49 protein-coding genes (1 of these 49 running past the window's edge) are annotated in these 57671 nt (G+C 56.0%); 36 read left to right on the plus strand and 13 right to left on the minus strand.

Features of this window, described 5'->3' with window-relative positions; genetic code table 11:
• The first annotated feature begins 274 nt into the window (after positions 1-274).
• The 10 genes from ffh to VLX68_11890 all read left to right on the plus strand — a co-directional run bounded on the left by ffh (position 275) and on the right by VLX68_11890 (position 8077).
• Positions 275-1609, plus strand: a complete 1335-nt coding sequence (ffh, locus tag VLX68_11845; protein ID HUI92930.1) for a signal recognition particle protein — start codon at positions 275-277, stop codon at positions 1607-1609.
• 118 nt (positions 1610-1727) lie between these two features.
• A complete protein-coding gene (gene rpsP, locus VLX68_11850) occupies positions 1728-2159 on the plus strand; it encodes a 30S ribosomal protein S16 (protein HUI92931.1) in 432 nt (143 codons plus the stop codon).
• Positions 2156-2725: a ribosome maturation factor RimM gene (gene rimM / locus VLX68_11855; protein ID HUI92932.1), complete on the plus strand. Its 570-nt coding sequence runs from the start codon at positions 2156-2158 to the stop codon at positions 2723-2725. Before rpsP ends, rimM begins: the two co-directional genes overlap by 4 nt.
• A 130-nt stretch (positions 2726-2855) precedes the next feature.
• Positions 2856-3551, plus strand: a complete 696-nt coding sequence (trmD, locus tag VLX68_11860) for a tRNA (guanosine(37)-N1)-methyltransferase TrmD (GenBank protein HUI92933.1) — start codon at positions 2856-2858, stop codon at positions 3549-3551.
• 78 nt (positions 3552-3629) lie between these two features.
• Positions 3630-3962, plus strand: a complete 333-nt coding sequence (rplS, locus tag VLX68_11865) for a 50S ribosomal protein L19 (GenBank protein ID HUI92934.1) — start codon at positions 3630-3632, stop codon at positions 3960-3962.
• 408 nt (positions 3963-4370) lie between these two features.
• A complete protein-coding gene (locus tag VLX68_11870; GenBank protein ID HUI92935.1) occupies positions 4371-4700 on the plus strand; it encodes a cupin domain-containing protein in 330 nt (109 codons plus the stop codon).
• A gap of 463 nt (positions 4701-5163) precedes the next feature.
• The gene (locus VLX68_11875; GenBank protein ID HUI92936.1) at positions 5164-5934 is read left to right on the plus strand and encodes a PrsW family glutamic-type intramembrane protease; all 771 of its coding nucleotides are present in this window, start codon (positions 5164-5166) and stop codon (positions 5932-5934) included.
• A 5-nt stretch (positions 5935-5939) separates the two neighbouring features.
• The gene (locus VLX68_11880; GenBank protein ID HUI92937.1) at positions 5940-6365 is read left to right on the plus strand and encodes a DUF3592 domain-containing protein; all 426 of its coding nucleotides are present in this window, start codon (positions 5940-5942) and stop codon (positions 6363-6365) included.
• Positions 6366-6519: 154 nt separating this feature from the next.
• A complete protein-coding gene (locus VLX68_11885; protein ID HUI92938.1) occupies positions 6520-7065 on the plus strand; it encodes a nucleotidyl transferase AbiEii/AbiGii toxin family protein in 546 nt (181 codons plus the stop codon).
• A 268-nt stretch (positions 7066-7333) separates the two neighbouring features.
• Entirely contained in the window at positions 7334-8077 is a 744-nt protein-coding gene (locus VLX68_11890; GenBank protein HUI92939.1) for an RNA methyltransferase, read from the plus strand.
• An 85-nt stretch (positions 8078-8162) separates the two neighbouring features.
• On the opposite strand, the gene VLX68_11895 is transcribed toward VLX68_11890, so the two are convergent.
• Complete coding sequence (locus VLX68_11895; GenBank protein ID HUI92940.1) at positions 8163-9311, minus strand: GGDEF domain-containing protein; 1149 nt, start codon at positions 9309-9311, stop codon at positions 8163-8165.
• A gap of 263 nt (positions 9312-9574) precedes the next feature.
• Here VLX68_11895 and VLX68_11900 point away from each other — a divergent pair, with 263 nt between their 5' ends.
• The 5 genes from VLX68_11900 to VLX68_11920 all read left to right on the plus strand — a co-directional run bounded on the left by VLX68_11900 (position 9575) and on the right by VLX68_11920 (position 16256).
• Positions 9575-9958 (plus strand): DUF2294 domain-containing protein, encoded by a 384-nt coding sequence (locus tag VLX68_11900; GenBank protein ID HUI92941.1) that lies wholly within the window; start codon positions 9575-9577, stop codon positions 9956-9958.
• 445 nt (positions 9959-10403) lie between these two features.
• Complete coding sequence (locus VLX68_11905; protein HUI92942.1) at positions 10404-12212, plus strand: phosphoenolpyruvate carboxykinase (GTP); 1809 nt, start codon at positions 10404-10406, stop codon at positions 12210-12212.
• Positions 12213-12322: 110 nt separating this feature from the next.
• A complete protein-coding gene (accD, locus tag VLX68_11910) occupies positions 12323-13159 on the plus strand; it encodes an acetyl-CoA carboxylase, carboxyltransferase subunit beta (GenBank protein ID HUI92943.1) in 837 nt (278 codons plus the stop codon).
• 17 nt (positions 13160-13176) lie between these two features.
• Positions 13177-14127, plus strand: coding sequence for an acetyl-CoA carboxylase carboxyltransferase subunit alpha (locus tag VLX68_11915; protein HUI92944.1), 951 nt, complete (start codon positions 13177-13179; stop codon positions 14125-14127).
• A 131-nt stretch (positions 14128-14258) separates the two neighbouring features.
• Positions 14259-16256 (plus strand): pyruvate carboxylase subunit B, encoded by a 1998-nt coding sequence (locus VLX68_11920; GenBank protein ID HUI92945.1) that lies wholly within the window; start codon positions 14259-14261, stop codon positions 16254-16256.
• A gap of 465 nt (positions 16257-16721) precedes the next feature.
• Here VLX68_11920 and VLX68_11925 read toward each other — a convergent pair whose 3' ends face one another.
• Positions 16722-17588, minus strand: a complete 867-nt coding sequence (locus VLX68_11925; protein ID HUI92946.1) for an HDOD domain-containing protein — start codon at positions 17586-17588, stop codon at positions 16722-16724.
• A 264-nt stretch (positions 17589-17852) separates the two neighbouring features.
• Here VLX68_11925 and VLX68_11930 point away from each other — a divergent pair, with 264 nt between their 5' ends.
• The 3 genes from VLX68_11930 (at position 17853) to VLX68_11940 (ending at position 24071) form a co-directional block, all read left to right on the plus strand.
• Entirely contained in the window at positions 17853-19697 is a 1845-nt protein-coding gene (locus tag VLX68_11930; GenBank protein HUI92947.1) for an OmpA family protein, read from the plus strand.
• 50 nt (positions 19698-19747) lie between these two features.
• Positions 19748-21652, plus strand: a complete 1905-nt coding sequence (locus VLX68_11935) for an OmpA family protein (protein HUI92948.1) — start codon at positions 19748-19750, stop codon at positions 21650-21652.
• Between the two features lie 124 nt (positions 21653-21776).
• Positions 21777-24071 (plus strand): S8 family serine peptidase, encoded by a 2295-nt coding sequence (locus VLX68_11940; GenBank protein ID HUI92949.1) that lies wholly within the window; start codon positions 21777-21779, stop codon positions 24069-24071.
• On the opposite strand, the gene VLX68_11945 is transcribed toward VLX68_11940, so the two are convergent.
• Complete coding sequence (locus tag VLX68_11945) at positions 24061-26091, minus strand: hypothetical protein (GenBank protein ID HUI92950.1); 2031 nt, start codon at positions 26089-26091, stop codon at positions 24061-24063. The genes VLX68_11940 and VLX68_11945 overlap by 11 nt on opposite strands.
• 230 nt (positions 26092-26321) lie before the next feature.
• Between VLX68_11945 and VLX68_11950 the strand changes: the two genes are divergently transcribed.
• Both VLX68_11950 and VLX68_11955 read left to right on the plus strand, forming a co-directional pair.
• Complete coding sequence (locus VLX68_11950) at positions 26322-28328, plus strand: tetratricopeptide repeat protein (protein ID HUI92951.1); 2007 nt, start codon at positions 26322-26324, stop codon at positions 28326-28328.
• Positions 28329-28352: 24 nt separating this feature from the next.
• On the plus strand, positions 28353-28667 hold the full coding sequence (locus VLX68_11955) for a pyrimidine/purine nucleoside phosphorylase (GenBank protein ID HUI92952.1): 315 nt from the start codon (positions 28353-28355) through the stop codon (positions 28665-28667).
• Positions 28668-28768: 101 nt separating this feature from the next.
• On the opposite strand, the gene VLX68_11960 is transcribed toward VLX68_11955, so the two are convergent.
• From VLX68_11960 to VLX68_11995, 8 genes are all read right to left on the minus strand, one after another.
• The gene (locus VLX68_11960) at positions 28769-30208 is read right to left on the minus strand and encodes a hypothetical protein (protein HUI92953.1); all 1440 of its coding nucleotides are present in this window, start codon (positions 30206-30208) and stop codon (positions 28769-28771) included.
• Between the two features lie 287 nt (positions 30209-30495).
• On the minus strand, positions 30496-32124 hold the full coding sequence (locus tag VLX68_11965; GenBank protein HUI92954.1) for a glycoside hydrolase family 30 protein: 1629 nt from the start codon (positions 32122-32124) through the stop codon (positions 30496-30498).
• 232 nt (positions 32125-32356) lie between these two features.
• The gene (locus VLX68_11970; GenBank protein HUI92955.1) at positions 32357-33556 is read right to left on the minus strand and encodes a hypothetical protein; all 1200 of its coding nucleotides are present in this window, start codon (positions 33554-33556) and stop codon (positions 32357-32359) included.
• A gap of 87 nt (positions 33557-33643) precedes the next feature.
• Complete coding sequence (locus tag VLX68_11975; protein ID HUI92956.1) at positions 33644-34228, minus strand: hypothetical protein; 585 nt, start codon at positions 34226-34228, stop codon at positions 33644-33646.
• Between the two features lie 2 nt (positions 34229-34230).
• Complete coding sequence (locus tag VLX68_11980; GenBank protein ID HUI92957.1) at positions 34231-34746, minus strand: hypothetical protein; 516 nt, start codon at positions 34744-34746, stop codon at positions 34231-34233.
• Between the two features lie 371 nt (positions 34747-35117).
• Positions 35118-36374: a hypothetical protein gene (locus tag VLX68_11985; protein HUI92958.1), complete on the minus strand. Its 1257-nt coding sequence runs from the start codon at positions 36372-36374 to the stop codon at positions 35118-35120.
• On the minus strand, positions 36371-37213 hold the full coding sequence (locus tag VLX68_11990) for a TIGR02147 family protein (protein ID HUI92959.1): 843 nt from the start codon (positions 37211-37213) through the stop codon (positions 36371-36373). Before VLX68_11990 ends, VLX68_11985 begins: the two co-directional genes overlap by 4 nt.
• A gap of 208 nt (positions 37214-37421) precedes the next feature.
• Positions 37422-39224: a carboxypeptidase regulatory-like domain-containing protein gene (locus tag VLX68_11995; GenBank protein ID HUI92960.1), complete on the minus strand. Its 1803-nt coding sequence runs from the start codon at positions 39222-39224 to the stop codon at positions 37422-37424.
• Between the two features lie 420 nt (positions 39225-39644).
• Between VLX68_11995 and VLX68_12000 the strand changes: the two genes are divergently transcribed.
• The 6 genes from VLX68_12000 to VLX68_12025 all read left to right on the plus strand — a co-directional run bounded on the left by VLX68_12000 (position 39645) and on the right by VLX68_12025 (position 46631).
• Positions 39645-41036, plus strand: a complete 1392-nt coding sequence (locus tag VLX68_12000; protein ID HUI92961.1) for a leucyl aminopeptidase — start codon at positions 39645-39647, stop codon at positions 41034-41036.
• A 249-nt stretch (positions 41037-41285) separates the two neighbouring features.
• Positions 41286-43274 carry a GAF domain-containing protein gene (locus VLX68_12005; GenBank protein ID HUI92962.1) on the plus strand — a complete coding sequence of 663 codons (1989 nt, stop codon included), beginning with the start codon at positions 41286-41288 and terminating at the stop codon, positions 43272-43274.
• Between the two features lie 37 nt (positions 43275-43311).
• The gene (locus VLX68_12010) at positions 43312-44340 is read left to right on the plus strand and encodes a lysylphosphatidylglycerol synthase transmembrane domain-containing protein (protein ID HUI92963.1); all 1029 of its coding nucleotides are present in this window, start codon (positions 43312-43314) and stop codon (positions 44338-44340) included.
• A gap of 9 nt (positions 44341-44349) precedes the next feature.
• Positions 44350-45093 (plus strand): HAD family hydrolase, encoded by a 744-nt coding sequence (locus VLX68_12015; protein ID HUI92964.1) that lies wholly within the window; start codon positions 44350-44352, stop codon positions 45091-45093.
• A 121-nt stretch (positions 45094-45214) separates the two neighbouring features.
• The gene (locus VLX68_12020) at positions 45215-45484 is read left to right on the plus strand and encodes an Lrp/AsnC ligand binding domain-containing protein (protein HUI92965.1); all 270 of its coding nucleotides are present in this window, start codon (positions 45215-45217) and stop codon (positions 45482-45484) included.
• 442 nt (positions 45485-45926) lie between these two features.
• Positions 45927-46631: a hypothetical protein gene (locus VLX68_12025; GenBank protein ID HUI92966.1), complete on the plus strand. Its 705-nt coding sequence runs from the start codon at positions 45927-45929 to the stop codon at positions 46629-46631.
• 49 nt (positions 46632-46680) lie between these two features.
• Here the strand turns inward: VLX68_12025 and VLX68_12030 are convergent, their stop codons facing one another.
• Entirely contained in the window at positions 46681-47820 is a 1140-nt protein-coding gene (locus tag VLX68_12030; protein ID HUI92967.1) for a hypothetical protein, read from the minus strand.
• Between the two features lie 296 nt (positions 47821-48116).
• Between VLX68_12030 and VLX68_12035 the strand changes: the two genes are divergently transcribed.
• Positions 48117-48239, plus strand: coding sequence for a hypothetical protein (locus VLX68_12035; GenBank protein ID HUI92968.1), 123 nt, complete (start codon positions 48117-48119; stop codon positions 48237-48239).
• A 160-nt stretch (positions 48240-48399) separates the two neighbouring features.
• Positions 48400-49914 carry a glycine hydroxymethyltransferase gene (locus VLX68_12040; protein ID HUI92969.1) on the plus strand — a complete coding sequence of 505 codons (1515 nt, stop codon included), beginning with the start codon at positions 48400-48402 and terminating at the stop codon, positions 49912-49914.
• A 185-nt stretch (positions 49915-50099) separates the two neighbouring features.
• On the opposite strand, the gene panB is transcribed toward VLX68_12040, so the two are convergent.
• A complete protein-coding gene (panB, locus tag VLX68_12045) occupies positions 50100-50912 on the minus strand; it encodes a 3-methyl-2-oxobutanoate hydroxymethyltransferase (protein HUI92970.1) in 813 nt (270 codons plus the stop codon).
• Positions 50913-50996: 84 nt separating this feature from the next.
• On the opposite strand from panB, the gene VLX68_12050 reads away from it, so the two are divergent.
• The 8 genes from VLX68_12050 to fabD form a co-directional block, all read left to right on the plus strand.
• Positions 50997-51599, plus strand: a complete 603-nt coding sequence (locus VLX68_12050) for a hypothetical protein (GenBank protein HUI92971.1) — start codon at positions 50997-50999, stop codon at positions 51597-51599.
• A 125-nt stretch (positions 51600-51724) separates the two neighbouring features.
• Positions 51725-52948 (plus strand): SGNH/GDSL hydrolase family protein, encoded by a 1224-nt coding sequence (locus VLX68_12055; GenBank protein HUI92972.1) that lies wholly within the window; start codon positions 51725-51727, stop codon positions 52946-52948.
• Positions 52949-53101: 153 nt separating this feature from the next.
• A complete protein-coding gene (locus VLX68_12060; protein ID HUI92973.1) occupies positions 53102-53551 on the plus strand; it encodes a single-stranded DNA-binding protein in 450 nt (149 codons plus the stop codon).
• 95 nt (positions 53552-53646) lie between these two features.
• Positions 53647-54321 carry a hypothetical protein gene (locus VLX68_12065; protein HUI92974.1) on the plus strand — a complete coding sequence of 225 codons (675 nt, stop codon included), beginning with the start codon at positions 53647-53649 and terminating at the stop codon, positions 54319-54321.
• Between the two features lie 151 nt (positions 54322-54472).
• On the plus strand, positions 54473-54973 hold the full coding sequence (locus VLX68_12070) for a DUF177 domain-containing protein (protein HUI92975.1): 501 nt from the start codon (positions 54473-54475) through the stop codon (positions 54971-54973).
• Positions 54974-55225: 252 nt separating this feature from the next.
• Positions 55226-56218 carry a hypothetical protein gene (locus tag VLX68_12075; GenBank protein ID HUI92976.1) on the plus strand — a complete coding sequence of 331 codons (993 nt, stop codon included), beginning with the start codon at positions 55226-55228 and terminating at the stop codon, positions 56216-56218.
• 4 nt (positions 56219-56222) lie between these two features.
• Positions 56223-57185 carry a beta-ketoacyl-ACP synthase III gene (locus tag VLX68_12080; GenBank protein ID HUI92977.1) on the plus strand — a complete coding sequence of 321 codons (963 nt, stop codon included), beginning with the start codon at positions 56223-56225 and terminating at the stop codon, positions 57183-57185.
• Positions 57186-57354: 169 nt separating this feature from the next.
• Positions 57355-57671: the beginning of an ACP S-malonyltransferase gene (gene fabD, locus VLX68_12085; protein ID HUI92978.1), read on the plus strand. The gene runs 598 nt beyond the window's last position; 317 of the gene's 915 nt are visible here — the first part of the coding sequence; it begins with the start codon at positions 57355-57357; its stop codon lies beyond the right edge, outside the window.

A 57671-nucleotide genomic window follows, 5' to 3' on the forward strand; every position in this document is an offset into this window, starting at 1 on the left:
CGAGAATTGTTTGAGTATATTGAGCATGTGTATAATGGCCAGAGAATCCATACGGCGATCGGCATGCCGCCCCGTATATTTGAGTCTGTAAAGTTGAACCAATGTGCCTAAACGAGTGTCCATTTTAAGGAGTCAGGTCCACTCTTTATTATTAGTCGATTTCCCCTCTTATCTTGTATAAATTGCCCCGCAGGAATTATCTTTAGTTACTTTTTCGGCACTATTATCCGGTAAAGCCGCAGTGCCATCGGGCAAATCACGGCGGAAAGCATTTATGTTTGAGGAACTGACCACCAGGTTCGAATCCATTTTCAAGAAGATCCGCGGCCAGGGCAAGCTGAGCCAGGACAACGTCGCGGACGCCATGCGCGACGTGAAGCGCGCGCTTCTTGAGGCGGACGTCAATTACAAGGTGGTCAAGAAGTTCGTGGCCGGCGTCACGGAAAAGGCGCTGGGCGCCGACGTCCTCAACAGCATCACGCCGGGTCAGCAGTTTGTCAAGGCGGTGTACGACGACCTCGCCGCGCTCCTCGGCGGCAGCGCCCGCACGGTGCGGTTCCACACCAACCGGCTGAACATCGTGGTGCTCGCGGGCCTGCAGGGCTCGGGCAAGACCACCACCTGCGCCAAGCTCGCACTCCATTACCGCAAGCAGGGTCACCGTCCGCTGCTTATCGCCTGCGATACGCACCGCGCCGCGGCCGTCGACCAGCTCGAAACGCTCGGCAAGTCGCTTTCCGTCCCGGTGTACGCCGACCGCGCGAAGGAGCCTCTTGACATATGCAAAAACGGCCTGGTCCTTGCCCGGCAGGAGGGGAATTCGCTCGCCGTCATCGACACCGCGGGCCGGCTGCACGTCGACGCCGAGATGATGGCCGAGCTCAAGGAATTGTGCGCGGCCGCAAAGCCCGACGAGATATATTTTGTTGCGGACGCCATGAGCGGCCAGGACGCGGTGAACGCCGCGGCCGAATTTTACAAGGAGATCCGCTATTCCGGCGTGATCCTCACGAAAATGGACGGCGACGCCCGCGGCGGGGCCGCGCTCTCCATTGTCGACGTGGTGGGCGTTCCGCTCCAGTTCGTGGGCACGGGTGAAAAGCCGGACGGGCTCGAGCTGTTCCATCCCGAGCGCATGGCGTCGCGTATCCTCGGCATGGGCGACATCGTGTCGCTGGTGGAAAAGGCCCAGGAGAATTTCGATCAGGAGCAGGGCCGCAAGCTCGAGAAGAAGATCAGGAGCAGCAGCTTCACGCTGCAGGATTTTCTCGAGCAGATCCGCCAGATGAAAAACATGGGCTCGCTGTCGGAGCTCATCGCCATGATCCCGGGCGCGGGGAGCCAGCTCGCGGGGGCAACGGTCGACGAAAAGGCGCTCATGAGGATCGAGGCAATGATCTGTTCCATGACGGCACAGGAGCGCGACCGGCCCGGCATCATCGACGGCAACCGGCGGCGGCGCATCAGCACGGGCAGCGGTACAACGGTGCAGGACATCAACAAGCTACTCAAGCAGTTCGACACCATGAAGACCATGATGAAGCGCGTGAACAAGATAGGGTCAAAACGCGGCCACGCCGCGGCGCTCAGAAACATGTTTCCGTTCTGAAAGGTTCAAAGGTTCAGAGGTTTGGCGTTACAAGGGTTTCAAACCGGACCGGGGAACGCAGAACCTGTAGCGATAAAAAAGAAAGTACCATCAACCATTAATAACAGAGGAGAGTCTTTTGTCAGTAAAAATCCGTATGGCAAGAGTGGGCCGGAAAAACGTTTCCCGTTTCCGCGTCGTGGCGATTGACGAACGAACGCAGCGCGACGGCAAGTTCCTGGAGGTGCTCGGAACCTACAATCCGCAAGCGAACCCGAAGCAGTTCGCGCTGAACGCGGAGCGCATCACCTACTGGATCGGAAAGGGCGCGGAAATTTCGGAAACAGTGCACAACCTGCTCAAACAGGACCGTTACTTTGAAAAGGCAGAGGGTCTTAAAAAGGGACTGGGCGCCGATAGTCTCAACCTTCCGCGGCTTCCCGAACGCAAGCGCAAACCAAAGAACGTGGGCAAGAAGAAGTCCAAGGAAGCCCAAGAAGAGGCGCCCAAGGCGCCTCCTGCCGCGCCGCCGAGCCAGCCCGCAGCTGCTGCTCCTGCCGCGGCGTCATGATCCCTGATTCCGGCTTAATAAACGGCCGGAACCAGGCCGCTGGGGCTGCGGGTGATTTGGTCGCCATCGGCATCATCCGGAAACCCGTTGGTCTCAAGGGACAGTGTTACGTTGACGCGTTCGGCGCAACGCTGGCGGCGCTCAAGCCGCCCGCGCGCTTGCGCGCGGGACGGGACTTGCAGGCAAAGCAGGAGCTTGTTTTACAGGAATTGCGGCCGAGCCCCAAAGGGTTGGTGTGCAGGTTCGAGGGCTTTGGAGACCTGGACACGGCCGGAACGCTGCGGGGATTATACCTGTTCTGCGGCCGCGACAAGCTGCCCAAGCCTCCCAAGGGAAGGCATTATCATTTTGAGCTGGTCGGGCTCACCGTTGTCGAAGACGAAACGGGCAGGGCGATCGGCTCCGTCACCGAGGTGCAGAAGTATCCGGCTGCAGAAGTGCTCGAAGTAAAAAAAGAGAACGGTGAAACGGTGCTCATCTCCATGGCCGGGGGAACGGTGAAATCGGTTGACAACGCGGCAGGCGTCATAAAGATAAGCGGTGCGGCTCTGGAAGAAATCCTGTAAATAAAAAAATCACCGTGGAGACACGGAGGGCACAGAAAAGATATGAAGAGTGAAGAGCAAAATGATATAAGTTATTTATGTGTTGTAAAAAGCGTTTTCAATCAAACATGATATCTTAAAATAAACGACAATGCTCTTTGAGATTCTCACACTGTTTCCGGACATGTTCGCCGGGCCCTTCTCCGACAGCATCATCAAGCGCGCGCAGGAAAAGGGGCTCGTTGAGATACGGTTTGTCAACTTCAGGGACTTTGCCGGCGACAAGCACCGCACCGTCGACGACGCGCCGTACGGCGGCGACCCCGGCATGCTGCTTATGCCCGGCCCGCTTTCGCAGGCGATTCTTGCGAGCCGTCAGCGGCTCGCCGCAAGCGCGCCGAAGGTGGTGTGCCTCAACGCGCAGGGAACGCCGTTCACCCACGCGGTGGCCGAATCGCTCAGCAAAGAGGCGGCGCTCATCCTCGTGTGCGGCAGGTACAAGGGAATGGACCAGCGCGTTATTGACAAATACGCAGACGTGGAAATCTCGGTGGGAGATTACGTGCTGTCGGGCGGCGAGATCCCTGCCATGCTCGTGGTGGACGCGGTGACAAGGCTCATTCCCGGCGCGCTGGGCAACAGCGAAAGCGCGGGAAAAGATTCTTATTTTGACGGTCTTTTGTCTCCGCCGCAGTACACCAGGCCCGAGGAGTTCGAGGGGATGAGGGTGCCGGACGTGCTTCTGTCGGGCCATCACGAAAACATCAGGAAATGGCAGAAGGAACAGGCGGAAAAGTTGACGAAAACGAGAAGACCGGATTTGTGGGAGAAATATAATAAGAGTTGACGGTTGACCGGATAACGTCGGGAAAAATTATTTTATCAATAAAACCAGGAGGTTGTTGTGCAGGGTTTACAGGAAATCATGAAAGGTGCAGAGAAGAAGCTCCTCACCAAGAACGCTATGGAATTCCAACCGGGCGACACGGTGTCGGTCTCGCTGAAGATTCTGGAGGGCGACAAGGAGCGCCAGCAGGCGTTTTCCGGCGTTGTCGTTTCTAAGCGGGGCAGCGGCATGGGCGCGTCATTCACGCTCCGCAAGCCTTCGGGCGGCGTATACGTTGAACGGACGTTCCCGCTGCATTCGCCGCTCCTTTCCGACATCAAGCTCGTGCGCAAGGGAAAGGTGAAGCGGGCCAAGCTCTTTTACCTGCGCGACGTGAGCGGAAAGTCTTCGCGGATCAAGGAAAAGAAATAAAATCTTTTGATTGCTTCCGACGATAATATTTTTTAAGGAGGAGAGAATTTTTTCTTCTCCTTTTTTATTGTACCAAAAAACCGGAAATGAGAAATTATAGCGGGGAAACGCCCCCGCGCGACTCCAATCGTCACAGGTCCAGGGGCCTTCAGCCCCTGGACCCCGACCCACATTCTGTCTACAGCGACAGAAAGTAGGCAAATAACGCCGCGCCTGCAGCGCCGCCTTTTCCTTCGGTCGCCAGGCCGCTTGTGAACTCGGCCGTACGCATGTGGTAAGATTAGCGACCTCAAACAGCGCAAGCGGCTGATCTTCCGGCCTCTGGGTCGGCGCTGATGGGGAAGAGAGAAAAAAGAATCCAAGCAATGCCATCCGTTAAGTTGATGGAAGCTTTACAAAGGAGCTATTGTGTTCTCAAAATCAAGCGGCACCGGCTACAAGCAGGCCCTGCCCGGAATCAAGATCAAGACTCTGGTGCACGGCGACAAGACGCTGATGACTGAATTTCCCATGGAAAAGGGCAGCGTGCTGCCCAAGCATTCCCATCCCCATGAACAGACCGGCTATCTGGTAAAGGGAAAGATGACCCTGACCATCGGCGCTGAAACGTTCACCGTGGAGCCCGGCGACAGCTGGTGCATTCCGGGCAACACCGAGCACGGCGCGGCCATGCTCGAGGATACCATCGCCGTCGAGGTGTTTTCTCCGGTGCGGAAAGAATATGTTCCTGAGCAGTAACGCATGAAATACGACAGATATGCCGAGCTCATCGCGCCGTGCGGTATGAACTGCTCCATTTGCAGCGGGTACCTTTCCTTTGTCCATAATTCGCCGATCAACAAATGCAGGGGATGCCGGGCAAGGAACAAGCAGTGCGCCTTTCTGAAAAAGCAATGCAGGGACGGGAAAAAACTGCTGAAGGGTACTGTTGCATTTTGCTATGAGTGCAATTGTTATCCTTGTGACAGGCTGACAAGGCTGGACGCGAGGTACAGGAAAGATTTTAATATGAGCATGATTGATAATCTGGACATGATTAGAACGAATGGGGTGGAGAAATTTATTAAGAGCCAGATGAAAAAATACCGGTGCGCAAGGTGCGGGGGAGTGACATCGGTGCATAATAAGAAGTGTTTCAGGTGTGATGTGGTAAAGGGGTGGAGGGAGTGAGGGTGGCAGGCTGAAGACCGGAGAGGATAAAATGGGCCGTTTAATAATAAGTACTTCGTTGGCCTTGATCCCTGCATTCCTGTTGGTCTGGTATTTCTATAAAAGTAAAAGAGAGAGCGAATCTCCAAGAGTCATTATTAATACCCTGTTGCTTGGGTCTGTCGTCCCACTCCCAATAATTTTGCTGATTCTGCCTTATGAAGCCATTTTAAAAACGATAAACAATCCTTTGTATTATGGGATTTTTAGTGCCCTCTTTACGGCCGCTATCCCTGAAGAAATATCAAAGTTCGCTATTTTGGTTTTTTATTGTGTAAGGAGAGTCAAATTCAGCAAAGAAATTGACGGTATCATTTTTGGTGCAATAGCTTCACTGGGTTTTGCAGGATTCGAAAACATTTTCTATGTGCTTGATGGCGGAATCGGAACGGCGATCATCAGATCTGTTACTTCGGTACCAACCCATGCCCTCATGGGCGCGGTCATGGGGTATTATCTGTTTATCTTTTACAAATCTAAGTCTGTTTTAAGTTTGCTCTTTTCTATCGGCATTCCAATTATATTTCATACCGCTTATGATTTTTCACTTTTTATTGCGGAAAAAATTGAAGGTAGTGGAATTTTCAGTCTGAGGTATTTATTGCTTGATATCGTCTTTTTTTTGATTTTATTCGGAATTTACCGTTTTTCCATTACGTTAATAATGAATGTAAAAGACCGTGAAAACAGGATTGAAAGCAATCAGATTTTTGAAGAGATAATAAAAGACATTAAGAATAAAGAACCTCCGCCAGGGGCGTGAGCGGTATGGAAATCGTAAAAAATCTAAAGTCATTTCTGGCAAGCAATGCTGTTTTTGATGCGGTTTTAATAGCAGCCGCAATTATTACTGTATTGTATTATTGCCGTGAATTAATCGTTTCGGTTTACTATTCTACAGCCTGCAAGAAATGGCCAAAGGCCAAAGGTAGAATTACTATGTCTCCTAATACTTCTGATGTTTGGGGAGACGATGATGGCGGGCTTAGAAATAAAATCGGAACAACTGTTAAATTGGGTTATGAATACCAGGTGGATGGAATCGAATATCACGGTAGCAATATTAGTTTTAAAACTGATGTCATTACTAATTCAAATCTTTTGTGCAGAATGGTAAATATGTATCAAGTAAATGATGAAATTGATGTTTACTATCATCCGAAAAAACCGCACATTTCCGTACTAAATCCGTAAGCGGTTCAGGCAAGGAAAAGGTTCGCTTCACTTATTCCCCCTCTTGATTATGCTATTGTCTCTGCGGTTTCTCATTCCTCTTCCGCGCGATACTATTTTCTATCCATCAATGATTCCCGGTCGCCTCTTTCCTGGATCAGGAAGGAATTCTTGCATGGAACTGAAACCCGTATTTGAGGCCATTGCCAGGTTCTTCGAAAAGGAAAAGATTGACTACGGCATCATCGGCGCTTACGCTCTCTTTTCCTACGGGTATGTCAGGGCGACGCGCGATATGGATTTTATAACCAGAAAAGAAAACACGGGGAAGATCACCCGATTCCTTGAATCGCTGGGATTCAACACCGCGTTCAGCTCCGAGGCGTTCTCGAATTTCCTGCATCCTGTCAATGCCGTGCGGGTCGATGTAATGTATGTTGAGGGTGATACTGCGGACGTGATTTTCAAGGCTACTGAACGGCGGCTCGTGTTTAAAGACCTGGAGCTCCCGGTCGTGAGTCCCGAGCATCTGATCGCGATGAAGCTGTTCTCGGCGCAGAGCAATCCCGACCGGAAGTTCAAAGACCTTTCGGATGTCAAGGAAATTCTCCGGCACACACAATGCAACAAGGATGTGGTCAGGGATTATTTTATCAAATACGGGCAGCAGGCCTATTACAGGGAAATTACCGGGGAGAGCATCGATGGCAAAAACCCTTGACCTTAAATGGGATAAGAAAGAACAGAAATTTTCTGAGAGGACGTGCCGGAAACAGGTTGCCCGGGACAAAAAAAGGGATGTTGAGGAATACCTTGATTTTTTAACGGAAGTGGAGCCGAAACAACCTGACTCGGTGAGAGAAAAGCCGTTCGGCCGGTATTTTGCGCTGTAACGCGTTCGTTAGTCGACTGATGTAGCAGGCCCTATTATCAAAACATGGTTACCAGATGGCCGATTTTCGCATAGCTCCTTTGAAAGGAGTCTGAATGTGAAGCCACTTTCCTTCTACAAATCCCTTCACGACGTAAAGGGCCGCCGTGCGGAAAACGCGTTCCTTATCGAAGGCGTCCGGGCCATCACCCAGATTTCACAGACAAGCCCGCAAAGCATCCTGGAACTTATTATTCAGGAAAAAGAATCGCCTCCGAAAAACCTCAGATATCCAATAAGAGCAGTCACCGCATCGCAATTCCGCGGCATAAGCGCGTCAACCACGCCGCCGGGCATTATCGCGGTCGTCACGATCCCCAAAGACGCCTATTCCTCCACGCTGCCTGAAAACAAAGGTTCAAGGGTCCTTGCGCTCGAAGACGTCCAGGATCCCGGCAACGTGGGAACCCTCATCCGCACTGCGGCGGCGTTTGACTTTTCGGGAGTTCTTTTAAGCGAAAAATGCTCGGACCCGTTCGGTCCAAAGGCTGTGCAGGCTTCCATGGGCTCGGTTATGTCCTTGTGGGTGCGGAAGACCAAGGCCTTTGGCCCCCAAGTAATGCAATTGGGAAAGGAAGGGTTCTGCTGCGTTGCCGCGGACGTTCACGGGAAAGTCGCGCTGCACGCGGTTGACGAGCCGAAACTCATGCTACTCTTGGGGAACGAGGGAAGCGGTATTTCGGCGCAAACCCTCGGTCTCGCGCATCAAGTGGCCAGGATCCCCATGAACGAGAAAAAAGCGGAGTCGCTCAACGTGGCGGCAAGCGGCGCGATTTGCATGTATGTGTTGACAAAGCGGTAATCTTCGTTGATCGATGATATGGATTTTACGGGCCATCACGGGAATATTTTTAATTTTGCCGACCGCCGACCGCTGACTCCTGACTTCATTCGCCCAGCGTTATCCTCGCCCGTCCCTCGCGCTTCGACCGGTACAGCGCCTCGTCGGTCCTCTTCACGATGCTTTTCTCGTCCTCACCGGCCCGCGCCTCGGCGATGCCGATGGACAGGCTCACCCTGCCGAACTTGAACGCGCCGAACTGCTTGACGATACGCTCGGCCGCGACCTTGGCCTGGTTGCGGTCGGTGTCGGGCAGGATCACCGAGAACTCGTCGCCGCCGTAGCGGAACCCGGTGTCGACGTCTTTACGGATACACACTTTGATCACCTGGCCGAGCGAGCGGAGCACCTGGTCGCCGGCCTGGTGGCCCTCGGTGTCGTTGAGCTCCTTGAAGTGGTCAATGTCGATGAGCATGAGCGAGAGCTTGCGCTGCGGGTTGCGTTTGAGACGCGAGAGCTCGCGCACGATCTGTTCGTAAAAGTGCCGCACGTTGTACAGTTCGGTGAGCCCGTCGGTGATTGCCAGCTTGGAAAGGAGCTCGTTTTTCTTCTTGAGCTCGTCCTCGAGCTTCTTCTTCTCGGTGATGTCCTTTGCCGTCACCACGAGCCCGATGATCTGCGAGGCGTCGTTCTTCATCTCCGAGATGCTCAGGTTGAGCAGGATGATCTCACCCTGCTTGGTCTTCATGGGGATTTCCTCGTTGACCGACTTGCCGTTGAGCAGCACCGCGTTGATGATCTTGCGCTCGTCGGCCTCGTTGACAAATAATTGTTTGAGGGGCACGCCCACGATTTCCTCCTGGGTGTAGCCGAAATGCATCTCGGAGCCCTTGTTGAATTTGAGGATGAATGAATCCATGTCGGTGGTGAAGATGATGTCGGTGGAATCGTCGAGAATGCTGTCGAAGTAGCTTGATTTACCCTGGATCCTCTTCACCGTAAGCTGGGTCTTCTCCATCTTTTTCGCAAAATCCTTGACATACCGGAAGAACCACCATAATACGGCGCCCAGCAGCGCCGCCGAAAAGAAGGCAAAGGCGATGATATACCCGGTAAGCCGCCAGAAAAATACCGACAGGACGGCGGCAACCAGGAACACGAGGCCGCCGGCGACCGCCGCCACAAAGGCGACGGTTTTTCCCGGAATTCCGGAGTAGTTGTTATAGGTTGGAAAAAAAGAATCGAATAGTTTCACGCTGTTTGCCGTAAGACGGAATACACCTCGAACCGTCAGGACCTTTCTTTTGAGAAAAAGCCTTCTTTCTTATACGTTTAAAATAAATATCCTTGTTTTTATTTTACAGTAAATTTCAAATAAATACAGTAAAAAAGTGGCATAATATTGAAAAGCACGGTTTTGCGATAATTTTGAGCTTACGGATACGCCGGTTTTTTCTTGTTCGGACAGGATAAGCATGTTGTATTTATCAGCAATATATACTTCAAAAACGGGGAGCAATGCTGGGAAAACCTGAAAAAACAAAGGGCCAGCTTGAGGCTGAGATCAGCGAGGCCGTGACGCGGTTTGAAAAGGAATACATGGGCCGCGGGCCGATCGAGACAAAGACCTACATCATCGAAGATATGGTGATCGTGCGCCTCAAGGGCGTGCTTACCAAGGCGGAATACCGTCTGGTGAAGTCGGAGCGCAATTCCAAGGCGCGCGACCTGATCAAACAAGTGCGCATCGAGCTTCTCGAGAACGGCCGGCCCTTGCTGGAGGACATCATCAAAGATATTTTGAGACGGCGTGTGAAGAGCATGCACACCGACATCAGCACCCTGAGCGGGGAGAGGATGATAGTGTTTACCTTGGATAGATCTGCGCTGGAAGATTACTAATAAAAAATATTTTTCATGTGGGGGAACTTTCCTCCTCGCTCCGGCCCGGTCGTCGAATAGACACTCTTTAGAGTGGCGTATCGAGACGCGGGCGGTCCGGCAACGAGGCCGACAGGCCGAGCCTGGAGGGGAACGCCCAGTCTCTATTTTTCTTTTAAAGCTTCATCAAATAAACCCTTGCAAATTTTTAAGGTTCTGTTATAATTTTATTATAGTTTGGAAGCTGGCTGCAAGTGCCGTAAGGCGCGGGCAGTGCAGAGGCCAAGCCGGAAAAGGTCATTGATGATTGGCTGAAAATCAAGCCCGGAAGACTCTTTTGCAAGAGGCTTGCCGGGGGTGAGGGCCAAAGAAGTGCCGAGAAGCAATTCTTTTGGTCTTTTTTATTTGGGTTCCGTTCAGAATAAAATGCAGGTTGATAGAATTTTAAAAAAATGAAAGGAAGGACATGGCTTCCAAAGCAGCGATTACAAATAAGAAACTTGAGCAGTGGGTCAAGGAAATAGCCGTTTTATGCAAACCAGACACCGTCCACTGGTGCGATGGTTCGCAAAAGGAATATGACGACCTCTGCCAGCTCATGGTGAAGGCCGGCATGGCCACACCGCTCAACCCTGAAAAACGGCCGGGTTGCTTCCTGTTCCGCAGCCATCCGTCCGACGTCGCGCGCGTCGAAGACCGCACTTACATCGCCTCGCGCTCCAGAGACGAAGCCGGCCCCACCAACAACTGGATGGACCCGAATGAGCTGAAGAAAATTATGACCAAGCTTTACACGGGGTGCATGAAGGGCCGCACCTTGTACGTGATCCCGTTTTCCATGGGGCCCATCGGCTCGCCCATCTCTAAAATCGGCGTCGAAATCACCGACTCGCCGTATGTCGTTGTCAACATGCGCATCATGACGCGCATGGGCAGCAAAGTGCTTGAAGCGCTGGGGAAAGACGGCGAGTTCGTGCCGTGCCTGCACTCGGTGGGAGCTCCGCTTGAAAAGGGTCAGAAAGACGCTCCATGGCCGTGCACGCCAGACATTAAAAACAAATACATCAGCCATTTTCCCGAGGAACGGACCATCTGGTCGTACGGCTCGGGTTACGGCGGCAACGCGCTGCTCGGCAAGAAGTGCTTTGCGCTGCGCATCGCGTCGGTGCAGGCCCGCGACGAGGGATGGCTCGCCGAGCACATGCTCATCCTCGGCATCACCAATCCCGGGGGAAAAAAGAAATACGTCGCGGCCGCGTTCCCGAGCGCCTGCGGCAAGACCAACCTTGCCATGATGATCCCGACGATTCCCGGATGGAAAGTGGAGGCCGTCGGTGACGACATCGCCTGGATGAAGTTCGGGCCCGACGGCAGGCTGTATGCCATCAATCCCGAGTCCGGATTTTTCGGCGTCGTGCCCGGCACCTCGATGGATTCGAACCCAAACGCCATGAAGACGATCCAGAAGAACACGATCTTCACCAACGTGGTGCTCACCGAAGACAAGGACGTGTGGTGGGAGGGAATCGGCTATGATCCGCCCGCCGGCAGGAAAATCGACTGGACCGGCAATGAATGGGAATTGGAAGACCGCAAGGTGGGCGCGCATCCGAACGCGCGGTTTACCGCGCCGGCATCGCAGTGTCCGGCAATAGACCCGTCGTGGGAAGACCCGAAGGGCGTGCCCATTTCCGCGTTCCTCGTTGGCGGGAGACGTCCGACAACGATACCGCTCGTTCACCAGGCGTTTTCGTGGAACCACGGCGTGTTCCTCGGCTCCATTGTCGGATCGGAAACCACCACGGCCAACATCGGCGCCGTGGGCGTGGTGCGGCGCGACCCGTTTGCCATGCTGCCGTTCTGCGGGTATCACATGGGGGATTACCTCGCGCATTGGATTAAAATCGGGCAGAAGACCTCAGCCGACAAACTGCCCAAGATTTTCTACGTCAACTGGTTCAGAAAAAGCGACGACGGCAAGTGGTTGTGGCCCGGCTACGGCGATAACAGCAGGGTGCTCAAATGGATTTTCGAAAGGACCGAGGACAAGGGCAAAGCGGTCAAAACGCCCATCGGCATTTTACCGACGCCTGATGCCATTGATACCATGGGGATTTCGGTCTCCGCAACCGACATGGCCGAACTGCTGAAAGTGGATGTCGCGGAATGGAAAAAGGAGCTGGAAGGCATAAAGGAGCATTATAAAAAGTTCGGGTCAAAACTGCCCGTTGCCCTCAACGAAGAATTGGCGGCCCTTGAAAAACGGCTTGGGTAGTTGTTGTTGACATGCCTTGGCGTTGTTATATATTTAACATTCTGGCTCTTGCACGCCCCAAGGCCTTTTCAACCTGATTATTTCCGTACCGTCATCAAAGGAAGAGACCCGTGGCATGGTTCAGCAAACCGAAAACCAGTGAAGAGCAGCCCAAGCCGGTAAAAGACGACATTTGGGTGATCTGCGATTCCTGCAAGGCGCATGTGTTCAAGGAAGACTGGTGCAATTCCCTGAATGTTTGTCCCAAATGCGGTTATCACGGCAAGCTCTCCGCCTACGAGCGGATCGGCCAGATTCTCGACGTCGACACCTTCAAGGAACTTTTTCCTAAAATAACACCGTCCGATCCCCTTGACTTTGTGTATTCCAAGGGAAGCTACAAAGACAAAGTCAAGGAGGCGCGCGAAAAAACCGGCCTTAACGAATCGGTGGTGTGCGGCCTCGGAAAGATCCATGACATTCCGGTTTCCATCGCGGTCATGGATTTCCGTTTTTTCGGCGGCAGCCTCGGCAGCGCCACGGGCGAAAAAATCCTCCAGGGCGCAAATTACTCTTACGAACACAGAATACCCTACGTCATATTTTCCGCATCCGGCGGCGCGCGCATGCACGAGGGCATTCTTTCGCTCATGCAGATGGCAAAGACCTGCGCCGGCGTTGCGCGGCTCCGGGAGAAAAATATACCGTACATTTCGGTGCTCACCGACCCGACCACCGGCGGCGTGGTGGCGAGTTACGCCATGGTGGGCGACGTGAATATCGCTGAGCCGGGCGCGCTGGTGGGATTTGCGGGCAGGCGCGTGATAGAGCAGACCATAAAGCAGAAGCTGCCCGATAATTTCCAAACATCGGAATATTTCATGGAACACGGCTTCATCGACATGATCGTGGAACGCAAGAAGCTCAAAGAGACCCTAAAAAACGTCCTCCTGTATTACAACCGTTGATAAGGATGTCGGGAACAATGAGCGATTATTTTGATTTTGAAAAATCCATTGCGGAGATGGAGAAGATGATCGAGAAGCTCAAGTCCATCTCTCCTGATAAAAACCATTACAGCGAGGAGATCGCCGAGCTCGAAAAAAAGTGCATCGCTCAGAAAGAGGAGCTCTACGGCAATCTCACGCCGTGGCAGACCGTGCAGCTCGCACGGCATCCCAAGCGCCCCGTGCTCCAGGATTACATCCAGCTTATTTTCACCGATTTCATTGAGCTGCACGGGGACCGGGGCTTCGGCGACGACCAGGCCCTTATCGGCGGGTTTGCGACCATCGGCAAACGCCGGGTGATGCTCATCGGCCACAACAAGGGAAAAAACGTCGAGGAGAACATACAGCGCAACTTCGGCCAGGCGCGTCCCGAAGGCTACCGCAAAGCGCTGCGCCTCATGAAGCTGGCACAGAAGTTCAGGCTGCCCATCGTGAGCTTCGTCGACACGCAGGGCGCATATCCGGGCATGGACGCGGAGGAGCGCGGACAGCCCGAGGCCATTGCCGAGAACCTCACCGAAATGGCGCGGCTCGAGGTGCCGATCGTGGTGGTGGTCACCGGCGAGGGCGGCAGCGGCGGCGCGCTCGGCATCGGCGTAGGGGATTCGGTGCTCATGCTGTCGCACGCGTGGTATTCCGTGATTTCCCCGGAGGGCTGCGCGTCCATCTTGTGGCGTGATGCGTCGTTCTCGCCGCAGGCGGCCGAGGCGCTCAAGCCCACGGCCCAGTCGCTCTTGAAGCTGGGCGTCATCGATGAAATCATACCCGAGCCCCTGGGCGGGGCGCACCGGAATCATGACCAGACCGCCCAGGAAATAAAACACGTTCTCCTCAAACACCTCAAAAAACTCACGGCACAGTCGCCGTCGAGGATCGTTCGCCACCGGTTCGAGAAATATTCTCGCATGGGACTGTTTACAAAGTAACCGGGATTTCCTTGAACAAGAATGGCGTTGATGAATTAACCATGGCATCAGATTTTAAGAATTATATTTTCCGGCAGTACTATTTCAAAAAATTCCGATAGACAGTACATAATTAAGGCGAGGAAATAACCATGGCGAATACGAAAAAGCAATCCAAAGAAAACAAACTGCATAAAATCCCGCTGCGCATCACCGACACCACGCTGCGCGACGCGCACCAGTCGCTGTGGGCCACGCGCATGCGCACCGAGGACATTGTCAAGATCGTCGACGTGATCGACGGCGTGGGCTACTACTCGCTTGAATGCTGGGGCGGCGCCACCTTTGACGTGTGCCTGCGCTTTTTACGGGAAAATCCGTGGGAGCGGTTGCGCCTCATCAAGTCAAAGGCGAAGAAGACGCCGCTGCAGATGCTGCTGCGCGGGCAGAACCTCGTGGGGTACCGCAACTACGCCGACGACGTGGTGGAGCGCTTCGTGGCGCTGGCGTGCGAAAACGGCATGGACATTTTCCGCGTGTTCGATGCGCTCAACGACACGCGCAACATCGAGGCGGCGATACGGGCGGTCAAGAAGCACGGCGGCCACGCGCAGGGTACCCTCGCATACACCATCAGCCCCGTGCACACTATAGAAAAATTCGTGAAGTACGCCAAGGAGCAGGTGGAGGTCGGCATCGACTCGCTGTGCATCAAGGACATGGCGGGTATTCTCTCGCCCATTTCTGCCGAACGTCTCGTGAGCGCGCTCATCAAGGCCGTCGATGTGCCCATCCAGCTTCATTGCCATGCGTCAAGCGGCATGGCCGCGCCCACCTACGTGGAGGGCGTGCGCGCGGGCGCCGGCGCCATCGACTGCGCCATCGCGGCCATGGCCGGCACCAGCAGCCAGCCGCCGGTGGAGACCATGGTGGCCATTTTCGCCGAGACCGATTACCACGCCGACCTCGACCGCGACGCGATGCTCAAGGTGCACCGGTATTTTGCCGAGCTCTACCCGCAGCGGTGTCTCGACGGGTCGCTGCAGTTTTGCATCGACCCGCAGATCCTCATCCACCAGATCCCGGGCGGCATGATCTCCAACTTCCGCTCGCAGCTGTCGCAGCAGAATGCGCTTGACAAGCTGGAACTCGCGCTCACCGAGGTCACCAAGGTGCGCGAGGACCTTGGCTGGCCGCCGCTGGTGACGCCCACGAGCCAGATCGTGGGAACGCAGGCCGTGATGAACGTGCTTTCGGGCGAGCGCTACAAGATCGTTCCCAACGAGGTGAAGGACTATTTCCGCGGCATGTACGGCAGGCCGCCGGCAAAGGTCAACGCGGAGCTGGCGAAGAAGATCCTCGGCGACGAAAAGCCGGTGACCGGCCGGCCGGGCGACACCATTGCGCCCATGCTCCCGAAAGCCACCGAAGGGGTCGATCCGAAATACATCAAGCACGAAGAAGACATCATTTCGTACTGCCTGCTGCCCGAACCGAGCCTTGCGTATTTCAAGTGGCGTGACCTTCCCGCCGATCAGCGGCCCGAAACGCCGGCCGACATCGAACTGAAAAAGATCAAGGCCGCCTCAGCTAAGGCGGCGGAGCCTGCGCAGAAAAAAGAGGAAGGCCCCACGCTCGACCAGATCCTGCACCCGGAGGATTACCGCGGCCTGAGCGAACTCCTGGGCAAGGCCGGCGGCATGCAGCTCGAGGAGTTGACAGTTCGGAAAGGCGACTTCACGCTTTCACTGCGGTCCGACACCACCAAGATACCGGTGATCCCGAAATCCGCGGCGCCGGCCCCAAAGCCGGCAGAGGCGAAAAAGGAAGAAAAGCCCGCGCCTAAACCAGGTCCCGCTCCGGCCGCCCCGAAGGAAGAAAAACCCGTTCCTGCCACGCCGGCGCCGGCACTGTCCATCAAGGCGCCGCTCGTGGGCACCTTCTATTCAACCGGCGGCCCGGGCAAGCCCAGGCTGGTGAACCCGGGCGACGTGGTGGAGGCCGGCGCGAAGGTCTGCATCGTGGAGGCAATGAAGCTGTTCAACGAAATAGTAGCTCCTGTCAAGTGCAGGATCGTGAAGTTCCTCGTTGAGGACGGCACCACGGTGGAAAAAGACCGCCCGCTGATTGAGATTGAAGAGATTAAGTAGGCGAGAATTTCTCTTGTCACTTTTCCTTCTTTAAAATATGGTGGGGGAGGCCTCCCCCTGGGGTGCGGCTTCCGCCGCCTCCCTCATGTCAAAAAAAAATGATTCTGCGGAGGCGGCGGCGATCCGCACCCACACCCCCTCTTTGGCGCCGATACTCCCATGATTCGCCACAGACTTAGTGGCTGGCGACACATTGCCGCAGCGCGAGCTTTACACGGTGGAAGATGAAAATATTATAGCCACAAAAAACTATAAATACAAAATCTATTTGTGATTTCGTGGTAATCGGCCGTGACAAGGGTGCGCCCAGCGAAAGGATAGGGCTTGAATCAAATGGTACCCGGCTGCACCCTGGAGAGCGGAGGCCGAGGATCGCCGTCGCCCTCTTTTTTTAGGGCGGTGGAAGCCGACGCTGGGGGAGATACTTCTTCCCCGGAAAAATAAAAATTATAAATTAGACAAATATTATCCCACTGCAATATCGCAGAACACGTCCACCCGCTCAAGCTCCGTTGAAAGCTTTGCCTTCAGGGCCTCGATGTCGTCGGGACGTATCTCCAGCGGCTCGACGGCGGCCTTGTTCAGCGGGGGAGCCGCAAAATCCTCGCCGATGGTCAGCTTGAACTCGTAGCAGAGCCAATCCGCATAGTGGCACAGCGCCACGATGTCGGCGCACTCCTTCGCGTGCTGCGGGTCGTGGTGGTAAACGAGCGGCTGCGAGAGCGGGAGGGGCAATTGCCACCCGGAAAGCAGCCATTGCGCCACGTCGGTGTGTGCGTAGCCGAGCGTCTCTTTTTCCGCTTCGTAAAGCGGCAGCTTCTTCTGCTTGGCGCGCTTCAGCGCCTTGTGGAAGTCCTCGTGCAGGTACTGCTCCATCACCACCTTGCCGATGTCGTGCAGAAGCCCGGCGCAAAACGCCTCCTCGGCGTCGAACAGCACGAACTTGCGCAGCCGTTCCGTGAGAAAACGGCAGATGAGCGCGCAGCTGGTGGAGTGGCGCCAGAACGCCGTCCGGTCGAACAGCGACGATTTTTTCTCATGCGGGAACAGGTCGAACACGGTGAGGTTCAGCACGATGGTGTTGATCACCTTGAGCCCGAGGATCGACACCGCGTTGTTGATGCTCGTGATCGCGCTGGGCATGCCGTAAAAGGCGCTGTTGGCCAGGCGCAGGATCTTCGCCGAAAGCGCAAGGTCCTGGCCCACTATGAAGGCCACGTCGCTCGTGGAGCTCGCGGGGTTGTTGATGATCTGCATGACGCGGGAGACGATGACCGGCAGCGTGGGAAGGTTGGTGATCTGGCCGATTTTGCTTTGAAGTTCTTTTTTCACGACCCGGACCGTGTATTCGATGATGATTAATCGTTATAAGTATCTTGATAATTTTACTTTCAAGGAAGTTTTTTTTCATCATTTTTTTATTCATAAAAATAAATTTTTTCAAAAAAACACGTTTTTAATCTATAATCTATTATTGAAGCAAAAGTTTGAATTTTTATGCAAATAAAGAGTTATTTTTTAAGCGCGTTTAGAACCAAAACTGATTATAAGGGCGGATTCTAAAATCTTAAAGGTGATATTTTTCGGCCAGTGTGTATGAAAAAAAGCGTTACAGGGACGGTTGTTTTTGCTGCGGTGCTGTTTTTGTCGGGCCTTGGGATTGCGCAGGAGCCCTGTGAGCCGATTGTCAACCGCCACGGCCAGGAAGGGCTCGAATACACCGAATCCGCGAAGACGCTCGGCATGGGCAGGCTGGTTTTTTCCGCGTTCGGGGACATGAGCCTCGACAATTCGTTTATCCGGTTTGTCAACCTTGACCCCGTCAATCACCTGACGCCCAACGCGGCCCAGTACGACATCATGCCGGCGCTGGGGTTCGGTCTTGCCCCCATCCTCGATTTTTCCGCCGCGCTCCCGCTGTACATCGACAACATGTCCAAATACGATTCCCTTTGGCCCGGCACCAAAAGCTTCGGCGGGCCGCAGGGCGGGTTTGGCGATCTGGAACTGCAGCTGAAACTGCAGCTGCCGCCGCACAACGGGCCGCGGGTTTTCGACATGGCGTACCTGGCGGGCGTGAGCCTCCCCACGGGCGACCGGTCGCACGGATATTTTCCGCGCCATACATATTACCTGCTTAAGGACACCGCTACGGTGACCCAAAGCGGCGACTCCGCCCAGGTGCTCTCGTCCTGCTATTCGTCGGGCATCACGGAGCTGCAGCTCAAGCTGCTGTTCACCTTCAGCTGCTGGGAGCACGGCGACGTGGTCCCGCTTTTACTGCATGTCAATCTCGGCGCCCGCATCCTCGCGGCGCGCGGGTTCGACCAGGCGCTTTTGTTCAACCTAGCGGCCGAATACCGGCCGGCCGCCTGGATCTCCCTCTATACGGAGGCCAGCGCCGAACCGCGGCTCAGCAGCATCACACAGGGGTTCAAGATCGGCAACGACCCGCTCCGGATTTCACCCGGCCTCACGATCCACATGCCGGAGGGCCTGTTCGTTTCCCTGGGCGCCGACTGGGGGCTGTCGTCGCATGATCCGCTCACCTACGAGGACCAAAGCGCGTTTATCGCCGCGCGCCTGCAGCCCGACTGGAAGCTGTCGGGCTCCATCGGCTGGTGCGGGTTCCTCTACAAAGCCGAACGAGGGGCAAAGAAGGCGAAGCCGCCGAAGGGGTTCGACAGCGACAACGACGGCATTCCCGATTCCCTTGACAAATGCCCCATGGTTCCCGAGGACAAGGACGGCTTCGAGGACGAGGACGGCTGCCCCGATTACGACAACGACAAGGACCGCATCCCGGATTCGCTTGACAAATGCCCCAACGAACCCGAGGACTACGACGGGTTCGAGGACCAGGACGGCTGCCCGGACTACGACAACGACAAAGACGGCATCCCGGACTCGGTCGACCGGTGCCCGGGCATGCCCGAGGACAAGGACGGGTTCGAGGACCAGGACGGCTGCCCGGACTACGACAACGATCTCGACGGCATCCCGGACAGCCTTGACAAATGCCCCAACGAGCCCGGCCCCGCCGACAATCAGGGGTGTCCCAAGCCCACGCAGGAAGCGCCGAAGACCAAGGAAATCAAGCGCGGCAGGCTCATCCTCAGGGGCGTCGAGTTCAAGGCCGGCACCACCGACCTTACGGCGGAATCGTACCAGAAGCTCGACGAAGTGTTTGAATCACTCAAGGCGTTCCCGCAGGTGAACATCGAGGTGTGCGGGTTCACCGACAACGCCGGCAACGCGGCGGCGAACCGGAAACTTTCGCTCCGCAGGGCCGAAACGGTGCGCGCATACCTTATCCTGCGCGGCATCGACCCGTCGCGCATCAACGCCGTGGGAAAGGGCGGCGAGGAACCGGTCACCGACAACGGCACACCCGAGGGTCGCGCGTTCAACCGCCGCATCGAGATAAAACGGATCAATTAATCCAAGGCGCCTTTCGCCGGCGCTCTGGCTGTGGTAAAAGGAGAGGGTTGATGGATCTGGCTCGGGGAACACGGGCGGCTCTGCTCTGCGTCTGCATCGTCGCCGGCGCGGTGCTCGCGGAAGTCAACACGGGCGGCGAACTGGGCGTCGTACGGACCCAATCGGCAAAGACCCTCGGCAAGGGCAGGCTCGACGCCGGCGTGGGCGTGGAGTTCCAGCAGTCTTCCGATTATGTAAAGGGCCCGACCTGGGACCTTGGCGTGATCCGGCCCGACGACTCTTCCATCGCAAACGTGATCCATGACCCCGCCAAGCTCATCTCCGCCGATTTCTTTCTTGCCGTGGGCATCCTTGATTTCTGGGACCTCGCGCTGTCTTTGCCCGTGTACTACGACTGGAGCGGCTTTGCGCCCGCCAATCCCTCCGATGCCGGTCTCGGCGACCTCGAAATCTCCGCGAAATTCATGCTGCCGCCGGTCGCATTTGACAAGGTATTTTATTCCGCCGTTCTTCTTTCGGTCACGGCACCCACGGGCATGAAGGGCAACGGGCTTTTTCCGCGCCATTTGTATTATTTCCCGGACACCGCGGTGAACCCGGCCAAGAACCTGTATTCCCTGGAATACGCAACCGTCAAGCCCATGCTGCTGTTCACGTTCGACCTGGCGAAGGTCGCGCCGGTGCAGATCCACCTGAACATGGGCGGCGTCCTTACCGAGGTGAACAGGCAGAACACCGTCATCGGCGCTCTGGCGCTCGAATACGCCCCGAAGGAGTTCATCACGCTTTTCGCCGAATTGTGGGCAGAGTCGCGCTGGACCAACCTGTCGTCGAATTACGACATCCGCAAGGACCCCGTATGGGTAACGCCGGGATTGAAAATCTCCGCGCCGAACGGGATGTATTTCTATCTCGCCGGGGATATCAGCCTTTCGTCGAAACAGGACAGCTACCGGAGCAACTGGGACAAAAAGGGGTATACGTATTCCACCGGCATTCAGCCCGATTACGGCGTGCAGTTTTCGATCGGATGGAACGGGTTCCTCGTGACGCAGGACCGCGACCATGACGGCGTTCCGGACAACGTTGACCGGTGCCCGGACGATTCCGGGCCCGCCAGCAATTACGGCTGCCCCGACCCCGACCAGGACAAGGACGGCATCTGCGATCCGTGGGTGGCCGAGAAGCACAAGGAATCCAAATACGCCGCGGTCTGCAAGGGGAGCGACAAATGCCCCGACAAACCGGAGGACATCGACGGATTCCAGGATGACGACGGCTGCCCCGACCCGGACAACGACGGCGACGGCATCCCTGATGTAAAGGACCAGTGCCCGAACCAGCCCGAGGATTTCGACGGGTTTGAAGACCTGGACGGGTGCCCCGATTACGACAACGACCGTGACGGCATCCCGGACTCGGTTGACAAATGCCCTAACGATCCGGAAGACATCGACGGGTTCGAGGACAAAGACGGCTGCCCGGACCTCGACAACGACCATGACGGCATCCCCGACCTCATGGACAAATGCCCCAACGAGCCGGGCCCGGCATCAAATAACGGTTGCCCCGATACCACGCCGCCCAAACCGCCGAAAAAGGAACCCGATTTTCCAATGCAGCAGACCTTGCGCGGGGTGACCTTCAGGAGCAGTTCGGCGGAAATGACCTTCGATTCGTACCAATGGCTCGACATGATTGTCAAGGCCATGAGGGAGTATCCCGAGCTCGAAATCGAGGTGCGCGGCTACACCGACAGCATGGGAAAATATGCGAGCCTCATGCAACTCTCCCAGATGCGCGCCGAGGCGGTGCGCCAGTACCTGCTGAGCCAGGGCATCGGGCCGGGCCGCGTGCGCGCCGTGGGCTACGGTGCGGGAAGTCCCATCGCGGACAACAGGTCGGCGGCGGGGAGGGCGCTCAACCGCAGGATCGAGATCGTGCGGGTGAAGTGACGCGGATTCTTTTTTCGTTAGCGTCGTTGCAATGAAATGACCGCCGGAACGTAATTTCTATCGGCGGGCCATGGAAAATCCCTTCGATATTGACAAATCGAACAATCTGCTGAAGCGGCGAGTGATGAATAAGGACCAATGCGTCAGAGTGTTGATGAAACAGCGTGAGTCACTTCATTCAGGACGCCGTCGTCTCTCCATTCGTCCTGTCATCACATTTTTCCTGGTCGCATTTTTTTATTTTTCCTCCTCCGCCGTTCCACTCCGTAAATCCCTCGCCGTTCTTGCCGCCAAGGACACCGTGTGCAAGGTGTGGGTCATATTTACGGACAAGAACACGCCGGCGGGCAGGGTCTCGCCGCGCGCCCTCGCGCGGCGGGCACGAATGCGTGGGGCGGGCGCCGCGGCCGCCGACATGCCTGTTTCACGGGCGTATATCGCCGCCGTCGAGCGCGCGGGCGGCAGGTGCGCCAACATTTTCAAATGGGCGAACGCGGCGAGCTTTGTTGTCCCTTCGTCAAGGCTCCCTGAGCTCGCAAAACTGCCGTCCGTCCGTGAGCTCGTCCCCGTGCGGTCATTTGCAAACCAGGCGCCGTTGAAAAATGCCAAGGGCCTGGAAAAAAAATCTGCCCAGGGTCCCGACCCGGTCTATGGCCAGAGCGCGGGCCAGCTTTCGATGCTCGTGGTGCCGGCAGCGCAGCGCTACCTCTCGGCGAAGGAAGCCGCGCCGCCGGGCACCGGCCTCGTCATCGGCCTTTTCGATTCCGGGTTCCGCACCAGGCACCGGTGCTTTTCGTATTTCAACGACCACAACCTGCTTCTGGCGGACAGCGATTTCATCGACCACGACAACACCGTTGCCGATCCGGATTCCGTGGCAAACGACATGGCGAATCCGTACTGGCACAACGACGAGCACGGCTCCATGACGCTCTCACTCATCGCCGGGTATGACCCGGGAAATTTCATGGGCGTCGCGTACAACGCGCGCTTTGTGCTCGCGCGCACCGAGGATTCTCCCGTGGAACGGCATTACGAGGAGGACAACTGGGCCGCGGCCATGGTCTGGGCCGAGAGCTTGGGCGTTGACATCGTGAGCAGCTCGCTGGGGTACAATACCGGCTTCACGCCGCCCGACACCGATTACACCTTTCAGGACATGGACGGCAAAACCACCATCATATCGAAAGCCGCGCGCCAGGCAATCGCGTTCGGCATGATCGTGGTTAATTCCATGGGGAACGAAGATCCCTTCCTGGCCGCGCCCGCGGACGTGGACGGCGTGGTGTCGGTGGGCGCCGTGGATTCCAGTTTGAAAATCGCCGATTTCTCGGACAGAGGCCCCACCGCCGACGGACGGATCAAGCCCGATTGCGTGGCCCAGGGCGTAGATGTCACCGTGCCCTCGATATACGATCCGTCAATCAGCTACACGCAGGGCTCCGGGACATCGTTCGCCGCGCCGGTGGTTGCCGGCGTGTGCGGGCTGGTGCTTCAGAAGAACGGGGGCGATTCCGCGGCCGCGATCCGCAACCGGTTGTACACGTCCTGTTTTTTCGCTCCCGGCCAGACCTCGATTGACAACAGCTACGGCCGCGGCGTGCCCGACGCGTTTCTCGCTTGTCTACCATACAATCAAACCTATGTCACGGTGGCGGACTCGTTCGGCCACTGCGTTGCCGGCGCAACGGTCACGGCCGCGGGGTATCCCGCCGGCACGAGCGACAGCGCCGGTTACGCGGTGGTCACGTTGGGCGGGGCGTTTCCCGAAACCCTTTTGGTGGGGAACGGCGCTTATTTTCCGACGCAGGTGGTGATCGCGGCAAGGCATTCGCGCGAAAAAGTCATTCTGGCGGCCCGGTATGTCTGTTCGGTGACGATGCGTGATACGCTGGGCAGGCCGGTGGCGGGAAACATTTTCTGGAAACCGCAGGGCACGGCAACTTTTACCGTTGCGCAAACCGATTCGGCCGGGCACGTTCTGCTTACCGCCGTGCCGTCGTCGGTGATAACCCTGTACGGCGTCGCGCGCGGCTACCGTGCGTCAACGCCCGCCGATGTCACGCTCGGCGAAAGGATCACGAACGAGATTGCGGTCACGGTGCTGCCGCGGCCCGCGTCGCAGTTCGTCCTGGTGCCCAACGTGCTTGACATAATGAGAAAAGGCCAGCAGCTCAGCCTCGAATTCACCTCGCTGCCCGACGACCCGCGCAGCTATTCCCAGGTGCTGGTGATGGCCATCCGCTCCGCCGACGGGACGCTCGTGTGGCAGCGCACCGAGGTGGTGGCCGCGCAGGCCGGCGTGGTGCACCGCAATTTCTGGCCCGACCGCGGAACGGCCGTCGCGCCCGGCGTCTACTTCTTTATTGTAAAGTACGGGGGAAAGTCCTACAAGCAGAAGTTCCTGGTCATTGGATGAGCCACTGGAATCCCCACCGAAACGTGATTCCCGGCATGAAATACCCCGGCACATAGGCGTATTTGCGGTTGAGCACGTTGTCGACCTTGTAGAAGAGATTGAATCCCTGGATATGGACCGCCAGCCTGAGCGACAGGCTGGAGAGCTCCCTGCTCCACAGGCTGATCCCGCCGTAAGTCAGCGGGTCGCGGCGGCTCCAGAAATCGTACAAAAGATCCACGGTGATGTGCTCCTTGCCGCCGAGCGGGTGCGCCTCGTAGCTCAGGCTGCTCTGCGACTTGAAATACGGCCTCGCGTCGGTAAGCATGAGCCGTGAGCTCAGCGCAAACCCGAGCCACCTGCCGAAGAGCGGCTCCACGAAAAACGACATGTCGGGCTGGCGGTACGGCATGACCCTGTCGGGCCAGAGCAGCGCGCCGGAAGAGTCGAGCCCCGTTTCCCCGCACACGCCGGCGCTAAGGCCGATTTTTTTATACTCGAGGAATACATCCGCGCCGTAGGCCTGATAAGCATCGAACAGCGTGGCGAAGGAAACCGCGGTGTCGTAGGGCAGCACCACCGGTGCGAGGTCGCGGGTCGCAAACAGCCGGATGCTCTGCTTGCCGGCGTGCGCGGCAATCTGGGCGTCGTAGACGAGAAAAAAGGTATTGTCGTTTCGGAATGGCATGTCCATGGTTCCGGTGCCGCCGCCGCCGGAGACATTGACAGATGCGCCGAGCGCCTCGTTCAACGAGAAGGCGCGCCGGTAGGCGAGCCGGAAATCACCGATGGTGACTTTCGCCAGGGACTGGTCGTATCGGACGCGCTCGATGTGCTGGCCCGCGCCGTTCACCAGGAACGTGTCGGCGCCGAGGGCAAGGTACGGCTCCAGCATCCCCGAAAGCTCGCTGTTGCGCCCCAATTGCTTGACCGGAATGGCGCTGACGATGAACGGATAGTCTGCGGTGTGACCTTCGAGCACCGCCTTCGCATCGGCGTTCACGGCCAGCCTGCCGACGGGCAGTGCACGCACCTGGGCCTGCAGCTCATTGCCGAAGGCCGTTATTTTCTTCCATTGCAGCGACGTTGCTCTTGCGACGGTGTCGGTATACTGCATCGCCATGTCGTTTTGTAAATCCCGATAGGAGTACGACAGGGAGGCCGTGCCCCATTGCTCGCTGTGCGAATCGAGTCTCAGCGAAACCCGGCTTTCGTTTGAAAGCGGGTTCCTGCCGTTATTGGCGAGCAGGGAGGTGTCCGAAATGGCGTACCCGAAAAGCGATTGCATGTCGTTTGCCGTTGAATAAGTAAACGGCGCACTGTACCGGTAGTTTGAAAACACGCCGATGTCCGTGTTTTTCGTGAGAGGCCGCGCAAAGCGCACGCCCAGGAGGTTTTCGCTGAACGCCCCGTTTTCCCACAGCACGTCGGCGTGGGGAACCACAAGGCCGTAGGGGAGCTGGGAACAGGAAAGGCCGTAGGGCGGCGCGGTCCGCACTTGGTCGACCTGGGTGCAGAACAGGCCGTCGCTGCCGGAGACCGGCGAGGGGTTGTCGTAAAATGCTCCGTTGTCAATTGCCGCGGCGTTGGGCAGCAGCGGGAACCCGTACAGCATGAAACGGTTGAGCTGGCTCGTCAGGGAATATGGAACATATACCACCTGCGGGAGCGCGCGCGCCGCCTCCGAAACGCCGGAGGCGTCGGAATGAAAAAGCTGCCACGGCTCGAGAGTGGAGGAACTGAACACCGAGTCAAGCGCCGCGGGGAACCGCATGGGGCGTTCCTTGCGGCGCACGATTTCACCGGCGAGGGAGTCCCGCTTGTGCGCTCTTGCCAGCGAGTCCGCGCCGGACACCGGTTTTGGCGCCGTGGGAAGAACGATGCCGGCCGGATTTTTGCCCGCAGCAGTGTCCGCTTTGCCCGCCGGGGGAACCGCGGATTTTTGTCCGTTTGACGAATCGGATGAACCTGGTGCGGCGGGCGCCGGATTTTTATTCGCTTCCTGCGCCGGTTGGCCCGCTGCCGGCGCGAAGCCGCTCACGCATAAGAGGAAAATTGCTGGAATGATAATGTTAAGGCGCGATTGCTGCATCATACTGAGCATTAAAATACAAGGCGCTATAACTCCCCATGAATCAAAATTGCCGCCTGAAGGGCAATCTATTTCATACCTGTCCGTATTATTTGCATCAATATATATTTTACTGGAAGTAAAACTCCTTATCACCGCCACGATACGATGAAGTCTGGATGTCTGGAAATCTCCGTCCCATGAAAAATACCCGCTTGCGTTTCCCGCCCGGTGCCGTGATTATTGCCGCATGCTTTGCATGCGTCAACATCGGGTGCGTTTACTTCAATCTGTATTACAACGCCGAGACCGCCTACGAGACCGCGCTCAAGGCGCACCTGAAAATTCTCAAGAACAATCCGGATTCAACGGGTCTGCCGCCGGAAGTGGAAGCGGGTTTCAAAAAGGCGATTGACAAGGGCAACAAAGTGTTTGAGCTGTATCCTCGGAGTAAAAAATGGCACGACAAGGCGCTGTTCCTCGTCGGAAAGTCGCACTATTATCTGGGCGAATGCGACAAGGCGATCCGCACCTTCCGGCAGATGCAGAAGGAATTCCCGAACAGCCCCTTTATCCCGGAGACCTACGTGTTCATCGGCCGCGCTTATTTGAAAGCGGGAGACCTTGAGGAGGCCGAAAAGGCGTTTGCGCTTGCCGTTGAGCGGTATCCGCAAGTCAACAAGGGGCAGGAGATAAACATGTTCAAGGCCGATCTCGCCATGCGCAGGGAGGGCAAGTCGCAGGCGATCATGATTCTCGAGGAAAATTACAAGGCCGCCAAAGCCGACGACCAGAAGATGGACCTCGCCATAAAAATAGCCCAGCTCTACAGCGACCTCAAGCAATACGACAAGGCGATCGCGTACCTTGAAAAGTCGCCCCGCGTCAAGGACCTTTCCGACCAGCTGTACCGCATCGACTACCTGCTCGCGTCGTGCTACGCCGACAAGGGCGATCTCAACCGGGCGCTCGCTATTGTCAATGCGATGCTCCCCGTCAAGCAGTACGTGGCGAAGGTGGCGCTCATCCGCCTTAAAAAAGGCGACATCCTCGACCGGCTCGGCAGGACCGACGAGGCCATCGACATGTACAAGCAGGTGTGCGAGAGCGCCACGGCGGGCGACGCGGTGGGCGATGCATGGTTTTACCTGGGCTGCATTTACCAGATGAAAAAAGACGACCTCAAGAAAGCCAAGGAGTGCTTTGACAAGGCCATACCCGTGCTTAAAAATGCCGACATGAAGGATGTGGCGACCAGGCGCAGCAAGGCGATAGAAACCCTGTTTAAATTCCGCACCGACAAAAAGGCGCCCGACACCCTGAAGACGGCGTCGAGCACCGACTTCAAGGTCGGCGAGCTGTTCTGGCTCGAGCTTGACCAGCCGGACTCGGCGTACAAGCACTACTGCGCGTCGGTGCGCGACACGCAGCACGCGGCCCAGGCGCCCAAGGCGCTGTATTCCGCGGCGTGGATCGCGCGGTACGCCCTCGCCGACAGCGTGAAGGCCGACAGCCTTTTCAAACTGCTCATCGCGCGGTACCCGGCCAACATCTACGCGCAGAAGGCGCAGATCGCGCGCGGCGAGACCGTCACCATCTTCACGCGCCAGGACTCGGCCCGCGAGGCGTTTGACGCGGCGGAGAAAATATTCTTTGCCGACAGCAACCCCGATTCAGCCGCAACGGCGTACGTGGAGGTGTATAAAAAATACCCGAATTCCGACTTCGGCCCCAAGAGCCTGTACGCGGCGGCTTGGATCAACGACAACGTGCTTGACAAAAACAGGACCGCCAAGGGGCTTTACGAAACGCTGTGCGACTCGTTCCCGTCGTCGTCATACTGCCAGAACGAGGCGCGGCCGAGGCTCAAGGTGGTCGCCGACTCGCTCGCGGCCCTGCGCGCCCTCCGGAGGTCTCCGGCATCGGGCGCGGCGGCGCCGGCGCAAAAGGGCGTGCCCGTAACAAAGAAGACGCAGGATTCCCTGGCGGTCAGCGACTCTGCCGCAGTGCCGCAGGCCGCGGTAAAGCCCCCGCCGGCAGTGCAGCAGACGCCGCCCGGCCCCGGCCTGCCGCCCGAGGGCTACAACCGCGGAAGGTACCGCGGCAGCGGGCCGCCGAACACGCCGGCGCAGCAGCCTGCGCCGGCAGCACCCGCGCCGAAACCCGATTCAGTCGCAAATGTCAATACTGAAAGCACGAAAAAATAACGCCAACAGAAAGTGAAGGAGCCCATGGACCAGTTCGCCAGCGTCACCGTGGTCAAAAAAGCAAACGTTTATTTCGGCGGCAATGTCACCAGCAGGACCGTTCTGTTCGCCGGCGGGGAGAAGAAGACCCTTGGCATCATGATGCCGGGGGAGTATGAATTCGGCACCGCGGACAAGGAAATCATGGAGATACTCGCGGGAAACCTGACCGTTCAGCTTCCGGGCAATCCGGCCTGGAAGGCGTTCTCGGCAGGACAGACCTTCGAGGTGCCGGCCAATTCGAAGTTCAAGCTCAAGGTGTCGGCGCTGACGGATTACTGCTGTTCGTACGTAAAATAAGAGAACTCGCTTGTAAAGTAAATGCCCCGCCCGCCGCAATTTTGTTGCGGCGGGCGGGGCACACGCTGATCCGGTGCGGAGCCTTTTACAAAAGTTGCTCCTTAAAAAAGCAATCCCAGCTTCAGCACCATCCACCATGACAGCTTTGTCCGCAGCACCTCTTCGGAATCGTAAAAATTGTTGACCGGCGATTCATTGCGGATGTGGTCGCACGCGACCTGTGCCACAGCGAAAAGACCGTTCTTGAAAGTTTTCTTTGCATACACGGCCCATTTCAAGTTGTCATCATGGGCATAGTTGCTAAAAGGCTCAGTCGTGTAGGCCACCCCTTGGGGAACCGGGACCGGCTGCCATAGAGACTGGTCCTTGTATTGATAATTGTTGGGGTATTTGCAATCGTAATACTCGAATTGCAGCGAAAGCACGTCGAAAATGCTGAAGCTCCCAAAGTCGAATGAAGGCAGGTTGATGCCCAGCATGATTGGTACCTTGTGTATGAGCGTGTCGTATCCGTAGGGGTTGTCCTGGCTTGAAGGATAGCTCTGCACTCCAAGTATCGCCGCTTCTCCGAATAATTTTAAACCCTCGTTTCCGATGAACAAGAAATGGTCGGGCGACCCGAAGAAACGCTTCGGATCAAAGGAAAAGCGCCCCATCAGCTTCAATCCGGCGGCCGTGTAGTATTTCGCCGAAGCGACGCCGCCGTTGGAATCCAATACAACGTCGTAGGCGTTGCCATTGGAAGCGAGCCCAGTTCCGATGGTCTCGGTGTGGGGAGACGTAAGACCATCGTTTGCGGGCACGAGACTCTGATACATGGCGCCCACGCCTAAGTTGAAGATCTTTGCCATGTCAAAGGTGGCAATGCCCCCGAGGTTCAAATCGAAGAAGGGGGGCATGTCGGTTGATGCATTGAGAATGAGGTCGAGGTGGGTATGAAACAGCGAGGGGCCGAGGTCACTGCTTATCTTCAAGCCCAGGAGCCTTGCCAGCGCAAAATCGAATTGATTGAAGAGCACCGCAGGATAGCATCCGCTTCTGTAAAGATACTCGCCGAGATCGCGCGCATCGGGATTGTACTTAAAAGGGAAGTAGCCAAGGGTGAACTGGAGATACGGCGACTCGGCGTCGCCGAGGTAGAAGTTGCTGAAGGCCCGGTCGAAGTAGAAGGCGTAATACATCGAGGGCAAAAAGAACCCTTCAACGCCGCCTTTTTCGTTTTGGGGGAAGGTATTGTAATACAGCTTTCCCTCGATAGCGGCCTGGATCTGGAACCTGTCTCCCAGCTGCTTATTGAAACCGAAATTAACATAGGTCCGCATGACGTCCTGGTGGGCGCAGGAGTCGGAAAGCATGTGGGGCCATTCCAACTGGCCGAATTCCGAGGACGAGAAGCCCGAGAAATGCAGGCCGAGCGCGTTCAATCCCGATGAGACCGGATTGGCAGTCGTGTCCGTTTCCCCGGCGCTCGCGGCTTGCAGCAAGGCGCCCAGGCAGATGATGCCGGCGATTACGGCAAAATAAAGTCTGTGCTTCATCATTCGTGAGACTCCTTTGAAAGAGTTTGTTTGTGATGGTTTTCAGAAATCCTGTGATGCAGTCAAGAAAAGACTGTTGATTCTCCCCGGTCTTCGCGATTTCGATACTGAATGAAAGCGCGCTGAGCGGACTATTAAGAATATAAGATAGGAATGGCTCGCGTCAAAGTCCGTCATTCACCTTGGGAATGATGTTTCACGGAAAACCGCAAAGCAATGACCGTCAGATTACATTTATGAAGCACGGCTCCCCGCCGGGCGAGCGGGGAGCCGTGTGACTATTTGGCTTTTTAGTTTTGACCCGGCTTGGTCACGTATACGCCCGGAGTAACACGGCCCGCGGGAGATGTCAATACTCTTTTTCCCGACACCGTATAGGCTTCGGGTCCAAGCACATCTGATCTGTCAAGGCCCATTACCTGGCGCCAGGCCGAAAGATTGCTTTTTGCCGATGAGTGGACAGTCCCGGCAGGTTTTTTATTGTTGATGACCGGAACTCCGCCCGGATACCAGAAAAAGTCGTCAATGGAATAGGGCGTCGTCGCATATTCAATCTGATTGCTTCCGATCACCACTCTGCCGTTATACGAGGCGTTTGCCGGATTGTGCACGATCACCGCATAACTGGAGTCGGGATTTTTAAAGGCCATTACCTCGGGGGTATAGCTGCCTGACAACGTGGTGCCTATGCGCACTGCGCCGGTCCGGACATATTTCGAATATTGGGCCATTGCATAGTAAACGGGCCTCATTGTATATGTCTTGGCCGCGGTATTGATGAGAATTCCGGCATCGCACCAGTTCGAGGACAGGTTCGGGCCTCCCTGCTGGTTGAGGATCATGTTCCAGTCCACCCAGCCTTCGGAGCCGTTGGTGCAATCACCCCAGATGTCGTGGGCGTAGTTTTCCGCGCTCTGCTGCCACGATTCAGGATTGGACTGGTTAAAGCCGGTGATGCATTGCTCAGTCGCGAGGATGTGCTTGCCCAAACTCTTGTATGTCGTGTAAACCGTGTTGACCGCGCTGAACAGGTTCTGGTAGTCGTACCAGTGGATTGCCTCTCCCCATACCATGGGGGTCACGGTAGCGTCGGAATAGAACGTGTTTGCCCACTGGACCATCATATCCCTGTTGTGGTCGAGAAACATGACATTGAGGACGTTCGGACCGAGATTGTTCCTTGCCAGCATAGGCCCGAGATAGTTCTTCATGAAATCCCGCTCCTGGACGTCCGAGAAGATCATGGAAGGCCAGCTCTGCGTCGCGGCCGGTTCGTTCTGAATGGTGACCCCCCATGGCGTCACGCCGAATGCCTTGTATGCCTGGTACCACTTGACAAAATACAATGCCCATGTGGTGTCGCAATTCGCGAGCAACGACCCGCCATTGTCCATGTTCCCGTTCGACTTCATCCATCCCGGCGCGCTCCAGGGGGAGCCGAAGATTTTAAGGTCGGGATTCAGCCCCATGGCTTCTTTTTCCCATTGAAGTATGTATGTCTGGTCATGCGCAACGCTGAACTTGCTCAGGGAATAGTCGCCCGCATTGTCATCGTAACTGTATAAAACCGCGGAAAAATCGCTTGCACCCATCTGAGAGCGGCATACTTCGTAATTGGCGCCGGTGGGGCCGAAGTAGGCCGCCTCCACCGCCGCGCGGTCGGTGGCACTGAGGTAGTTCAACGCCCACGCCCCGGCATCGGTGAAGGAACCGCCGAATCCCACCATGGTCTGATAGGTCTGCGCCGGATTTACGGTAACGGTCAACGGTTCGGTGGTGCCTGCGGCGTGAAATGAGAGCGTTTGCATCTTCATTTTGTCGCCGCCGCTGGACGACCTCATCCAGGTGACTTGTTGCGCGAACGCGGATCCGATCATGACAAAACAAATTGCCAGCAAGAGCGTCTTTTTGGGAGCCATGGACATCTCCTTTGATTTAAAGGGTTAAAATTACAATCTGAAAAAATACTAAAATCATGCAATTCAACCTAATAATATAATGTGTTTTACCGCAAATGGTCAGGCAAAACGAAAAATTTTATTGGGAATTTTAATGGTAAATGGTTTTTCCCCCTTTTTAAGCAAGGTCCCTGAGGTAAACCCGAAACCAATTCCGGCATATAACAGAGCCCTTGGTTGCAATGTTTTTGACTCAATTGTTCTTCAATGGATCTGCCGTTTCTTTTTTAATTGAACTCAATGAGTTTTGAAACCCTTTTAAATTTGAGATCATTCCATTCAATGCAGAGATATAAGATTTATAAACTAATTTATTTTCCTCCCAATGTAATCCATGAAAGGAGAAATTAAGCCAGTTATAGGCTTTCAGGGCACTTTCTTTGTCATAAAATGTGTATATCCAATTCTGAGAAATCCGGTCTTGGTCCATAGCCCCAATACCATTTGAAGCGAATCTAATCGGGGTTGGGATCCCGCCCCAACTCATATAAGCCTCATTATTCGAAATACCAAATTCAAAAAAGGCTTTCCAAAACGATAACTGAATAATAAGCCTCTGCAGGATAAGCGAATCGCTTTCCGGCGACAGCGGATGTTTCACCCACGAATAAAGATAGCTGCCTTTATAATCGATCAGCGTTTTTTCACGTCCCCTGAATCCATCTTCAAATAAAAAGATCGATATTTGCTTGGTGGGATACAAATCTTCCAGTTCAGCCTTTTTGACAAGCAGAAACCCAAGCAGTTCGGGGCTTGTCCAAGCTTTTTTCGGCATTGGTATGAGAAATCGATAGCCGTCGTTTTGCTTTTCGATTTTTAAAAAAACCGCTTCGTTTGGATCAAAGTAGTCCAATTTTTTTAAGGTGTTTGCAATTTCCGTTGCCTCCTCATCGGACAATCCATCATAAAATACCTTGCCTCTTAGTTCTTTTAAATTTATGACTTTCCCTTCCATTTCCGGCGAAAAGGATGAAAGAGCAAATGAATATCCGAAAATAAAGATTAACGTTATGCATAATCCAACAAGGCCGATTTTTGCGGCACGCCAACCTGAATGGACGCCGCCGTCCCGGGTTATATGATCCTTAATTAATTTGCCCTGGAGTTTTTCCAATAAAAACGCGATAATGCCCGTATATGCCGCCGGGATAAAATAGTGAGGAATTTTTTCCGAATATTTTTGAGGAATGGCTATGAGAAGTGAAAAAAGGAGAATCGTGCTTAGTATTCCAATTATCATCGCCCTTCGCGCCGCAGTAAAATTTCCAAACGCCCTGTAGTTTTCCGAAATCATGTAACCGGCGACAATCGGGCCCCCAAAAAGGGTAGCTATATCTATCGATTTTCTGTCGAATATTTTTACTTCTTGTTTGTATAATTCATCCGCATTCATCTGGATTTTCTTTCTTGCCCTGGCCGGCTTCAGCCATTACTCATAAAATATACGAAAGGCCGAGCTTTATGATTGAGCCGGCAAATTCTATTTGCAATCATTACTTTTATCCTGAAAGCATTTGCCGTGGTTTGGATAGATTTCCCAGCAGACCGGCGGTTTTGAAAATGCTTTATATAAACACTCCGCACGTGGCATCTCTGGAAGCCGGTGTTTCCTAATAAAGACAGTATTAAAGGTGAAAGTGCTGTCTGTTTCTACAGAACAGCCTAAATTTCGAAGCGCCGCTTTAATTGAGTCATCAATTTCCTGCTCACTGTAAAAAGAAAATGAAAGCTGCCCTCTATCCTCATAAAACAAATATCTGACAAGATATTTTCCATTCTCCAAAGGAATTGTTGTCGATATTTGGCTTCCGCGGTCTCTTCCCAATATTTTTTTCACGCATGCCGATCCTGGATAGTGTTTTTGAAACATGCTGTCGGACAGTTTTGAATGAGGAGCAAAAGCCGGCCAGATGGCCCGAATTTGAGATTCGAATTGCAGATTGACTGAATCAATGCAAGCAGATTCCTCTTTGGTAATTCTTTCCAATTGGGAATGAGCAGAGGATGTCAACAAAAGGGCTAACCCGATGGCGATGGATAATCGTTTTTTACCGCGGGTGTGCACGATTACCGCCTCTGCAGAAAATAACTCCCCACGTATAACCCCAAAGACAAGATGATATAGGCATATTCCACGATCTTTTTTTTCGCGCCGTCCTCCCGCGCCTGGAATATGTCGAGGAACGCGTGCCGTATCAGGAACGTGTAAAGAACGAAATACAGAAACGGTATCACATGAACGTAAAACGGGTAATTGCCGACTTTTTTCCCGAACAACGACAGCACCCATCCGATCTGGCTGTAGATCCCGAGTATGCCCAGGCCGGCGTTGATGAACATCCATTTTACTTCGTCAAGCCCGAACATGACGAGGTAAAACACCACATATACCGTGATCGCAAGGCCGCCGTGCGCGTAAAGAAAGAGCACCGGCGTGTTCTTTGAGCCATAGGCCATGAAAAAGCCTGAGAGGCCGAATATCAGCATGTGAACCATGAAGAAAGGGTAGAGCATGTACCATGGAATAGTTGAGCCCGCTGGATAGGTCTTGCCGTTGATGGTCATCTTGCTGCGAAGTTTCATGGCGTATTATCTCCCTTTACGGTTTAATAATGTTTTATAGATAATACTACCATCTTGTATTTGCAAATCAAGCCCTTTTTGTCGGCTGCGATGAATTTCCCGATCCTTTTGCGGATTGTTACGCCACTGATGTGAAAAAAAGGATAACGAAGGGGAATTCTTTTTTATAGCGCGAAGCGCGTACCGCTGAGGTTGCGTTGCGAAGGGGCGACGCCTCGCGAGCGTAATGCGAGCGAATTCGCGCGCCCCTTTGCTGGAAAGGGTGCGCCCCGGATCGCCGGCGCGTAGCGTCGGAAGCCGGGGGCCAGGGGAAACCATGAAGCGGTGTCCTCGCCAGAGTATAAAAATGGTCTTTAAAAAACCAAACCTGATTACCTGACAATCTCCACCACGCTCGTCTTCCCGTCAATTCCCACGCTTACCTGATACCTCGATCCGTTCCGCGTGATGACGCCGGTAAGGCCGTTCGCGGTGTCCGCGACGCCGTAGAACGCCGCGGAAGCGCCATTGGCGTTTGTCAGTGTTATGGAGGCGAGCCCCACGGCCGGCTCCACGCCGGTCATGGTCTGCGGGTCCGGGCTGATGCGGATACTGATACTGCGGTACGGCGACAGGGAACGGTACACGACGCTGCGGGAAATAGCGAGCAGGCGGTCGTCGCCGGCGCTGGAGAGGTTTTTCCCTATGTCAACTTTATAGGCAACCGTGAGGCTTTCGGCGGTGTCGGCAACGCCGGGATAAAACGTGACGATGCCGAGCGTCGAATCAGGTTCGCTGAAGTAAACCCGCGACAGGGTCGTGGCGCCGGCAGCGGTGCTGCGCGAGACAAACAGCGGCCGCGCGCTCATGATGCAGTTGCGGTCGTGCGCGGGCAGTGAGACCGTGTCCGTGACCGGCACTGCGCTCACGAACAGGTAATCGACTTGCGCCGTGTTTGCCGCGGAGGTGTATGCCACGTTTGCGAGCGTCCACTGCGGCGCGGGAACAACCGGCGCAGGGTTGCCCTTGATCGATGATCCGCCCGAGTCTGCCGCGAGCCACAGCGTGTCGGTCACGGCATACAAAAGCTGCGCGCCGTCGGATTGCCGCACGACGCGCACGACCACCTTGGCGCGCTTCTGCAGCACGGTGTCGGCGATCACGGCCGTGTCGCATATGACAATGGACCCTTTTCTAACGGTCACGTTCACCACGGCGGTGTCGCCCGCGGCGGGAAGCGGCCGGGAAACGGTGTCGGCCACCATGATCGTGTCGCGGATATAGCTGGTGTCCCTGTTGAATACCGTATCGTAGAACGTCACGGTGTCGTAGATGATGAGCGAGCTGTCATTGACCGGCGCGGTGTCGGCGAGCGCGGCGCTGCGCTTGGAAAGGCCGGCCGGGGCGGAGGCAAGCGGCACGTTCTGCACGGTGTCGGCCGCTGCCGCGCTGTCAAGATATGCGGACGGCTGCCAGAGATTTTTTGTGTGCAGCGCGGCGAGCGCCTCCTTTGCCATTGCCTGTGCGCATGCCGTGATGTCCGGGTTGCCGGTTTCGGTGCCGCTGGCGATATTCACGCTGCATCTGCATAGCCACAGAGCGGCCCACAGGGCCAGGAGCGCGGCAAAGGGTAAAACGCGCCGTTTCATGGCCGCCCTCCGCCATTGTTAAAGGGCGCGGACAGGGGAAAAAGCTGGAAGTTGACCTGCACCGCCACGTCCGGGTTCCTGTCGGCTTCCGCCATGTCAAGAAGCTCCTTGCGGAACTCGCGGAGCTTCTCGATGACGGCGTTTTTCGTTGCGTGTGACACGCTGAGCGTGAGGCTCGAGATGTCGCGCTGGTCAGCGGGGAAGCGCTCGATAGACTCGGCGGCGCGCTGCATCATCGCCTTGTGGTAATTAGCCACGGCAATGGAACGGACAAGCGGGCCGGTGGTGAGCGTGGCCGCGCTCTTCGCATAACGCCCGTTGCCGGTTTTTTCGATGAAGGCAAGGTCAAGTAGCAGCGTCACCGATTTTTCCGCCTCAACGGCCGAGATGGTCGGTATCACGGCGCGGCCGAGTGTTTTATAATCACCCTTGAAATCGACGGCGGTCACCAGTTCCCTGATCACGGGATGGTACCATTCGGAATAATAGGAATATTCCGACTCCTCGATTTTCTTCGGGTCCGTTTTCCGCCGGTATTTCATCAGCTTCGCAAGATAGGCGTTTTTCTCCTCGAGCGTCCAGCTCTGGTTGAAGAAAACAAGGTTCTCAAAATATTCGGCCTCTTTTTTGTTGTGGGAGAGCGCCTTTGAGAACTTGAAAACGCTTTCTTTTGACAGGTTCCGCTTGTCGTCGATGACGAGCTTGAGAAAGTTGGGCGAGGTGAAGCCGGCTTTCTGCGAAAACAGCCGGTACGAATAAAACGGGTGCTCCCTTTTTTTCGCAGCGTACGAGTCGCGCAGGTAATCGCGGTAGTTCATGTACTCGTAAAGATGTTTCATACGGAAACGATCGGCTTTCAGGAGTCACCGGACAGAAGCCCGCTGTCACCGGTCAGCAGTCAGAAACCAGCGGTCGACAGTCAAAAAGATCTCTTCGGAAGATTGCTTCGCGACGCTCGCAATGACATCATCATTCTGCCTTATCACCTGTCAACTAACGTCTACCTCAATTTTTCTCTGTGTCTCTGTGCCTCTGTGGCGATCTATTTTATCTCGATTCCATCAGATTGATCCGCTTCGAAGCGCTGAACCCCTCTCCCTCCACCTTGAAAATGATGATGCCGTTTGCAAGCGACGCGTTCTTGAGATTGATCAAATGCGTGCCCGCGGTGAGGAATTTTTTCGTTGAAAGCTGTGAGATCTTCTGGCCGTTGAGCACATAGGCCGAAACCGACACGTTCTGGCTTTTCGGGATGATGAGCGACAGCGTTTTCGTTGACGCCGAGTAGGATATCACCGGTTTCTTCGCATCGACCGTTTTGCGCTGCACGGGCAGCACGGCGGTCACCTTTACAATAGGGACAACCACGGTCGCCGCGCTCCGGTCGTAGCCGAGCATCTTTGCGGTGATTGCAAGGCTGGATGCGGTGTCGCTGTCGGTAAAGCTGAGAAAATTCATTGTATCGGACCCGGCTGGTGCAAGCGTGATCTTCGTGGGGGTCATGGCGCACACGAGATTGCGGCCGAACCAGAACACGGTGTCCCTGGGCGGCGCAATGGCGATCATGTCAAACTGGCAGCTCGAGGGGAAATCGTACTCGACCGTTGCCATCGAATTGTTCTTTACGATGTAGCGAACCAGGATGTCGTTGCCGGCCGTATACTGGGGCTTTTCGGTTGCCACGATGAACGACACGTCGCTCACGGTCGTGGTTTCGGGGTTGGCATACGCCGGCGTCAGAATAAAGTTGACGGTGACGGAACTGTTGGAAAACAAGGACGCCTGTTTGCTTTCCGTTGCGTATCCGGCCTTTGACGCGGTGACGGTCACCGTTGAATTGTCGTAGGTGACCGGGACGCTGTCGATCGTGTACAAGCCCTCCGCATCGGTGACAGAGACATACTGGTTGCCCAACAAAATGGGCAAGGCCGCGTTTGCCTGCGGTTGTATCAGGACGGGGACGTAAACGGTGACGCTGCATCCCTCGATAGGCGGAGAAGCGCAGGGAATCCCAGGACAGGGTGGCTGATATTTTTTAACGCTTCCGGTTACCGTGCACACCGCCCCGGTTGAAAGCAACGAAACGTTAACCACCGTGTCGGGCGGGACCTGGATGCTGACGTCGCGGGATTGATATCCGCTCGCGACAAATCCCAGCGCATAGGCCCCCTGCGGCACGCTCGCAAAGGAAAATTTCCCTGATGCATCGGTGACCGTCGAGTCGATAATGGCGTACAACGGATACGCGATGGCGGTGCTCTTTTTTGCAAGCACGACCGGCAGGCCTGAACCGGTCTTAAGGTACACGGCGGTATTTGGTATCGGGACACTCACGGCAAGCGCGCCCGGGTCCTGGATCACGGTGCCGGATACCCGGTAGGATACCGTTTGCTCGGTGACGGTGAAGGCGGTGACCTCAGTTCCGCCGCCGGTGCTGTCAACCACCGTGTAATTGCCCACGGCAAGCTTTCCGAATGCGAACCGCGGCCCGTAATCGGTGACTACCGCGAGGCACGGCATTCCGAGCATGAGCGGAGGATTTTGGGTGTAGGTCAGCGCAATGACGTAATTTTGGGCGCACGGCGCTCTCACGCAAACGAAATTGCTTGTCTGCATGATTTTGAAGGAAGCCGTGTACGTCGGCACGCAGGAGCTGCTCGACTGTCCCAGGATCAGCCACAGCGCGACGCTGTCGTTCTGCGTCGGCGCGGAAGGGGTGAGCACGGCCTGGGGAAACAACGGGAGCACCGGGCCGATGGGCAACGCCTTGATGACGGGTGGGGCCATAAGGGAAATGAACGACAGCAAAACAAGAACTGCGCAGGCTGAAATTTTTCTGGGGTTTTTCATAGGGCCTCCATGAACAATTTTCTCTAATTAAGGAAAGAAAGTTCGTTTTTATTAGTTAAACGGATCTTCAGCCATAATATATCACGAAATCATGAATTTTGTCAATCGTAAATTAAAATTCATGTATTCCAAAGAATACTCACAACACCTGGTTCGCTTGATAAAACATTGATGATGAATGAAGTAATGATTACTGAAAAATTGGGTGGGCCAATGATTCCCGATAGTCTTTAAAGGAAAAATCCTTTGCGTTTTTTATCTTGTTGCCATCAACGAAACAAGTAACCTTCCCAAATCAACAGGAGGATGTCATTTATCAATTCCACAATCTACATTTTACATTCTACAATTTTATAATGCCCCAAATTATTTTACCTTATCAACCCGATACATCCACAAATACTCCTAGAAAGCGGCAGCATGAAACTCAGCATTTCCAAGACGGCCCATTCGCCCACGCAAATCGTCTTCCTGACAAAAGAGAACGCCCAGATGGTCCCTGATTTTTCGGGGAAGAAAAACGACACCACGGTCCGTTACGACGGCAAGAAGGCGGTCATCTACTGCGGCCTCGGTGAAAAAGACGCGGTTTCGGCGGGCGTCATCAGGAGCGCTGCGGCCGCGGGCGCGCAGAAGGCGCTCGAGCTCAAGCGGGGCGACATTTCGCTCTTTGCGCCGCGCGCGGGACGCCGCGCCGATTCCTGGGTGCCGGCGCTCGAGGGAACGGTCCTCGGCGCGTACAAGTTCACAAAGTATAAAACCGAAAAGGCAACGCCGCTTTCTTCCGTGGAGCTGGTGGCCGACGGCGCTTCCCAGCGCGGCGCGGGCCGGGTGCTTTTCATCTGCGAATGCGTCAATTACAGCCGCGACCTTGTCAACGAAAACGCCCACGTGGCCTTCCCCGAATTCCTGGCCCAGCAGGCGCGGCTCGTTGCAAAAGAAGGCGGCATGACCGTTGAGGTGCTTGCCGAAAAGGAAATTGAGAAAAAAGGCCTGCATTTGCTCGCGGCCGTGGGCCGCGGGTCTGAATACCCGCCGCGCCTCGTTTGCATCGAGTACCGGGGCAACCCGGGCTCAAAGGAGAAAACCGCGATCGTGGGAAAGGGCATCACCTTTGATTCGGGCGGGCAGAACCTTAAGCCCACGGGCCATATCGAGACCATGCGCTGCGACATGGCAGGCAGCGCTGCCGTGCTCGGCGTTATGAAGGCGCTGGGCGAACTGAAGCCCAGGGTCAACGTGGTGGGCGTGTGCGCGCTGGCGCACAACGCCATCGGCGAGCACGCCTATTTCCCGGGCGACGTTTACGCGTCGTACAGCGGGAAGACCGTTGAGGTCCTGAGCACCGACGCCGAGGGAAGGCTCGTGCTTGCGGACGCGATTTCGTATTGTAAAGACGCCTTCAAGCCCACCCGCATCATCGACCTCGCCACGCTCACTGGCGGCATCCTTACCGCCCTGGGCACCACCACGGCCGGGCTGTTTTCCAACGATGACGACCTTGCCAAGCGGCTGTTCGCCGCGGGCGAGGAGGCGGGCGAGCGGCTCTGGCGATTCCCGCTGTACGAGGAGTACGCCGAGACCATGAAGAGCGACATCGCCGACCTGCGCAACGTGAGCAGCCTTTCAAAGGGATACGCGAGCTCCATTACGGGCGCGGCGTTCATCCAGGAATTCGTGGGCGCGATCCCGTGGGCGCACCTTGACATCGCAGGAACCGCCTTCAACGAGGAGAAGGCTAAGGGCGAGGTGCCGCAGTTCGCCACCGGCTTCGGCGTGCGGCTTTTGTTGAAATTTCTCGGTGCGGAATAGTACAGTATCAGTAGACCGCATAGTGCGGATTTTTATTAACTCGGTCCTTCGGGCGGAAAGACAATAGTGTCACAGCCTTAGTCCGGATGCATAAAATTACAGCGGGGACGCTTCGGGATCCGGGGCCTTCAGCCCCTGGAAAACAAAAAATGGTTGTGCACCTTAAGCTGCGCTGCTTGACAGAAAGGCAAGAATGGTGGTTTACTTATACCAAGCGTTAGGCCGGACTGGAGGCCGCGCTAAAGCGCGGTGCTGCCCGGACCCCGGCGGTCTTCCGCCATCGGGCCGTGGCAGCCCGAGCCGAAGGACGACGACCCTTGGAAGCACCCGAAGGGGTGGACCGGAAGGAGGGCCGCCGCGGCGAAGCCGCGGAACGCCCAGATTTTTATTTTTTTCCAAAAATTTATAAGGTTTATGCAGCTCATCAAGGCAAAATCGCACACCATCGCCATCGTGGGCATCAACCGCGAAAGCGCCGCGGTGCTCTCCGAGCTGCTCGAGACCGAGGGAGCGCGGGTGGTGCGGATCGTCAACCACGAGACCGAAGACCTCGCCGACCTGCGGCAGTTTCCCCAGATCGACATCATCATCAACACCACCAACGATGCAAGCGTGTACCGGGCGCTGCGCAAGCTCGACCTGCCCAACGTCGACATCCTGAGCGGCCTTTCGGCGCGCATCCTGTTTTCGGCAGGCGCGCGCGAGGCTCTCGGGCCCGGGCTCACCGACGACAAAAACCGGCTGCTGAACTCCCTCCACGAGATCCGCGAGGCGATCTACCTTTCGAAGAACAAGGAGGAGCTGCTCAAGCTCGTGCTCGACGTGGCCATCCGCTCCAGCGCTGCCGACTCCGGCTCCATCATGCTCATCGACCCCAAGAAAAAAACGCTCAAGATAGAGATCGCCGAGGGGCTCGAGCCGGGCATCGTCAAATCGACGACGCAGAAGCTCGGCAAGGGCATCGCCGGCACCGTGGCCAAGACGGGCGTGCCCCTGCTCATCAAGGGCGCGGCCGACCGCGAGCGCTACGCCTCGGAGTTCGAGCGCAAGGACCTCGTGTCGTCGATCTGCACGCCGCTGCTCATCGGCGAGGAGGTGGTGGGCATCCTGAGCATCAACAGCAAGACGCCGCAGCGCGTCTTCTCGGAGGGCGACCTCGCGTATGTAAAGAAACTGGGCGATTTCACGGCCGACATCATCAAGACCTCCAAGGAATACGAGCGCTCGACCAGCTCCACCTTCTACCTGTCGCTGCTCAACAACGCGCGAGACATCCTCGGCCTCAAGTATCCGTTCGACGAACGCGTCAACCTCCTCTTGCTCAAGCTCGTCAATGCGTTCGGGGGCGAGATCTGCAACTACTATGACTATGTCCCCGAAAAGGCGGTGTTTCTCGCCAAGGCGTCGAGTTCCTTCAACATCGGATTGATAAAAGGGAAAAAACTGAAGCTCAACGAATATTTTTCGAAGCTCGTGCTCCAGGGCGGCGACAAGGTGGCGCTGTGCGTCCCGGACAAAAAGGACGGCGGCAACAAGGCGGGCGTCGGCAAATGGTACCTCATGCAGCCGGTCAAGGTGGCCGGCGACATGGTGGGCTTGCTCTTCCTGCACCTCGTGGCCGACGCCGACGACATGAAGGAGGAGTCGTCGGTGCTCGCCAAGATCGGCGGCATGATCGCAGCGGAGCTGGCCAAGAACCTCGAGATGGAGTCCTTCAGGGTGCAGTCCATCAAGTTCTCCGCGATTTCGGAGGTGTCGTTCGACCTCGCCTCGGCCCGCAACCGCGCCGAATGCGCCAACCTCATCAACTCGCACGCGTGCGTCATCCTCGAGGCCGAGAGCTCCATCCTCCGGCTTTACAACGAGAAGACGAGGGAGCTTGACATCCTCGACTCGTTCTCGCTCAAGACGTTCGCCCATCTCAAGGAACTCGAGGTGCTCGACGGCATGGTGAGCCGCGACGCGATGCTCAACAAAAACGCCATCATCATCAAGGACCTGGCGAACTCGCCGTACGGCTGGGTGGGCATGGACTCGCGCTCGGTGATGTGCATGTACCTCGAGCGCAACGGCCGTATCATCGGCACGCTGTCGCTGTATGACAAGAAATCGCTCGACCTGTACACGGCAAAGAATTTCACACAGAAAGACAAGGAAATATTCCTCAACTTCTGTCTCCAGGTCGCCAAGGCGCTCGACCGGTTCATACCGCACGAAGGCGAGGCGCCTTTGCGGTGAGTTTTTTGATCCTGTCATACAAGGAACCTGGTTTACGATGAGCGAACCGCAGCCTATTCCAAAAAAGTCCTTTCTCCTGAATAATAAAACGTTTCAAACGGCCTTCGTGTACCTTGTGGCCGCCGCGGCCCTGTGCTGGGTGTTCCACGATGTCAACTTCGGCAGCCTTAAGAAAGAATTTTTCCATATCGTCTGGCCGCTCGCGTTGCTGGGCATGCTCGTTGACATCGGCCGGTACGTCACCCAGACCATCCGGTGGAACCTGCTGCTCAGCCCGTTCGGCAGGATTTCCCTGCTCAAGACATTTCAAACGCTTTACGCGGGGATTTTCCTCAACCTCATCCTGCCCTTGCGGGTAGGCGAGGTCGCGCGCGCCTATCTTGCTTCGCGTTTTTCCGGCGCGCGCTTTTGGAGCGTGGTGTCTTCCATGGCCGTGGAATACCTGTTCGACGGCATCTGGTTTGCCGCCGGCATCGGCATCGTCGCGCTGATGGTGCCGCTGCCCGGCAACGTGCTGGTCGCCGCCAGGATCATTGGCGCGGCGGCGTTTGCAGCCGCGGCGCTCTTCGTGTTCCTTGTTTTTTTCAAAAGGGGAGGCCCGAACGCCGCGCCCGCCCGGAAAGGGATTTTCGGCAGCATCGTGCACTTTCTTGACACAACAAGAAAAGGCCTCCAGGTGATCGGCCGCACCCACCGGTTCTGGGCTTCGCTGTTTGTGTCGAGCTTCGACATCATGTTCCACATCGTGGCGTTCTGGATCCTCCTGCACGCCTACGGCATCCGCCAGCCGCTCATCGTGGCCGCCGCCGTTCTTCTGTTCATCTTCGTGGGCCTGATCATTCCCAATGCGCCTTCAAATGTCGGATCGTTCCAGTTTTTATGCGTGCTCGGCCTCCTGGCGTTCGGGGTCGATAAAACGACGGCCGGCGGGTTTTCGGTCTTTTTTTTCGTAATGGTGAATATTCCCCAGGTGGTGATCGGATGGATCTCGTTCATGAAGAGCGGCGAGAAGCTGGGCGAGATCCGCGCCCGCGTCGCGTCGCTCCGGCTTTCGAGCAAGGAGTAACACCCGTTCATGCGCTTTCATGCCGCAGTGTTCGACCTCGACGGCACGCTGCTCGACACGCTCGCCGACATCGCGGCGGCGGTGAACCGGGCGCTTGCGTCGCTTGGCCTGCCGCCGCACCAGGTTGACGACTACCGGCTTTTTGTGGGCGAGGGGATAAGGGTGCTGGCGCAGCGGGTCCTGCCGCCCGACCGGCAAAGCGACGCGGAAGTAACGGCGTGCCTGTCCGCGATCAACAGTGAATACGGAAAAGGGCTGTTCGGGGAAACGAGACCATACCCCGGCATCTCCGAACTGCTGGATGCCCTTGTCAAAAGAAAAATGTCGCTCGCGATCGTGTCCAACAAGCCGCACGACCTCACGCTCCGGTCCGTAAACAAACTTCTGGCGGGCGTTCCCTTCGGCGCGGTGCTCGGCGAGCGAAAGGGCGTTGCGACAAAGCCGGACCCTGCCATCGCCCTTGAAGCGGCCTCGCAGCTCCACGTTGAGCCCGCCGCGTGTGTTTACATAGGAGACTCGGGCATCGACATGCAGACCGCGAAGCGGGCCGGCATGTTTCCGGTGGGCGCGCTGTGGGGGTTCAGGGGAAAAGAGGAACTGGTGAGGAGCGGGGCAAGGGCGCTGATCGGAAGTCCGTTGGAACTTATAAAGGTGATCGACAACCCCTTTGAAGGCATGGCGGGCAGTATCGGAGCCAATGGCGACATGCTCAAGTCGCTCATGGACGACAAGAAATTCGAGCGCGAATTGTGAAGGCTCAGAAAAACATGCCAGTCGTCCTCAGACGAAATTTAAATTCTTGATGGTATTTAAGATCAAGGTACCGTTCCTTGACGCCGATTAAAATCGTCCCCAATAAAAAGGAGAATTTTCCATGGTCACCGCCCTCGTCCTTCTCACCGTCGACCGCGACAAGGTCGACACCATCGCGCAGCAGCTCTCCGACATGAAAGGCGTTTCGGAGGTGTATTCGGTCGCCGGCAGGTACGACCTGGCCGTGGTGATCCGCACCAAGGACAACGAGGGGCTCGCCGACCTCGTGACCGGCACCATGCTCAAGGTGAAGGGCATCCAGAAGTCGGAGACGCTCATCTCGTTCCGGGTGTATTCGAAGCATGATCTGGAGAGCATGTTCTCGATATAATAAGCTTCTTTACAAAATAAGAAAAATATGGGCGTTCCGCCGCTTCGCGGCGGCGGCCCTCCTTCCGAGCTCGGCCTTCGGCCTCGTTGCCGGACCGCCCGAAGTCGCCTTCGGCGAGGGGTCGGCCGGCAACGCGCTCTTGCGCGCCCTGCAGTCCGGCCTAACGCTTGGCATCAGTCAAACACCACTGCTGATTTATTTCTTTTGCCATCAGCGCCGCCCCCGAGGCAGGAGGATCAGCCGCTCGTGCTGTCCGAGCCCGTTAATCTTTTTTCTTACATACCGGGTGTGTTCACGAGTGGGGTTCGGGGGTGCGGCCCCCGCTCCATACAAGTAGTATAAAAATTCCATTTTATTTATACCCACTTTGTCCCGTCTATGATATAATCTGGATAAATAAGCAGTTCATTTTTGTAAAATAACGGAAGTAATTTTACTCTCCATGAGTAATGCCGGAAACGACCCCGAAAAACTCCGTGCGGAAGTGAGCCGCCTGACCCGCGAACTTGACGAATGCAACTCGAAGCTGCGCGGGCTTGAGCGGGAGCATGAGCGCCTGCGCGAGAAGGAAGAGTTCAACTTCGCGCTGTTCAACCACGGGCCCGTCACCGCCATCGTGGTGGACGTGAACGGAAAAGTGGTGAAATCGAACAGGGCGAAGCTCAGGTCGGGCGACCGCCTGCCGAACATCGGCGACGTGATGTACCGCGATTACGCCGGCAAGCACGCCATCGACATGCACGCCGAGATGATGGCGTGCATCCGGAGCGGCCAGGTCAAGGAGTTCCCGCAGCTTCCGTACGGGGGGAAATTCCTGTCCGTCACCATCGCCCCGTTCTCGAAGGGCGCCATCATCGCCTCGCAGGACATCACGGCGCGCGTGCTGGCCGAGCGCGACCGCACCGCGCTCATCGCCGAGCTGCGTAAGGCGCTTGACGAAGTGGAAACCCTCCGCGGCCTGCTCCCCATCTGCGCTTCGTGCAAGAAGATCCGCGACGACGGCGGTTACTGGAACACCATCGAGGACTACTTCTCGCACCGCACCAGGGTGGACTTCTCCCACACTCTATGCCCCGACTGCGTCCAAAAGTTGTATCCGGAATTGTGGGAGAAGATGCCGAAGCATGAGATGAAGCGGGCGGAATAAAAACTGTGGATTGATGATTGCAGGTTACAGAAATGTCAGGAAAAATGCGTTACTTCTTCTGGGTGCCTCCGTCTTCTTCGCTGCCAAAGTCCTCGTCATCCTCTTCCTCATCGTAAAATTCGTCATCGTCCTCCTCGTCCTCCAGCTCCACGCCGTCTGACAGGATATAATCATCGTCGTCTTCATCATCCTCTTCGTCCTCCCACTCATCCTCGGGATACAGGTCTTCTCCCATGTCAATCTGCTCTTCGGGTTGGCCGCCGTGGTCGAAAGGAGCGGGGGGCGGGCGAGTGCCGGCAGGAGGATCTGGCGGCAGCGGCCGCGGCGGCGCTGCATCATCGTCCATAGCCTCCTCGCGTTCCATCTGCGCAAGCTTTTTCTGTTTTCGCACGATCGCCACGCCCGCAGCGACCAGAAACAACAGCGCGACGGCGACCCAGAACGCGTAGTAATCGGCGAACACGAACGCGAGCTGGAACCGCGACGAAATGTCTTTTCTGTAAAGCGCCTCGAACTCGTTGGGCGTGACCCCAAGCACGGCGTGCAGGCCCTTCCAGAACGAGGTGGTTTTCCGCGCCATGATGAGCAGGTCGGGCACCACCTCGATGCCGCACTGGTCGATGAGGAACAGCACCGCGAGGTGGCTCTGGCAGTAGGCGAGGTCGGCGCGGTTGCGGCCGTAGCTGTTGACCGAATCGATGGAAGACAGCGGCATGAGGCTGCCCGTGAAAATCGCGGCAGACACCACGACGTTTTCCTGGAACCCGATTTCGCCCGACAGGGTCATGGCGACCCCCTCGTGGAACCAGCGCGGGATGGCCACGCCCGGATACGCCCGCGCGAGCACGGCGTGGACCAGCTCGTGCCGGGTGATCTGGCTGAAGCTCTGGTCGAGGAACGGCTTGAATTTCGTGGGAATCACGATGAGGTCGCCGCCGATGGCGCCGCCGCCTCCCCATTCGGGGAGGACATCGTCGAAATTTTCCTTTGACTTTTCGGAATAATACACGATGCGCAGCGGCCGCTCGTCGGGCCGCTGCCGCGGCGCCACCAGATGGTAGATGCGGTAATAATCGGCGGTCAACGCGGCCGTGTTCACATCGGGCGGTATGGCGCCTTCGAATTCCAGCTGGTCGGAAAAGGCAAGGGTAATATAGATTGACAGAATAATAAGGAATGATTTTTTCATGATTGGATCACCCTCACCACTTTGCCCCCTCTCCCGATGAAACGGAAGAGGGGATAGGGTGTGGTTTTCTTTTCGACCCAGGGCGTTGCCCTGGGCTATAAATATGTCACCTTTTCAGGGTGAAAAAAATTACCCCAATACCTGAAAGGGTTTCGACTTGATTATAGATCGACGATATTTTTCACAATAGTCGCCATCTTCTTCCACCGAATCAAAGCGTGTGAAGTCACCGCTGTAACGACGGCCACCCGGATGTCCGCAGACCACGGGTCTCCGGCGCCAAGGAGGGGGTATGGGTGCAGATCGCCGCCGCTCCCAGCGATTTATTTTTACTTGCCATTTTGGGAGCGGCGGAAGCTGCACCTCAGGGGGAGACCTCCCCCTCCAAATATTTATTTTATCTTTTCTTTTTCATTTAATCTAATAATAAACCCTGCCATCCCTGATATTATTTTTTAATTGAAAAATCATTTACTACGACTGGCGCATGTGATGGACCTACCATCGGGGAGTGATCTCCCGCTCTGTCGCGCGCCTGGGCAGAAGGGGCCGCAACGAAATCGTAAAAGGAGAGCGCCTATGCCGACCAATCCCGTCAAAGCCTATTGTTCCGCGACAAAACCGGCTAAAATCGAGTCCGGTTTTCTGGCCTACATCGCAAACCTCACGGAAGTTTCAAAGGTCGCGCCGAAGGTCGCCGCATCCATCGTTCAGGAGCTGGCAGACCAGCGCAGCAACCTCAAGCTCATCGCGAGTGAAAACTATTGCTCTCTGTCAACCCAGTGCGCAATGGCCAACCTGCTCACCGACAAGTATGCCGAGGGAATCCCCCGGCACCGGTTCTACGCTGGCTGCGGCAACGTTGACGACATCGAGGAATACGCGGCGCAGCAGGCGTGCAAGCTGTTCGGCTGCGAGCACGCCTATGTGCAGCCGCACAGCGGCGCCGACGCGAACCTCATCGCCTACTGGGCGATATTGAACGCTCGGGTGACCGCGCCCGCGCTCGCGAAGCTCGCCGACGACAATCCCGCGCACCTCTCGCGTCCCGACTGGGACGCAATCCGCCGCGCAGCGGGCAATCAGAGGCTGCTCGGCATGGATTATTATTCGGGCGGCCACCTCACGCACGGGTACCGGCAGAACGTGTCGGCGCAGATGTTCGACGCCTACACCTACAGCGTGAATAAGGATACGGGCCTTCTTGACTATGAAGAAATCGAGAAAATGGCCCTGGAAATAAAGCCGCTCATCCTGCTTGCGGGGTACAGCGCCTATCCGCGGCGCATCAGTTTTAGGCGGCTCCGCGAGATCGCGGACAAGGCTGGAAGCGTGCTCATGGTAGACATGGCGCATTTTGCCGGGCTCGTTGCCGGCGGCGTGTTTTCCGGTGAATTCAATCCGGTGGCGCACGCGCAGGTGGTGACCACCACCACGCACAAGACCCTGCGCGGCCCGCGCGGCGGCCTGGTGCTGTGCACCGGGGAATTCGCAGAGCACGTTGACAAAGGGTGTCCGCTCGTGATCGGCGGTCCGCTCGGCCACATCATCGCCGCAAAGGCCGTCGCGCTCACCGAGGCGAACACGGCCAAGTTTAAAACGTACGCACGGAAAATCGTGGAGAATTCTGCGGCGCTCGCGCAGGCCTGCATCGCCGAGGGCCTCACCCTGGCGACGGGCGGCACCGACAACCACCTCATGCTGATCAACGTGCGGCAGGCCGGCCTCACCGGCCGCCAGGCCGAGAGCGCCCTGCGCGAATGCGGGATCACGCTCAACCGCAACTCGCTGCCCTTTGATCCCAACGGCCCGTGGTACACGAGCGGCCTTCGCATCGGCACGCCCGCAGTCACCACGCTCGGCATGGGCAAGCGGGAAATGGCCGTGATTGCCTCGATCCTTGCCGACGTGATAAAGGCCACCAAGCCCGAAATCACCGCGACCGGCGAGAATGCCGGCAAGCCGTCAAAAGCAAAATACGTGATTGACGCAAATGTCAAGAAGCAGGCGAGGGAACGGGTGCTTAAATTGCTGGATAAATTCCCGGTATATCCGCAGATTGATTTGGAGTTTTTAAAAAAATATTTCAAATAAGAATATTTTATCGGGGGAGGTATCCCCCTCGCTCCGGCCCGGCCGCGCCCTAATATGTTTCACCAAATCGTATCCGTAAATTTGCGCGGCCGGGTACCGGAACCCGGAAGGACGGCCGACCTCGCTGTGGAGGGGCGGTTCGTGAACCGCCCCTCCACAGCGAGGGAACGCCCAATGTTAATAAATCAAATATCCAATTCGGCCAGAATATTTTCATCCAACTTTGACGAATTTGCCGCCGTGGGGAACCTTCTTTTTCTCACGTCAAGAATATATTGGCTCACCGCTTTTGAAATAATTTCCTTCCCATTGGCAAAAGTCTTGACATGCCGGAATATCACCGGCGAAAGCCCCAGCATGTCGTGCCACACCAGCACCTGGCCGTCGCAGTAGGGCCCTGCGCCGATGCCGATGGTGGGGATACTGAGCAGCTTGGTAATGTATTGCGCAAGCTGCATGGGCACCATCTCAAGCACGACCATGAACGCGCCGGCCTTCTCGAGCGCCAAAGCGTCATGGACAAGCCGCGTTGCCTCTTCGGGCGTTTTCCCGACGACGCGGGGACGCGGACATGACTGCGGCAAGTATCCAAGATGGCCGCACACCGGGATGCCGTTATTGCGGAGCAAGGCGATCTGTTTGATGATAGTACTGCCGCCTTCCATTTTAACGGCCCCGGCGCCGCTCTTGACAAAACGGATGGCGTTCTTCAGGGCAAGGGAAGGGGTCGCGTACGAGCGGTACGGCATGTCGGCAAAGACCGGCACACCGCCGGCGCCGCGGCAGACCGCCGCGGCGTGGTGGAGCATGTCGTCCATGGTCACCTGCCGCTCGTGGGAGTATCCGAGCACGTTGGTGCCCACGCTGTCTCCCACAAGAATGACGTCGACGCCGGACTGTGACAGAATACGCGCGGAAGGAAAATCGTAGGCCGTGAGCATGGTGATGGGCCGGCCCGACTTCTTTTGCCTGAGAAAAGAGGATCCTGATATTTTCATGACGCCTGCGCCGATGAAGGATGTAAACTATTTTTCTATCGTTCTTTTATGTAAAAATACATATAATTTTGTTGAGATAATACCATGACAAGAAATCGGCATATAAAATCCTTTTTTTTAAACGCCGCATTTTGCGCGCTTTTTCTGCTGCTGCCGCCCCAAGCCCTGTTTGCGCAGATGTTCCATGTCGATTCGGTGCGCGCCTGCAGCGCGCCGACAGTCCACAGCGACACGCTTTTCTACACCCTCGACTGCTATTTCCGGGAAAAGCCGGTGAATTACTGGTCGTACTATGACCGTATTCTTAACGCGGTGGTCATCGAATTCATCGACAACCTCCTCATGGCGCCCGAGGTGACCTTCCCGCACAACAATCCGTTCAAGGAATTCAAGGCAAAGGCCGTTGAGACAAAAATGGCGCTTTCAGGCGTGATGACCAGGGTGGCCATCCGCCTCGACAAGGGACCGGCCGGGGAACAATCGTGGAATTACAGCATGTCGCTGCGCACCAACACGGCGCTTCGCATCACCATATGGAAAAAAATGGAGTTGTCGCAGCAGAAAATGGAAAAAGAGAACAGGGCGCGTTTTATAACCTCTTTCATGATAGGGCTTTCAATTTCCGTTGCGATCATCGCCGCTGGGGTGATTTTTTTCCTGAACCTCAATACGGCAAGCAAACCGTAGTGGGGCAGCATACTGGATTTACTCTTGGGAATTTAAGATGTAGCAAGTATCAATGAAATGATCTTTACGGGCGCCCCTATTACTTTATTACTGTATCCTTCTTGAACAAGAATGATATTTATCCTATGCAAAGATGCCTTCTTATTCTTTTGATTCAATTCCAGTTTATTTTTTCCGGATGCGTCCGCATAAATTCGGTTAAAGAAGTACATCCTGTCAAATATTCCGACTGGGATACTTCATTTACCGTTGACCACGCTGTTTTTTCCGATACTACCACTCTTGCCCGCTCGATAGTCTCCAAAGGCAACAATAGTAGAATGTGGAAATTTCTCAATAAAATATCAAGCGGCATGGCGGTACGCATGGGCTTCATCGGCGGCTCTGTGACAGCAGGCGTTGGTGCCTCTTCGCCGTTGAATGATTATCCCAGCTTACTTTGTTCGTTCATAGGTAAAATTTACCCTGGCTGCCGGATCGAACAGATTAATGCCGGCGTCGGAGGCACTGGAAGCAGGTTTGCCTGCTCGCGAGCGGCGGATGATCTTTTGTCAAAATCCCCTGATTGCATCATCATCGAATTTGCAGTAAATGACGATCCCTTGGATTCTTTCGGCACCATGGCCTCAATGGAGGGTCTTGTGCGGCAATGCCTGCAAAACCCTGATGTGCCGGTGATAATGCTGTTTTATATGAACAAAACCGGTGACACCGTAAACCAATCGTTTCACGACAGGGTAGGAAGCCAATATTCTCTGCCGATGGTCAGTTACCGTAACGTGTGCTGGCCTCTTGTTCAGAGTGGTGCCATCAACCTCGATTCAATTTATTTCGATGCGATTCATCCGAACGATCATGGGCATCTGATTTGTGCGTATCTACTGTTTTCTTTGATGCGCCAGGTTGCACTTGAACATTCAGCGGACCCTGATATTCCCATTCCTTCGCCACTCATCACGGATCTCTATCAATATGCCGGCATCATGAAAAAGGCTGACACTTCTTTATCAGTTGCCGCATCGGGCGGTTGGACAGACACGCTCCGTGAGCTTAACCGATTCGGATTTATTTCAAGCCACTCCGCAGATAGTCTTATTATTGGAACTCACACTCGTGAGGTCACAATCGGTTACCATGTTTCCAAAGACCATTCGGCACGCATGGAAATCCTTCTCGATAATTTCGTTGTTGACACTGTTTCAAATTACTTCGCCGATGATTGGGGCGGCGGTCAAATGGACTTGAAAAGGGTATTTGTCGATTTGGGAGGATCACGAAGCCATAAACTGACATTGATCACCTTAGATAACGACTTATTTACAATTGACTATTTTCTTTATGCAAGATAGAAAGTGAAACTCCAGCGGTTGAAGTCCCCTCGTCATGCGCAAACCCCGCCCGCAGCCCCATATCTCACAGTGGTTTTCCTCTTTCACATAATGTAGATTATTACAACATAAATTCCGTCCTTTCCGCACCTGAGCTTTTTTTTGGAGGACTTAATGGCAGGCGTAAACAAGGCAATCCTTATCGGCAATCTGGGAAAAGACCCTGAGCTTAAATATCTGCCCAGCGGCCAGGCGGTCGCGAACTTTCCCCTTGCGACCACGGAGCGAAGGACCGATAAAAACGGCCAGCGCCAGGAGCGTACCGAATGGCACAACATCGTCGTGTACGGGAAAACCGCAGAGGTCGTCAACCAATACCTCAAGAAAGGCCGCAGCGCCTACATTGAGGGAAGGATAACCACGCGCTCGTGGGACGACAAGGACGGGAATAAACGGTACAAGACCGAGATCATCGCCAACACCGTGCAGTTTTTGGGCGGCCCCGGCGGCGCGGGACAGCAGGAGCCAAGCGCTACGCCGGACGTGGTTGCGGATTCGTCCGGAGACGGCGATGCCGCTCCCGCGGCGGGTCCTGCGGGTGCTTCAGACGATCTGCCGTTTTAAGTTGAATCCGTTTCTCCCAGTTGCTATAGACGGTGATTAAGTTCTATATTTTCTTTATACGAAGGCAGTAACCATTTAACGAAGGATACCTGACTATGAGCGTAGAAATTCTTCTTCTCGTCGTTCTGGCCGGCATAACGCTTCTCTCGTACATGGTTGCCATCAATTCGCACGGACCGACGCGGCTTTCCATTTCGTACCTTATCGCCACCGTGATACTGGCGGGCACGGTATGGGTTACGGTCCAATATGTCAACAACGATCAGAACGCCAGGAACAGGGAGGAACTCAAGCGGCTTGAGCTCGAAAAGAACAAGGCCGAGGAGCAGGCGCGGTCCAAGGATCAGCAACTCCAGAACGCGATGAAGGAAAACAAGGACAGGGCCGGCATGGCTGCCAAGCTCAATGCCATCATCTCGAGCGGCAACACGCTTGCATCGCAGATGATAAACACCGACCTGCGCGACCAGTCGCTGGAGCTCGACGCGCTCGTCGGCCGGGCGGCGGACACCCGCCGGCGGAGTGAAGACCTTGCCACCGAATTCGGGAAAATCGCCATCACCGACAATGCCTTTTCGATGAGCGCAACGCAGATAAAAGACGCGCTCACCCTGCTTACCGAGGCGTCGCAGTATTTTGTTTTGTACTATAAGGCCGAAGATTCGGCGCAGGAAGAGCTGCGCGAGCGCATCATGCGGTCGAAAGCGAGAACGGCGCGCGAAAATCTTGAAAAGGCCAGCGCCGCCATCGCAGCGATCAATACGCAGTAGGGCCCCGGCCTTAATCCCTGGCGCACAAGCGGACCATGGCTGCCGTTCTGGCAGCCATGGTCCGCTTCGGCTTTTTTACATAAAAACGGCAGGGCATATTGTTTCCTTGACAGTTTTTAGCATGAGGAATTATTTTGAAGGCTTTGCAAACATGCTGCTTACCATAAGAAAAATACCCGAGGGACACAGCGTTCTTTCTCAAAGCGTGCCGGTGAGCGGTGAAAAAGCCGAAGGGCTAGTCACGGCCGGGGATGTCGCCTGCAAGGCGGAAATCGACCGCCTGCAGTCGCAGATCCACCTCAAGCTCACCTACGATTGCGTGGTCAGGACGCAGTGTTCCCGTTGCCTTGCGCCGGTGGACTGTCCCGTTTCCGGGGAATTCCGGATCGTGATGCAGGAAAAATCTCGGGTGCCGGCCCGCAACGCGCTGCCTGATGAAGAGGTCGACCTTTTCTTCACGGAGGCAGACGACACGGTGGACCTGGCGCCGTTGATTTACGAGGAAATTCTGCTGTCGCTTCCTATGAAGCCGCTGTGTTCCGAATCGTGCACGGGGATACCGGCGGGTCACGACCAGGCAATAACCGTTGAATACGAAAAAGCGGTTGATCCGCGCTGGGAAGCGCTTAAGAAATTGCAGAAGAAGAAATAAACACGACTGGAATACCATACAGGAGGAATAATGGCCCTTCCGAAGAGACGGCTTTCAAGCACGAGGCGGGACAAGCGCAGGACGCATTTCAAGTTGAGGCCCACGGCCCCGACATTGTGCTCCCATTGCAAACAACCGAAAATGGCCCACCGCATTTGCAGGAACTGCGGTTTTTACGCCGGCGTGGAACGGATCCAGCCGGAAGATTAACGTTGCCGCTGCAGCGAACCATACACCTCAACAAGATTTACCATGCGCCCCATCCGCCTTGCCGTTGATGTGATGAGCGGCGATCATGGCTCGCGGGTGATCCTCGACGGGATCATCGAAGCCAGGCGTCTGGTTCATGATCCTTTTGCCGTTTATTTGTGCGGTGACGCGGCCAAAATCCGTTCGCTGCTGAAGGACGCGGGGATTTCCGAGCAGGAGGAGAAGGGGCGGCTGTTCATCGAGCATTGCGCCGACCGGGTGATGCAGGGAGAAATTCCGTCGCGGGTGTGGAAAACGCACGCGGACGCGCCCATAATAAAAATCGTCACGCTGCAGAAGCAGGGCACGGCCGACGCTTCGATCAGCGCGGGAGACACGGGTGTTCTGATGGGCGCGGCGCTGTTCATCCTCGGCAGGCCCAAGGGCGCGCTGCGTCCGGCGCTCGCGGCTTTTCTGCCCACTACCGGAAAGCGTCCCGTCCTTCTTCTTGACGTTGGTGCGAACCTGAACTGCCGCGCCGACCATCTCGTTTCGTTCGGCGTGATGGGATATTCGTATGTCAAGAAATACTTCGCGCTGTCCACGCCGCGGCTCAAGCTGCTCAACATCGGAGTTGAGCCCACGAAAGGCACCCGCACCCTTCTGGAGGCGGGGCAGAAGCTTTCGCGGCTGTGCAGGGGATACGCCGGTTTCATCGAAGGGTCCGGCGTTCTGCAGGGAGAAGCCGACGTGGTGGTGTGCGACGGGTTCGCCGGCAACGTCCTGCTCAAGGCCGCCGAAAGTTTTCACCTGCTGGCAAAAAGCGTGCTGGCAAAAAACGCGGGGCTCATGGAAACCATTCACGGCGCAATGGACGGCGTGCTGAACCCCGAGAATTACGGCGCGGTGCCGTTTCTGGGCATACGGGGCATCGTCCTCAAGGCGCACGGGAGCTCCTCGGCGCGCGCGATCGCCAACGCGATTATCACCGCGATAACAACGGTGCGGAAAAACGTACTTGCAGACACCATGATTTCGGACGTGAAAGGCGCATAAGAACGTGACACAGCAGCGAAGAACGCGCATCGTTTCGGTGGGAAGCTGCCTTCCCGAACGGGTCCTTTCCAACCGCGACCTCGAACAGTTGCTTGACACATCGGACGAATGGATCGCCACGCGCACCGGCATCCGCACACGCCGCGTGTTCGCAAAAGGCCAGGAGTCCCCCGCCTACGAGCTGGGCGGCAAGGCGGCATTGAGCGCGCTCAGCAACGCAAAATGTCTGCCCGAGGACATCGACGGCATCATCTGCGCCACGTTCACCCCCGATTATTTCTTTCCGTCAACGGCCTGCAAAATCCAGCAGTACATCGGCAACACCCGTGCCTGCGCCTTCGACGTTTCCGCCGCGTGTGCGGGCTTCGTGTACGGGCTTTCCATCGCTCATTCCATGATTCTTACCGGTCAATGCAAACGGATGCTCGTGGTGGGCGCCGAAATAATCTCAAAGACGCTCGACTGGAAAGACCGCTCCACCTGCATCCTCTTCGGCGACGGGGCCGGGGCGGTGGTGGTCGAGGCGCACACCGGCGGCGACCGGGGCATCCTTTCCACCTTCATGAGAAGCAACGGCGCGCATGGAGACATCCTGCAGCTGCCGGCTTGGGGAGAACCCCGATATATGAAGATGAACGGGAACGAGGTGTACAAACACGCGGTGCGGCTCATGGGCGAGGCCATCGAACAGGGCGTGAGCCAGGCGGGCCTTCGCCTGAGCGATATCGACCTTGTCATTCCACACCAGGCGAACATCCGCATCATCAACGCCGTCGCCAAGCACCTCGGCATCCCGCGCGCGAAGGTGGTGACGAATCTTGACAAATACGGAAACACCTCGTCCGCCTCGATCCCGCTGGCGCTCGAAGACGCGTGGCGCGACGGCCTGGTGAAGGACGGGACCGTGGCGGTCTTCACGTCGCTCGGCGGCGGGCTGGCGTGGGGCAGCGTTGTGGCAAGGTTTTAAGAAAAATCGCCATAGAGACACCGTAAAACGTGAAGAGCGCAGAGTGAATAGTGAAGAGTGGAAAAAAAATCGCCTTGTTTCTATTTTACTCTTTACTCTTAACTCTTAACTATTAACTCTTCACTCTCCGTTGCGAAGTGTTTACAAATCTCACTTGGAGAACAGATTAATGAGATATACGTTCTTGTTCCCCGGCCAGGGCTCGCAGAAGGTGGGTATGGGCCGGACCTTTTTCGATTCTTCCGAGGCGGCGCGGCGCCGGTTTGACGAATGCAACCAGGTACTGGGACACGACCTTGTGAAAGTCATTTTCAACGGCCCGGAAGATCTGCTCACCCAAACGCAGAACACCCAGCCCGCGCTTTTCACCGTGGAAGCAATCATCTGCGACACGCTGAAGGAAAAAGGCATCGTGCCTTCGCTTGCGGCCGGGCATTCGCTCGGAGAATACGGCGCGCTATATGCGGCGGGCGTTTTTTCGTTCCG

The organism is Chitinivibrionales bacterium, from assembly GCA_035516255.1.
GTDB lineage: Bacteria > Fibrobacterota > Chitinivibrionia > Chitinivibrionales > FEN-1185 > FEN-1185.

Coding starts and splice junctions, on each gene's coding strand:
- VLX68_11885 (HUI92938.1), top strand. CDS start 6,520: ATGGAACTGAAACCCGTATTTGAGGCCATTGCCAGGTTCTTCGAAAAG.
- panB (HUI92970.1), bottom strand. CDS start 50,912: ATGAAAATATCAGGATCCTCTTTTCTCAGGCAAAAGAAGTCGGGCCGG.
- VLX68_12065 (HUI92974.1), top strand. CDS start 53,647: ATGAGCGTAGAAATTCTTCTTCTCGTCGTTCTGGCCGGCATAACGCTT.
- VLX68_12075 (HUI92976.1), top strand. CDS start 55,226: ATGCGCCCCATCCGCCTTGCCGTTGATGTGATGAGCGGCGATCATGGC.
- VLX68_12025 (HUI92966.1), top strand. CDS start 45,927: ATGAGTAATGCCGGAAACGACCCCGAAAAACTCCGTGCGGAAGTGAGC.
- VLX68_12060 (HUI92973.1), top strand. CDS start 53,102: ATGGCAGGCGTAAACAAGGCAATCCTTATCGGCAATCTGGGAAAAGAC.
- VLX68_11920 (HUI92945.1), top strand. CDS start 14,259: ATGGCGAATACGAAAAAGCAATCCAAAGAAAACAAACTGCATAAAATC.
- VLX68_11995 (HUI92960.1), bottom strand. CDS start 39,224: ATGAAAAACCCCAGAAAAATTTCAGCCTGCGCAGTTCTTGTTTTGCTG.
- VLX68_12030 (HUI92967.1), bottom strand. CDS start 47,820: ATGAAAAAATCATTCCTTATTATTCTGTCAATCTATATTACCCTTGCC.
- VLX68_11930 (HUI92947.1), top strand. CDS start 17,853: ATGAAAAAAAGCGTTACAGGGACGGTTGTTTTTGCTGCGGTGCTGTTT.
- VLX68_12010 (HUI92963.1), top strand. CDS start 43,312: ATGAGCGAACCGCAGCCTATTCCAAAAAAGTCCTTTCTCCTGAATAAT.
- VLX68_11985 (HUI92958.1), bottom strand. CDS start 36,374: ATGAAACGGCGCGTTTTACCCTTTGCCGCGCTCCTGGCCCTGTGGGCC.
- trmD (HUI92933.1), top strand. CDS start 2,856: ATGCTCTTTGAGATTCTCACACTGTTTCCGGACATGTTCGCCGGGCCC.
- VLX68_12050 (HUI92971.1), top strand. CDS start 50,997: ATGACAAGAAATCGGCATATAAAATCCTTTTTTTTAAACGCCGCATTT.
- VLX68_11905 (HUI92942.1), top strand. CDS start 10,404: ATGGCTTCCAAAGCAGCGATTACAAATAAGAAACTTGAGCAGTGGGTC.
- rplS (HUI92934.1), top strand. CDS start 3,630: ATGAAAGGTGCAGAGAAGAAGCTCCTCACCAAGAACGCTATGGAATTC.
- rimM (HUI92932.1), top strand. CDS start 2,156: ATGATCCCTGATTCCGGCTTAATAAACGGCCGGAACCAGGCCGCTGGG.
- VLX68_12040 (HUI92969.1), top strand. CDS start 48,400: ATGCCGACCAATCCCGTCAAAGCCTATTGTTCCGCGACAAAACCGGCT.
- VLX68_11965 (HUI92954.1), bottom strand. CDS start 32,124: ATGGCTCCCAAAAAGACGCTCTTGCTGGCAATTTGTTTTGTCATGATC.
- VLX68_11875 (HUI92936.1), top strand. CDS start 5,164: ATGGGCCGTTTAATAATAAGTACTTCGTTGGCCTTGATCCCTGCATTC.
- VLX68_11935 (HUI92948.1), top strand. CDS start 19,748: ATGGATCTGGCTCGGGGAACACGGGCGGCTCTGCTCTGCGTCTGCATC.
- VLX68_11990 (HUI92959.1), bottom strand. CDS start 37,213: ATGAAACATCTTTACGAGTACATGAACTACCGCGATTACCTGCGCGAC.
- VLX68_11970 (HUI92955.1), bottom strand. CDS start 33,556: ATGAATGCGGATGAATTATACAAACAAGAAGTAAAAATATTCGACAGA.
- VLX68_12055 (HUI92972.1), top strand. CDS start 51,725: ATGCAAAGATGCCTTCTTATTCTTTTGATTCAATTCCAGTTTATTTTT.
- VLX68_12070 (HUI92975.1), top strand. CDS start 54,473: ATGCTGCTTACCATAAGAAAAATACCCGAGGGACACAGCGTTCTTTCT.
- VLX68_11955 (HUI92952.1), top strand. CDS start 28,353: ATGGACCAGTTCGCCAGCGTCACCGTGGTCAAAAAAGCAAACGTTTAT.
- VLX68_11980 (HUI92957.1), bottom strand. CDS start 34,746: ATGAAACTTCGCAGCAAGATGACCATCAACGGCAAGACCTATCCAGCG.
- VLX68_12020 (HUI92965.1), top strand. CDS start 45,215: ATGGTCACCGCCCTCGTCCTTCTCACCGTCGACCGCGACAAGGTCGAC.
- VLX68_11880 (HUI92937.1), top strand. CDS start 5,940: ATGGAAATCGTAAAAAATCTAAAGTCATTTCTGGCAAGCAATGCTGTT.
- VLX68_11915 (HUI92944.1), top strand. CDS start 13,177: ATGAGCGATTATTTTGATTTTGAAAAATCCATTGCGGAGATGGAGAAG.
- ffh (HUI92930.1), top strand. CDS start 275: ATGTTTGAGGAACTGACCACCAGGTTCGAATCCATTTTCAAGAAGATC.
- VLX68_11950 (HUI92951.1), top strand. CDS start 26,322: ATGAAAAATACCCGCTTGCGTTTCCCGCCCGGTGCCGTGATTATTGCC.
- VLX68_12015 (HUI92964.1), top strand. CDS start 44,350: ATGCGCTTTCATGCCGCAGTGTTCGACCTCGACGGCACGCTGCTCGAC.
- VLX68_11940 (HUI92949.1), top strand. CDS start 21,777: ATGAATAAGGACCAATGCGTCAGAGTGTTGATGAAACAGCGTGAGTCA.
- VLX68_11960 (HUI92953.1), bottom strand. CDS start 30,208: ATGATGAAGCACAGACTTTATTTTGCCGTAATCGCCGGCATCATCTGC.
- VLX68_11900 (HUI92941.1), top strand. CDS start 9,575: ATGCTGGGAAAACCTGAAAAAACAAAGGGCCAGCTTGAGGCTGAGATC.
- VLX68_12000 (HUI92961.1), top strand. CDS start 39,645: ATGAAACTCAGCATTTCCAAGACGGCCCATTCGCCCACGCAAATCGTC.